The 57,671-nt window shown below is 52.1% G+C and carries 55 protein-coding genes (2 of these 55 cut by a window edge); 15 read left to right on the top strand and 40 right to left on the bottom strand.

All coding sequences use genetic code 11. The annotated features are described in order from the left end of the window. A protein-coding gene (locus PSE_RS02655) for an NAD-glutamate dehydrogenase (protein ID WP_014283459.1) crosses the window boundary here: on the bottom strand, positions 1 to 1,132 show its start. It extends 3,677 nt beyond the left edge of the window; the window shows 1,132 of its 4,809 coding nt (coding positions 1-1,132); the start codon lies at positions 1,130 to 1,132; the stop codon falls past the left edge of the window. Positions 1,133 to 1,488: 356 nt separating this feature from the next. Between PSE_RS02655 and argC the strand changes: the two genes are divergently transcribed. The 3 genes from argC to PSE_RS02640 all read left to right on the top strand — a co-directional run bounded on the left by argC (position 1,489) and on the right by PSE_RS02640 (position 3,734). Beyond that, positions 1,489 to 2,436 (top strand): N-acetyl-gamma-glutamyl-phosphate reductase, encoded by a 948-nt coding sequence (gene argC, locus PSE_RS02650; protein ID WP_041767866.1) that lies wholly within the window; start codon positions 1,489 to 1,491, stop codon positions 2,434 to 2,436. 40 nt (positions 2,437 to 2,476) lie between these two features. Beyond that, positions 2,477 to 3,082, top strand: a complete 606-nt coding sequence (gene leuD, locus PSE_RS02645; protein ID WP_014283457.1) for a 3-isopropylmalate dehydratase small subunit — start codon at positions 2,477 to 2,479, stop codon at positions 3,080 to 3,082. An 88-nt stretch (positions 3,083 to 3,170) separates the two neighbouring features. Beyond that, a complete protein-coding gene (locus PSE_RS02640) occupies positions 3,171 to 3,734 on the top strand; it encodes a hypothetical protein (RefSeq protein ID WP_208608911.1) in 564 nt (187 codons plus the stop codon). A gap of 18 nt (positions 3,735 to 3,752) precedes the next feature. On the opposite strand, the gene PSE_RS02635 is transcribed toward PSE_RS02640, so the two are convergent. Together PSE_RS02635 and PSE_RS02630 are read right to left on the bottom strand one after the other, a co-directional pair. After that, positions 3,753 to 4,430: an ankyrin repeat domain-containing protein gene (locus tag PSE_RS02635; RefSeq protein ID WP_014283455.1), complete on the bottom strand. Its 678-nt coding sequence runs from the start codon at positions 4,428 to 4,430 to the stop codon at positions 3,753 to 3,755. 139 nt (positions 4,431 to 4,569) lie between these two features. Further along, complete coding sequence (locus PSE_RS02630; RefSeq protein ID WP_014283454.1) at positions 4,570 to 5,193, bottom strand: LysE family translocator; 624 nt, start codon at positions 5,191 to 5,193, stop codon at positions 4,570 to 4,572. Positions 5,194 to 5,283: 90 nt separating this feature from the next. Here PSE_RS02630 and PSE_RS26870 point away from each other — a divergent pair, with 90 nt between their 5' ends. Then, the gene (locus PSE_RS26870; protein WP_083841539.1) at positions 5,284 to 5,754 is read left to right on the top strand and encodes an Lrp/AsnC family transcriptional regulator; all 471 of its coding nucleotides are present in this window, start codon (positions 5,284 to 5,286) and stop codon (positions 5,752 to 5,754) included. Between the two features lie 12 nt (positions 5,755 to 5,766). On the opposite strand, the gene PSE_RS02620 is transcribed toward PSE_RS26870, so the two are convergent. Further along, positions 5,767 to 6,273, bottom strand: a complete 507-nt coding sequence (locus tag PSE_RS02620; RefSeq protein WP_014283452.1) for a cyclic nucleotide-binding domain-containing protein — start codon at positions 6,271 to 6,273, stop codon at positions 5,767 to 5,769. A gap of 25 nt (positions 6,274 to 6,298) precedes the next feature. Beyond that, positions 6,299 to 6,982, bottom strand: a complete 684-nt coding sequence (locus PSE_RS02615) for a response regulator transcription factor (RefSeq protein ID WP_041767864.1) — start codon at positions 6,980 to 6,982, stop codon at positions 6,299 to 6,301. A gap of 199 nt (positions 6,983 to 7,181) precedes the next feature. Between PSE_RS02615 and PSE_RS02610 the strand changes: the two genes are divergently transcribed. From PSE_RS02610 to PSE_RS02580, 7 genes are all read left to right on the top strand, one after another. After that, a complete protein-coding gene (locus tag PSE_RS02610; RefSeq protein WP_208608909.1) occupies positions 7,182 to 7,754 on the top strand; it encodes a L,D-transpeptidase in 573 nt (190 codons plus the stop codon). A 134-nt stretch (positions 7,755 to 7,888) separates the two neighbouring features. Next, positions 7,889 to 8,812: a diaminopimelate epimerase gene (gene dapF, locus PSE_RS02605; protein WP_014283449.1), complete on the top strand. Its 924-nt coding sequence runs from the start codon at positions 7,889 to 7,891 to the stop codon at positions 8,810 to 8,812. Then, entirely contained in the window at positions 8,809 to 10,077 is a 1,269-nt protein-coding gene (gene mtaB / locus PSE_RS02600) for a tRNA (N(6)-L-threonylcarbamoyladenosine(37)-C(2))-methylthiotransferase MtaB (protein WP_014283448.1), read from the top strand. The genes dapF and mtaB overlap by 4 nt, the downstream gene beginning before the upstream one ends. A 30-nt stretch (positions 10,078 to 10,107) precedes the next feature. Then, positions 10,108 to 11,661 (top strand): signal recognition particle-docking protein FtsY, encoded by a 1,554-nt coding sequence (gene ftsY, locus PSE_RS02595; protein ID WP_014283447.1) that lies wholly within the window; start codon positions 10,108 to 10,110, stop codon positions 11,659 to 11,661. A 145-nt stretch (positions 11,662 to 11,806) separates the two neighbouring features. Further along, the gene (locus PSE_RS02590) at positions 11,807 to 12,418 is read left to right on the top strand and encodes a LysE family translocator (RefSeq protein WP_014283446.1); all 612 of its coding nucleotides are present in this window, start codon (positions 11,807 to 11,809) and stop codon (positions 12,416 to 12,418) included. Positions 12,419 to 12,461: 43 nt separating this feature from the next. Next, positions 12,462 to 12,923, top strand: coding sequence for an isoprenylcysteine carboxylmethyltransferase family protein (locus PSE_RS02585; RefSeq protein WP_014283445.1), 462 nt, complete (start codon positions 12,462 to 12,464; stop codon positions 12,921 to 12,923). A 128-nt stretch (positions 12,924 to 13,051) separates the two neighbouring features. Then, complete coding sequence (locus PSE_RS02580; RefSeq protein WP_041767857.1) at positions 13,052 to 13,384, top strand: hypothetical protein; 333 nt, start codon at positions 13,052 to 13,054, stop codon at positions 13,382 to 13,384. A gap of 184 nt (positions 13,385 to 13,568) precedes the next feature. On the opposite strand, the gene PSE_RS02575 is transcribed toward PSE_RS02580, so the two are convergent. The 6 genes from PSE_RS02575 to PSE_RS02550 all read right to left on the bottom strand — a co-directional run bounded on the left by PSE_RS02575 (position 13,569) and on the right by PSE_RS02550 (position 22,101). After that, positions 13,569 to 15,203 (bottom strand): ABC transporter ATP-binding protein, encoded by a 1,635-nt coding sequence (locus PSE_RS02575; protein ID WP_014283443.1) that lies wholly within the window; start codon positions 15,201 to 15,203, stop codon positions 13,569 to 13,571. 17 nt (positions 15,204 to 15,220) lie between these two features. After that, positions 15,221 to 16,405 (bottom strand): ABC transporter permease, encoded by a 1,185-nt coding sequence (locus PSE_RS02570; RefSeq protein WP_014283442.1) that lies wholly within the window; start codon positions 16,403 to 16,405, stop codon positions 15,221 to 15,223. Positions 16,406 to 16,411: 6 nt separating this feature from the next. Continuing rightward, a complete protein-coding gene (locus PSE_RS02565) occupies positions 16,412 to 17,521 on the bottom strand; it encodes a microcin C ABC transporter permease YejB (RefSeq protein WP_014283441.1) in 1,110 nt (369 codons plus the stop codon). Between the two features lie 15 nt (positions 17,522 to 17,536). Further along, complete coding sequence (locus PSE_RS02560) at positions 17,537 to 19,408, bottom strand: ABC transporter substrate-binding protein (protein WP_041767855.1); 1,872 nt, start codon at positions 19,406 to 19,408, stop codon at positions 17,537 to 17,539. Next, positions 19,408 to 21,273, bottom strand: a complete 1,866-nt coding sequence (locus PSE_RS02555) for an extracellular solute-binding protein (protein ID WP_041767854.1) — start codon at positions 21,271 to 21,273, stop codon at positions 19,408 to 19,410. Before PSE_RS02555 ends, PSE_RS02560 begins: the two co-directional genes overlap by 1 nt. 279 nt (positions 21,274 to 21,552) lie before the next feature. Continuing rightward, complete coding sequence (locus tag PSE_RS02550; protein ID WP_014283438.1) at positions 21,553 to 22,101, bottom strand: cytochrome c family protein; 549 nt, start codon at positions 22,099 to 22,101, stop codon at positions 21,553 to 21,555. Positions 22,102 to 22,658: 557 nt separating this feature from the next. Here PSE_RS02550 and PSE_RS02545 point away from each other — a divergent pair. Both PSE_RS02545 and PSE_RS02540 read left to right on the top strand, forming a co-directional pair. After that, positions 22,659 to 23,549, top strand: a complete 891-nt coding sequence (locus PSE_RS02545; RefSeq protein WP_014283437.1) for a prephenate dehydratase — start codon at positions 22,659 to 22,661, stop codon at positions 23,547 to 23,549. Between the two features lie 82 nt (positions 23,550 to 23,631). Further along, positions 23,632 to 24,642, top strand: coding sequence for an adenosine kinase (locus PSE_RS02540; protein WP_014283436.1), 1,011 nt, complete (start codon positions 23,632 to 23,634; stop codon positions 24,640 to 24,642). A 42-nt stretch (positions 24,643 to 24,684) separates the two neighbouring features. Here PSE_RS02540 and PSE_RS02535 read toward each other — a convergent pair whose 3' ends face one another. The 5 genes from PSE_RS02535 to dapB form a co-directional block, all read right to left on the bottom strand. Further along, the gene (locus tag PSE_RS02535; RefSeq protein ID WP_014283435.1) at positions 24,685 to 25,293 is read right to left on the bottom strand and encodes a 2,3-bisphosphoglycerate-dependent phosphoglycerate mutase; all 609 of its coding nucleotides are present in this window, start codon (positions 25,291 to 25,293) and stop codon (positions 24,685 to 24,687) included. 94 nt (positions 25,294 to 25,387) lie between these two features. Continuing rightward, positions 25,388 to 25,939 carry a pyridoxamine 5'-phosphate oxidase family protein gene (locus PSE_RS02530; RefSeq protein WP_014283434.1) on the bottom strand — a complete coding sequence of 184 codons (552 nt, stop codon included), beginning with the start codon at positions 25,937 to 25,939 and terminating at the stop codon, positions 25,388 to 25,390. Positions 25,940 to 25,966: 27 nt separating this feature from the next. Continuing rightward, complete coding sequence (locus PSE_RS02525; RefSeq protein WP_208982215.1) at positions 25,967 to 26,695, bottom strand: DUF6065 family protein; 729 nt, start codon at positions 26,693 to 26,695, stop codon at positions 25,967 to 25,969. 473 nt (positions 26,696 to 27,168) lie between these two features. Next, positions 27,169 to 27,795 carry a 2,3-bisphosphoglycerate-dependent phosphoglycerate mutase gene (locus PSE_RS02520; RefSeq protein ID WP_037036366.1) on the bottom strand — a complete coding sequence of 209 codons (627 nt, stop codon included), beginning with the start codon at positions 27,793 to 27,795 and terminating at the stop codon, positions 27,169 to 27,171. Positions 27,796 to 27,906: 111 nt separating this feature from the next. Beyond that, entirely contained in the window at positions 27,907 to 28,722 is an 816-nt protein-coding gene (gene dapB / locus PSE_RS02515) for a 4-hydroxy-tetrahydrodipicolinate reductase (protein WP_037036360.1), read from the bottom strand. Positions 28,723 to 29,014: 292 nt separating this feature from the next. Between dapB and PSE_RS02510 the strand changes: the two genes are divergently transcribed. Beyond that, a complete protein-coding gene (locus tag PSE_RS02510) occupies positions 29,015 to 29,905 on the top strand; it encodes a DMT family transporter (RefSeq protein ID WP_014283431.1) in 891 nt (296 codons plus the stop codon). Positions 29,906 to 30,627: 722 nt separating this feature from the next. On the opposite strand, the gene PSE_RS02505 is transcribed toward PSE_RS02510, so the two are convergent. Beyond that, positions 30,628 to 31,113: a hypothetical protein gene (locus tag PSE_RS02505; RefSeq protein ID WP_041767852.1), complete on the bottom strand. Its 486-nt coding sequence runs from the start codon at positions 31,111 to 31,113 to the stop codon at positions 30,628 to 30,630. A 463-nt stretch (positions 31,114 to 31,576) separates the two neighbouring features. On the opposite strand from PSE_RS02505, the gene PSE_RS02500 reads away from it, so the two are divergent. Continuing rightward, complete coding sequence (locus tag PSE_RS02500) at positions 31,577 to 32,713, top strand: amidohydrolase family protein (RefSeq protein WP_244421339.1); 1,137 nt, start codon at positions 31,577 to 31,579, stop codon at positions 32,711 to 32,713. A 159-nt stretch (positions 32,714 to 32,872) separates the two neighbouring features. Here PSE_RS02500 and pnp read toward each other — a convergent pair whose 3' ends face one another. From pnp to hslU, 23 genes are all read right to left on the bottom strand, one after another. Beyond that, on the bottom strand, positions 32,873 to 35,023 hold the full coding sequence (gene pnp / locus PSE_RS02495; protein ID WP_014283428.1) for a polyribonucleotide nucleotidyltransferase: 2,151 nt from the start codon (positions 35,021 to 35,023) through the stop codon (positions 32,873 to 32,875). 373 nt (positions 35,024 to 35,396) lie between these two features. Next, positions 35,397 to 35,666 carry a 30S ribosomal protein S15 gene (gene rpsO, locus PSE_RS02490; RefSeq protein ID WP_008548711.1) on the bottom strand — a complete coding sequence of 90 codons (270 nt, stop codon included), beginning with the start codon at positions 35,664 to 35,666 and terminating at the stop codon, positions 35,397 to 35,399. Positions 35,667 to 35,986: 320 nt separating this feature from the next. Beyond that, complete coding sequence (gene truB, locus PSE_RS02485; protein ID WP_014283426.1) at positions 35,987 to 36,964, bottom strand: tRNA pseudouridine(55) synthase TruB; 978 nt, start codon at positions 36,962 to 36,964, stop codon at positions 35,987 to 35,989. Positions 36,965 to 37,009: 45 nt separating this feature from the next. Then, positions 37,010 to 37,450 (bottom strand): 30S ribosome-binding factor RbfA, encoded by a 441-nt coding sequence (gene rbfA / locus PSE_RS02480; protein WP_014283425.1) that lies wholly within the window; start codon positions 37,448 to 37,450, stop codon positions 37,010 to 37,012. 147 nt (positions 37,451 to 37,597) lie between these two features. Next, positions 37,598 to 40,630 carry a translation initiation factor IF-2 gene (infB, locus tag PSE_RS02475; RefSeq protein WP_008548673.1) on the bottom strand — a complete coding sequence of 1,011 codons (3,033 nt, stop codon included), beginning with the start codon at positions 40,628 to 40,630 and terminating at the stop codon, positions 37,598 to 37,600. 7 nt (positions 40,631 to 40,637) lie between these two features. Then, the gene (locus PSE_RS02470) at positions 40,638 to 41,285 is read right to left on the bottom strand and encodes an RNA-binding protein (RefSeq protein WP_083416921.1); all 648 of its coding nucleotides are present in this window, start codon (positions 41,283 to 41,285) and stop codon (positions 40,638 to 40,640) included. A 130-nt stretch (positions 41,286 to 41,415) separates the two neighbouring features. Next, positions 41,416 to 43,134, bottom strand: a complete 1,719-nt coding sequence (nusA, locus tag PSE_RS02465; RefSeq protein WP_008548691.1) for a transcription termination factor NusA — start codon at positions 43,132 to 43,134, stop codon at positions 41,416 to 41,418. A 118-nt stretch (positions 43,135 to 43,252) separates the two neighbouring features. Beyond that, on the bottom strand, positions 43,253 to 43,843 hold the full coding sequence (gene rimP, locus PSE_RS02460) for a ribosome maturation factor RimP (protein WP_014283424.1): 591 nt from the start codon (positions 43,841 to 43,843) through the stop codon (positions 43,253 to 43,255). A gap of 244 nt (positions 43,844 to 44,087) precedes the next feature. Further along, a complete protein-coding gene (gene trmB, locus PSE_RS02455) occupies positions 44,088 to 44,789 on the bottom strand; it encodes a tRNA (guanosine(46)-N7)-methyltransferase TrmB (protein ID WP_014283423.1) in 702 nt (233 codons plus the stop codon). 66 nt (positions 44,790 to 44,855) lie between these two features. Continuing rightward, positions 44,856 to 46,040, bottom strand: a complete 1,185-nt coding sequence (metK, locus tag PSE_RS02450; protein WP_014283422.1) for a methionine adenosyltransferase — start codon at positions 46,038 to 46,040, stop codon at positions 44,856 to 44,858. A 148-nt stretch (positions 46,041 to 46,188) separates the two neighbouring features. Further along, positions 46,189 to 46,599 carry a helix-turn-helix domain-containing protein gene (locus PSE_RS02445; protein WP_037036478.1) on the bottom strand — a complete coding sequence of 137 codons (411 nt, stop codon included), beginning with the start codon at positions 46,597 to 46,599 and terminating at the stop codon, positions 46,189 to 46,191. 237 nt (positions 46,600 to 46,836) lie between these two features. Beyond that, positions 46,837 to 48,447, bottom strand: coding sequence for an apolipoprotein N-acyltransferase (gene lnt, locus PSE_RS02440; RefSeq protein WP_014283421.1), 1,611 nt, complete (start codon positions 48,445 to 48,447; stop codon positions 46,837 to 46,839). Between the two features lie 45 nt (positions 48,448 to 48,492). Further along, complete coding sequence (locus PSE_RS02435) at positions 48,493 to 49,644, bottom strand: hemolysin family protein (RefSeq protein ID WP_143111096.1); 1,152 nt, start codon at positions 49,642 to 49,644, stop codon at positions 48,493 to 48,495. A 43-nt stretch (positions 49,645 to 49,687) separates the two neighbouring features. Then, positions 49,688 to 50,194, bottom strand: coding sequence for an rRNA maturation RNase YbeY (gene ybeY, locus PSE_RS02430; RefSeq protein ID WP_014283419.1), 507 nt, complete (start codon positions 50,192 to 50,194; stop codon positions 49,688 to 49,690). Continuing rightward, on the bottom strand, positions 50,191 to 51,297 hold the full coding sequence (locus PSE_RS02425) for a PhoH family protein (protein ID WP_371260831.1): 1,107 nt from the start codon (positions 51,295 to 51,297) through the stop codon (positions 50,191 to 50,193). Before PSE_RS02425 ends, ybeY begins: the two co-directional genes overlap by 4 nt. A gap of 48 nt (positions 51,298 to 51,345) precedes the next feature. Next, the gene (gene miaB, locus PSE_RS02420; protein ID WP_014283417.1) at positions 51,346 to 52,758 is read right to left on the bottom strand and encodes a tRNA (N6-isopentenyl adenosine(37)-C2)-methylthiotransferase MiaB; all 1,413 of its coding nucleotides are present in this window, start codon (positions 52,756 to 52,758) and stop codon (positions 51,346 to 51,348) included. A gap of 157 nt (positions 52,759 to 52,915) precedes the next feature. After that, a complete protein-coding gene (locus tag PSE_RS02415; protein ID WP_037036355.1) occupies positions 52,916 to 53,731 on the bottom strand; it encodes a 1-acyl-sn-glycerol-3-phosphate acyltransferase in 816 nt (271 codons plus the stop codon). A gap of 9 nt (positions 53,732 to 53,740) precedes the next feature. After that, positions 53,741 to 54,166, bottom strand: a complete 426-nt coding sequence (locus PSE_RS02410; protein WP_008548754.1) for a Fur family transcriptional regulator — start codon at positions 54,164 to 54,166, stop codon at positions 53,741 to 53,743. 150 nt (positions 54,167 to 54,316) lie between these two features. Continuing rightward, the gene (rimI, locus tag PSE_RS02405; protein ID WP_014283414.1) at positions 54,317 to 54,802 is read right to left on the bottom strand and encodes a ribosomal protein S18-alanine N-acetyltransferase; all 486 of its coding nucleotides are present in this window, start codon (positions 54,800 to 54,802) and stop codon (positions 54,317 to 54,319) included. Continuing rightward, positions 54,799 to 55,479 (bottom strand): tRNA (adenosine(37)-N6)-threonylcarbamoyltransferase complex dimerization subunit type 1 TsaB, encoded by a 681-nt coding sequence (gene tsaB / locus PSE_RS02400; protein WP_014283413.1) that lies wholly within the window; start codon positions 55,477 to 55,479, stop codon positions 54,799 to 54,801. Before tsaB ends, rimI begins: the two co-directional genes overlap by 4 nt. Before the next feature lie 131 nt (positions 55,480 to 55,610). After that, the gene (locus PSE_RS02395) at positions 55,611 to 56,171 is read right to left on the bottom strand and encodes a NifU family protein (RefSeq protein WP_008548596.1); all 561 of its coding nucleotides are present in this window, start codon (positions 56,169 to 56,171) and stop codon (positions 55,611 to 55,613) included. Positions 56,172 to 56,286: 115 nt separating this feature from the next. Further along, on the bottom strand, positions 56,287 to 56,781 hold the full coding sequence (locus PSE_RS02390) for a universal stress protein (protein ID WP_008548304.1): 495 nt from the start codon (positions 56,779 to 56,781) through the stop codon (positions 56,287 to 56,289). A 93-nt stretch (positions 56,782 to 56,874) separates the two neighbouring features. Continuing rightward, on the bottom strand, positions 56,875 to 57,671 hold the 3' portion of the coding sequence (hslU, locus tag PSE_RS02385; RefSeq protein WP_014283411.1) for an ATP-dependent protease ATPase subunit HslU. 508 nt of this gene lie beyond the right edge of the window; 797 of the gene's 1,305 nt are visible here — the last part of the coding sequence; its start codon lies off the right edge, out of view; the stop codon is at positions 56,875 to 56,877.

Raw genomic sequence — 57,671 nt, 5'->3', positions numbered from 1 at the left:
GATAGCCTTCCAGAATATTGCGAAGCGCACGGCCGCTGTGGCTTTCCGGATCAAAGCCGTGGTTCTTCATTACCTTCGCGGTCTTATGGCGAATGTAAGGAATGGAGCTTGTTGAACGGGTGTAGGCTGTTGCTGTGAAGAGACCGACAACACGCAGCTCGCCGCGCAGTTTGCCTTCTTCATCAAACAGCTTCACGCCGATGTAATCCATATGCACGTGACGGTGCACGCGGCTGCGGATATTAGCTTTACCGATGATCAGCGGTTCCGGCTTTAACAGGAACTCTCTGATTTCCGGTGTCATTACAACGAATTCGGAGCCTTTGCGCAGCACGCGGACGTTAGGATCGGTCAGGATACCCAGACCAGAACCTTCGATCAGGGAAAGTTCGCCGTTTTCGCTGGTATCGTCGAAGATGAACTCACGAATACCAAGAAGAGTGAAGTTGTCGGCTGCCATCCACTCGAGGAAGGCAATCGCTTCATCAAACTGCTTGTTGTCGGCTTTCGCGCGGACCTGCTGGTATTCCTCAACAGCCAGCTGAATTCTGTCGCGCATCGGGCGCCAGTCATTCACGGCCTGACGAACATCATTGAGAACAAGGTCGAGGTTTTCCTCGAGTTGCTTGATGTCCTCATCGGAGTTCAGACGGGTCAGGTGAATATGGATGAGACTTTCGCGGCGAACGGATGGTCCTCCCAGACCAACGGTGCCGTGGAATTTCTGGAGGCCACCGTCGTCATCACGCTCGACAACGAAGAGTGGGTGCAGAACGAGGCGAACTTCGTAACCAGCTGTCTGGATTGCCCCCATAACGGAGGATACGAGGAAGGCCATGTTATCGTTGACGATTTCAACGACGGTGATGTCTTCGAGCTGCTTGCCGTCAGCATTTGGCTGCGGATTGAAAACACGAATTCGATGTGTCCCCAGTGGGTGATTTGCGAAATCAGCCCAAGCTTCCTGCGAAACAACCGCAAGCTCTGATGGGGAGTAGTTCAGGAGATCTTCTGCATCGGCGTGAGAGAAGAGGTCTTCGGCAAACCTTGCTTCGTCTTCGTTTTCGTCAATCAGCAGTGCACAGGTATCGGCAATAAGCCCAGCTTTAGCCTCGGTTGTCGTTACAGACATTCAGGCGTTCCTCATCCAACATTATAGTCGGCACAGGCTGCGCGAACATGCCACATGGACGCGGCCTATGCCTTTGAAACCTATTAAGGTGCATTTGTTCAATATTTCAATGCGAAACGAGATAAGAACCCCGTAAAAACGTCGATTTCAGTAGAATGTGTTTGGATGTGAGCGACATACGGGAATTCTTGTAATATTCGAAAAGCCCGCCCAGCGAACCTCTGGTTGCTTGAGCCTCCCTCAACTGCCAATTGAGGACAGAGGTCTAAAAAAACGCGCCCTATTCTGTGACAATGGGTGATGGACGTTGTACAACCCCTGAACCTATTCCAACTACAAGCTCCAAGGAGTCAAAAATGTCGGTGCGCGTGTTCATTGATGGAGAAGCCGGAACTACGGGTCTGCAGATCCGCGAGCGTTTGGCTGGGCGCCGTGACATTGAAATCCTAAGCATCGCTCCAGAGCGCCGCAAGGAACTGGACGCACGTGCAGAGCTTTTGAATTCTGCTGATGTTGCAATTCTGTGCCTGCCTGATGCAGCTGCACTGGAGAGCGTCTCGCTCATTACCAACGACAGCACCCGTGTGATTGATGCGTCTTCCGCGCATCGTGTTAATCCAGAGTGGGCCTATGGCTTCCCTGAGATGACAAAGGATCAGGCGGAGATCATCTCCAAGGCGCGCTTTGTATCAAACCCGGGTTGTTACCCTCAGGGGGTGATCGCAACTATTCGTCCGTTGCTTGAAGCTGGCCTTATTCCGTCCACCCATGCGTTCACTGTGAATGCAGTTTCCGGATACACCGGAGGTGGTCGTCAGATGATCGAAAAGTACGAAGGCAATGATAAGGCGTCCTCTTACTGGCCATATGGTTTGCAGTTCGGTCACAAGCACCTGCCAGAGATGCAGTTCTACGCTGACCTTGCTCACGCACCTTTGTTCCAGCCTGCGGTTGGCAACTACGCACAGGGCATGATGACATTTGTGCCGTTGCAGCTCGGGCAGCTTCGCAATGCGCCGACAGGTAAAGATCTGCATGCAGCGCTTGCAGACCATTTCTCCAGCGTTGCTGGCGACGTGGAAGTAGCTCCGCTTGAGAGCGTGAATGCGATCGAAGACCTGAGCCCAGAGATGTTCAACGGCACCAACAAGATGCAGTTGCACGTGTTTGCCAACGACGATCGGCACCAGGCTCTGTTGGTTGCTATCTACGACAACCTTGGTAAGGGCGCTTCTGGGGCAGCTGTCCAAAACCTGAATATTATGATGGGCCTGAACGAGAGCATCGACCTCGCTGTTGCCTAAGAAAAATTAGAGAATTCCAGAGATCCGAGGAGAGTATTCCATGGAAAAGTTTACAGTACTGACAGGCGTTGCTGCACCTTTGCCGTTGGTCAACATCGACACCGATATGATCATCCCGAAGCAGTTTTTGAAAACCATCAAGCGTTCGGGCCTTGGCACTGCACTTTTCCATGAGATGCGCACCAACGACGACGGCTCCAAGAACGAAGAGTTCGTGCTGAACAAGCCAAGCTATGAGAAAGCTCAGATCCTCGTTGCTGGCGATAACTTCGGCTGTGGTTCTTCCCGTGAGCACGCTCCATGGGCGCTGTTGGACTTCGGTATCCGCTGTGTGATCTCCACCAGCTTTGCTGACATCTTCTATAACAACTGCTTCAAGAACGGTATTCTGCCAATCATTGTAAGCCAGGAAGACCTCGACAAGCTGATGGACGATGCATCCCGCGGTGCAAACGCGACCCTGACTGTTGATCTGGAAGAGCAGGAAGTTCGCGGCCCAGACGGTGGCGCGATCAAGTTCGATCTGGACCCACACCGCAAGCACTGCCTGCTGAACGGCCTTGATGACATTGGTCAGACTTTCGAGAAGACCCAGCACATCGACAGCTACGAAGACAAGCTTGAACTGAGCCATCCTTGGCACTGATTAAATCAGAAGTTTTCAAAATTTTTCAGGGCGCCCTCGTGGCGCCCTTGCTATATGGATAGCTCACAAGGCAGGCTCGGAGAGTTAGGTGAGCAAAGATACCGCTACAGGCTTCTCATTCAAATGGCCGCTCACGTTGGGCTTAGTGATTTTGCTTCTGTCAGTCTGGATTGCAGGTTTCACTTCCAGCATTTTTGCAGGAACCTGTAGAAAGCCTGAGATCTCAGAAGTAAGAAAGGTTCGTGCTTGCAATATTGCTCTTAAACTAGAGTTCTGGAACAGCTTCGTCAGTTCTGAGGAGCAAAAGCTGGCTATTTTGTACTTGGAACGCGGAATTGCTCAAAGTCACCTTGATCGCTCCCATGAAGCAGTTGATGATTTTCGGATCGCTATACAAAAAGCAACCGGACTAACCATCAGAGAGCTGACCCAACGCTTAGAAGCTCATGTAGATACAATCGAACACTTCAAGGGCAGTCCTGAGATCAAGGTCGATGGAAATCCCTTATCAGTTCTTGAGATTTCTAAACAGAGACGGTTTCAGGAGTTGCTTATAAGAATATCTAAGGAAAAGCCTAGTTCCAAAGCGCGGGCAAGTTGGGAGCGACTACTGCAGGAAGCAGAAAGTCAGCGCAATCCGACATTTCAATAACGTCTCCCTCAGCTCGCACTAGTCTTCCAGCAACTCCACAATCTCCGTGTGGCCTTTGTTGCGGGCGTGGTCGATTGGGAGGTTGCCATTGCGGTCGGCGATGGTTTTGCTGGCGCCGGCATCAACCAGCTTTTCGACGATCGCCTGATAGGGCTCGCTGCCATCACCTAGGATGGTTGCTTCCAGAAGGGCAGTCCAACCGAGGTTGTTGACGTGGTCCAGAGGTGCGCCGGCATCAATCAACATGGACACAATCTCGACTGCACCCTGATGGCTGCCATAGATCAATGCTGATCCTTCATAGACGGATGTGACCATCGCAGGATCGATGCCCAGATCCAGAGCACGTCGGGCTAAGTCTGGGTTTCTCGTCGTGATCGCGATGTTTAGGACATCACGTTTGTTCGCATCTTGTAGATTGATGTCAGCTCCGAGTTTAACCAGATGTTCAAGCACTGCGAGGTCACCACGCCGAGCAGCAATGATAATTGCTGTATCGCCTTCCTCATTGCGAAGATCTAATGAGCTTCCAGCTTGAGCGAATTGATCCAGCTTCCTCAGATCTTTCGCTTTGACCGCGGCAAAAAACTCTCCTGGTGAAGTGTTCTGCGCAAGAACAGAGGTGCTTGGAGCTGCAACTGTCAGCAGCATTGCCAAGGCGGAGCTTGCGAGTGCTTTTGTGAGTGAGCTTGGCATCGAAGGGCTTCCTCTTTGAGCGAGCTGTTCCATCTCAGTCAAAGCAGCAAACTATGACTGCGTGAGGGCATCATGCAGTCATATCACAAGCTTGTGGCTTTATAGGTCGTGTGCTTTTCACTTGTTCGTGCAGATAGCTTTAGGCCATATCAGCAACGACCATGGAGATACCAACTGCGAAAACGCAGAGACTGGCGAGCATGGAGACGCGTTTGCCATTGTTGCTGTTGGCCAGCCAGAGACGCGCAGGGCCGGACACGAGGCTGCCGACGCCATAGTAGACAATCAGGCAGAGAAGGCTGGCAACCATGCCGAAGATCAATGCATAGACCCAGAATGGCATGACCTCAGGCACATAAAACTGCGGCAGCAAAGAGAAGTAGAAGAGCATACCCTTTGGGTTGAGCAGGCTGGTCAGGAAGCCGAACTTCAGATCGTTGGTCTCTGTGGGAGCTTGCTGTTCTTCTTCGGAGGTCCACATGCCGCTAGCAAAAAACAAGCGATAAGCCAGATACATAAGATAGGCCAGACCCATCCAGCGGATTGCCTGAAACAGCCTTGGTTCTGCAAGGAAGAGGGACTGAAAACCGGCAGCAACCAACACAGTGAACACAAGGTATCCGGCAGAGATACCGAGAGATGCCTTCAAAGCGGCGGGGCGACCGCTCGCGAGAGCGCGGCTGGTCACGTAGAGCATATCCGGACCAGGAACAATGATCAGACTGAGAATGGTGATGAGAAAAAGGAGAGTATTCGCTGCCATTGGGAGTAAATTCTTGCGGGGGTTTTATTCCAAATTTTCTCCGAATATACTCCTGCTACCATCTTCAGAATATCGAATAGATTCCGAAAAATGAACTCATACGCCCAGTTAGACCGAACAGACTTCGCTATATTGGAAATTTTGCAGAATAATGCACTCCTACCCAATAAACAGGTCGCAGCGGAGGTCAATCTCAGTCCATCGGCTTGTCACGAACGCATTAAGCGATTGAAAGACAGTGGCATTTTAAAGAGCAGCCATGCACTGGTGGACCCGAAGGCCTACGGTGTTGGATTTGAGGCTATGTTCTTCATTCAGCTGGACCGGCACGAGGCTCTTTTGGTGGAGGAGTTCATGCAGGAGGTGGTCGGGTTGCCAGAAGTGAAATCCGTCACACTCATCAGTGGGGTTTACGATATCATTGCGCATTTACGTGTGCGCGATATCGACCATCTGAAAAGCCTTGCCTTTGAGAAGTTCACGAAACGGGCTTACATCACCAAGATTGAAAGCTCGATTGTCTATGATTTCAAAGAGAGCAGAGTGCAAAAGCCGCTTTAGCTGGCTGTTGTATTAGCTGCGCTTTGCCGCAACTTCCTGCTTATGACGCTCGTTGAGAGCGTCCACTTCATCCAGCTTGTGACCAACGCGCGCCAATGCAGCGGCTGCGGTGGTGAACTCGTTTGCTTTGTCAACGTAAAGCTTGCGAGCTGTTTCAGGAAATTCTTGAAGCATGCGGGAGAAGAGTGCGCGGCGAATGCGGATCAACTCGCAGTTTTCGAGAGCAACTGCACGGGCCGGGCGTTTGCCTTCAGCCATCAAAGCGTTTTCGCCAAATAAAGTACCGGGTCCATAAGTGCCGCGGGGACGCGAGTCGCGTCCCATCCCGGTCTCAAGCTGCACCTTGCCAATTGTCAGCACGATGCCGCCGTCTGCCCGCTCACCTTCATTAAAAACGGTTCCGCCTTTTGACACCTGCATTGTTTCCGCACTGAAGGCGAGCAGGCGCAGCTGGTCCTCTGTGAACTGCGAGAGGAGTGGAACGCGTCTTAAGATTTCGATGTCGCGGGCTAGACTCATAGTTCTTGAATTAGCCGCTTATGCCTCAAGGTACAAGCTTATATCCACCGGCTTCTGTGACCAGAAGCTCCGCATTGGACGGATCACGCTCGATTTTCTGACGCAGACGGTAAATGTGAGTTTCCAACGTGTGTGTGGTGACGCCGGAGTTGTAGCCCCAAACTTCGTGCAGCAGTACATCGCGTGTCACTGGCTTTTCGCCTGCGCGGTAGAGGAACTTCAGGATGGAAGTCTCTTTCTCGGTCAGACGAACTTTCGCACCGCTTTCGTCCTGCATGGACTTTGCAGCAGGCTGGAAGGAATAACGGCCAATGGTGAACACAGCGTCTTCGCTCTGCTCGTGCTGACGCAGATGTGCGCGGATACGAGCGAGGAGAACAGCAAACTTGAACGGCTTGGTGACGTAGTCGTTTGCGCCAGCTTCCAGACCAAGAATGGTATCGCTGTCTGTGTCATGACCAGTGAGCATGATGACAGGAGCCCCAAAGCCTGCTTTGCGCAGCAGCTTTACAGCTTCACGGCCATCGATGTCCGGCAGACCAACGTCCATCAGAACGAGGTCAAAATGATCTTCTTTTGCTTTTTTGATGCCAGCAGCAGCACTGTCAGCTTGAGTGGTTTCAAATTCATCATAAAGCGAAAGCTGCTCAACCAGAGCTTCGCGCAGATCATTATCGTCATCTACAAGCAGAATTTTACGTGCAGTCATATTCTCACCCAATCACCAATCTTTGGTGCTAGCCCTAAAACTTATCTCACATAAATACATGAAGGGTTGCCGAAAAAAAGGCGAGCAAAAACGTGGTAAATCTCAAAGTTTTTCGTAAAATCTACTTCACGCGTAAGTGACCCCCGCTTTATTTGGGAGTGTTTCTCCCGGTGTTTTCCGCAGGACAACAGGTTCGTCAATGCTTCCTCTCGCAGTACCCACTCCACCCGCAAAGTTGCTTAAAAAGACCCAAAAGACCCTATTTGTGCGGCATACAGGTAACGAGCCCCACACAGGAACGTTGACTTTGGGCGCGGTAACATTTGCGTGTGCACTTGGAAGGTCTGGTTTGACCCACACAAAACGCGAGGGCGATGGCGCTACGCCGATTGGACGTTTTGAACTGCTGAATGTGTATTACCGAGCGGACCGCGGATCCTGTCCAGTGACTTATTTGCCGGTTTCGCCGCTATCTCAGAGTGATGGGTGGTGTGATTCTCCGGAGGATGCTCTGTACAATCGTCCTGTGGACCTCCCCTTTGAGCCGAGCCACGAGAAAATGTGGCGGGATGATCGCCTCTATGACATCGTCGTGGTGTTAGATTGTAATATGTATCCAGCAGTGAAAGGCGAAGGCAGCGCGATCTTCTTTCACGTGGCGCGTGAAGGCTTCCTGCCAACGGAAGGGTGTGTTGCCGTTTACCCTGAAGTGATGCGAGAGATATTGAAAGAAATGGCGCCCGGCGACATGCTCGAAGTCTGTGCGGAATAGTGCAAAACCAGAGGATTCGATTAGGGAGGCTTTAAAGCTGGCCTCTCAATTGTCTCAGGGGAGGCTTTTCCCTGCATTTTCCCTAGTAATCTAAAGTAATTTACTCCATATAGTGCCTTCTTGACGGATTACGCATGAATGGAAGCAAGCTCATGGCGGATACGCTGGTTCCCTTTTTGAAAATGAACGGTTTAGGCAATGACTTCGTGGTGTTTGACAGCCGCGAGAAAAAGGTCGTCTTAACTCCGGCGCAAATCGCGGCTATCGGAGACCGTGAAAAGGGTATCGGCTTTGACCAGATGATTACGGTCGAGCCTGCAAGTTCCGATGCTTATGCTTTTATGCGCATCCATAATCGCGATGGCAGTGAAGTAGATGCTTGCGGTAACGCAACACGTTGCATTGGCCGTCTGCTAATGGGTGAAGCTGGAACTCCAGGCGTTACCATTCAGACCAACGCTGGTTTGCTGATTGCGCATGCTTCTGACACTGAAACGCTTGTGAGCGTTGACATGGGCACTCCTCGTCTTGAGTGGGATCAGATTCCACTTGCCGAAGAGTTTACTGATACGCGCGCTATTGAGTTGCAGATCGGGCCGATTGATGCGCCGGTTCTACATTCTCCAAGCGTTGTGAATGTTGGTAATCCGCATGCGATATTCTGGGTGGATGATATTGAAGCCCACGACCTTGAGCGATTTGGACCATTGCTTGAGTGTCATCCGATGTTCCCTGAAAAGGCGAATATCTCCCTTGCTCAGATTATCGGCGAAAACGAAATCCGCCTGAAGGTCTGGGAACGTGGTGTTGGCTTGACGCGAGCCTGTGGCACCGCAGCCTGCGCAACTGGTGTTGCTGCAGCGCGTACTGGCCGGACTGCACGCAAGTGCACCATCCACTTGCCGGGAGGACCGCTGGGTATTGAGTGGCGTGAGGACAACGACCACATCATGATGACCGGTGAAACCGCAATTGAATTCGAGGGTGCGCTCAATCTTGACACCCTCACCTACACAAAGACCGCTTCGGGGGACGCGGCAATGGAGCCAACGCAGTGAGCATTGATGTTGTGACATTCGGCTGCCGACTGAACGCTTATGAGTCGGAAGTGATGAAAAGCGAAGCGGAGGCTGCTGGCCTTAAAGACGCTGTGCTGATCAACACTTGTGCCGTGACCAACGAAGCTGTCCGCCAAGCACGACAAACTATTCGTAAAACACGCCGTGAGAATCCAAATGCGCGCATCATCGTAACCGGATGTGCAGCACAGACTGAAGCGGAAACCTTTGCTGAAATGGGCGAAGTGGATCTGGTTCTTGGAAACTCCGAAAAACTGGAGCGCGCCTCTTATGGCCGTGTCGCTCAGTTTGGCATTGAAGAAACTGAGAAGGTTCGCGTCAACGACATCATGAGCGTGCGCGAGACCGCTGGTCACCTGATTGATGGACTGGAAGGACGCTCCCGTGCGTTTGTTCAGGTTCAGAACGGCTGTGACCACCGCTGCACCTTCTGCATCATCCCTTATGGCCGCGGAAACTCTCGTTCCGTACCAATGGGTGTGGTAATCGACCAGATCAAACGCCTTGTCGACAATGGTTATGGTGAGATTGTTCTAACCGGCGTTGATATCACGTCATACGGTGCAGACCTGCCTGGCGAGCCGAAGTTGGGCACGCTCTGTGCCAAAATCCTGAAGCTTGTTCCAGACCTCAAGCGTTTGCGCCTGTCTTCTATCGACAGCATTGAAGCTGATGATGAGCTGATGGAAGTGATCGCGCATGATAATCGTCTGATGTCACACCTGCACCTTTCTCTGCAGGCTGGCGACAACATGATCCTGAAGCGCATGAAGCGTCGTCACTCCCGCGAGGACACCATTCGCTTCTGCGAAGATGTGCGCAAGATGCGTCCTGATGTTGTGTTTGGTGCTGACATCATTGCCGGTTTCCCGACCGAAACCGACGAGATGTTTGAGAACACGCTGCGCATCGTTGACGAATGTGGCCTGACACATCTGCATGTGTTCCCGTTCTCTCCACGCCCGGGCACTCCTGCTGCACGCATGCCTCAGCTTGATCGCAAGATCATCAAAGAGCGTGCTGCTCGCCTTCGTATCAAGGGACAGGAAGCGCTGCTGGCGCACCTGCGCGCAGAAGTGGGTAAGAAGCGCGAGATTTTGATTGAGCGTGAAGGGCTTGGTCGTACTGAGCAATTTACTCAGGTTGAACTGGATGCGAATATTGCCGGAAGTCTTGTCTCCGCACGCATTACAGGGCATACCGAGAGACATCTGATTGCAGAACCAATTGGCAAAGCAGCTTAAGCTTTTACATTTCAAAGGTATCTTTCCGGCATGAGCGAAAAGAAGCGCGGTTTTTTCAGTCGCCTGTTTGGCGGTTCTTCAGAAGAAACACAGAGCGAGCAGGAGCAGAAAGCACCTGACAGTGCAGAGCTGCGTGAGTCTCTTGAAGGCGTTCAATCCGTTCCGCTTGACCCTGTAAAAGGCCTTGAAGAAACGGCTGAAGCGGTCGCAGATGAAACTCTTGATCTGGAAAATCCAGAGCTTGCTTCAGAGCCTGAAGCAGCAGTTGAAGAGGAAGCTTCTGAGAAGCCTCATGATTTGGATGAGGCCGAAACCAAAGCCCTCGAAGAGACTGCATATCTGGACACCGATGATCTGACTGAGGAAAATTCAGCAGACTCTCATCCCGAGCAAGATATACTTTCCCCTAAGGTCAGCGATGATGCTGTGCCCGTCGCTGAGGATACTGCCGATGAACGACCGGTTCTCACACATGAGATCACTGAAGCATCAGGAACAGAGGAAGGACCTGAAGAAGCAGGAAGCTCTGAAAGTGTTCGGGAACACGGAGACGCAGGAACAGGTGAAGAAGGTCGAGAGATCGAAGAGAGCCGAGCGACTGAAGAGACTGGAGAAACTCCGGGAACTGAGGAAACTGGCGAAGATCTTCCAGTAAAGAAAAGCTGGTTCCAGCGTCTTAAAGCTGGGCTTTCCCGCTCCTCAAATGCGCTGACAGAGGGCATCAGCTCTATCTTCACCAAGCGCAAGCTGGACGCTGATACGCTTGAAGAGCTGGAAGACATTCTTATTCAGGCAGATCTTGGCATCGACACTGCAATCGCGATTACAGATCGCGTTTCTGACGGGCGTTATGACAAGGAAATTTCAGGCGAAGAAGTTCGCGCTATTCTTGCTGACGAGATTGAAAGCGTTCTTGAGCCTGTTGCCAAACCACTGGATCTCAACAGCGGCCACAAACCACACATCGTACTGATGGTGGGTGTGAACGGCACGGGTAAAACCACCACAATCGGTAAGCTGTCTTCTCTGCTTCATGAGCAGGGCAAGAAGGTGATGCTTGCAGCGGGTGATACTTTCCGCGCGGCAGCCGTTGAGCAGCTGAAGGTTTGGGGCCAGCGCACCGGTGCTGAAGTTGTTGCTCGTGATACCGGCGCAGACGCTGCTGGGCTTGCTTATGATGCTGTTGATGCGGCTCTCAGCAACGGCACAGACGTATTGTTGATCGATACTGCTGGCCGTTTGCAGAACAAAGCTGAACTGATGGACGAGCTTGAGAAGATCATCCGCGTGATCCGCAAGCGTGTTCCTGATGCGCCGCATACCACTCTGCTGACCCTCGATGCTACTACCGGCCAGAATGCCCTATCTCAGGTTGAGATCTTCGGTAAGGTTGCGGGCGTGACTGGTTTGGTGATGACCAAGTTGGACGGTACAGCACGCGGCGGCATTCTGGTGGCTATTGCCCGCAAGTATGGCCTCCCAGTGCACTTCATCGGCGTCGGTGAAGGCGTGGATGACCTTGAGCCATTCTCTGCAAAAGACTTTGCTGCGGCGATTGCTGGTAAAGACGACGAGCTGAACTAAGCTAGAGAAAAGATTCGGAAAGGCGCAGGTTGCCTTTCCGTTCCTATCTGTTTTCTACAAATTTCACTGAGTTTAATGGACAGGCTCACACTATCGGGTAGACTGGCAGCTTCATTGCCTCCCCTATCGATTTACGAGCCTTCCTATGACTCTTGAGTATCTTCTGACTTCCCTCATTGTTGTTCTGCTGCCTGGTACTGGCGTTCTTTACACAATCGCTATTGGCCTCGGCAAAGGGCTGAAACCGAGTGTTGCTGCTGCTTTTGGCTGTACGCTTGGTATTGTTCCAGCAGCCTTGGCAAGCATTGTTGGCCTTGCAGCCATCTTTCACAGCAGCGCGCTTGCCTATCAGGTTCTCAAGTATCTCGGCGTTGCCTATTTGCTCTACATGTCTTGGAGTATTTTGCGCAGTGGTGGTGCTTTGGAAGTCAACGGAGAAAAACGTGAGCGGACGCTGTATCGCACTGCTCTTGATGGCATTTTGCTCAATGTGCTGAACCCTAAACTCTCCTTGTTCTTCCTTGCATTCCTGCCTCAGTTTGTTTCTCCTGGCAGTGAGAATGCGACCTACGCTCTGCTGCTTCATGCATTTGTATTTATGCTGCTGACCTTTATCGTCTTCATTGCTTATGGAGCCATGGCATCCCTTGCGCGCGATTATGTGATCAACCGCCCAAAAGTTATGGCTTGGCTTAAGCGGGGCTTTGCAGCTACGTTTGGCGCTCTTGGTGTGAAGCTGGCACTCTCTGAGAGCTGACACAGCGAACTGCAACTCTGAAAAGACAAACTACTGGAACACAATGGATAATCTAAAACTCAGGTTCCCGCCGGTTGCGGTTTTTGCTGGCTTTGCGGTTCTTATTTGGCTGGTCGCTCTGCTTCTACCCGGAGACATCAATCTGCATGGTGCAGAGACTGCGTTTCTCGTGATTGGTATTGGAGCCGGTGGCTATTTTGGTGCAACTGGCCTCTCCGAATTTCGCAGGGCCCGGACGACAACCAGCCCATCTCATCCAGAAAATGCAAGTGCCATCGTTTCAGACGGTATTTACTCCAAAACCCGCAACCCGATGTATCTGGGCCTTCAGTTCATTCTGCTGGGCTGGGCTGTTTTTCAGGGCAACCTATTTGCTATTCCGGTTGCTCTGGGGTTTGCGGCTTACATCACAGCCTTTCAGATCAAGCCGGAAGAAGCCATTTTGGAGGAGAACTTCGGCAAAGACTATCTGGATTACAAAGCAAGCGTCCGCCGCTGGATGTAGCTGACAGCTGTCGAGGCAGATGCTTCAACCTCCACTCCCTTTTGTTACCCTATGGTAAGAATGCGCAAGTAGTGTCCCTAGCGTGATACTGGCCGTTGATCCAAGAAAACAACAAGAGGGAGATCCTGATGGCCGTGCTAATGAAGTTCGATGATATCGATCAGGTCTACAAAGAAACCAGCAAAATCAAAGCTGCGCTGAAGAAAGCCAAGGTTGACGAAAAGACCGAAGACGCTTTCATGAAAGAGCTGAACCAGATGAAGAAGCGCGCCGAGACCAAGTTTCTGGATGAAGTGAACAACGACTCCAAAATCAAAAACTTCAAGGCCGAGTCTCTGAAGGGCGATGGCGGCTTTACAAAAGCGCTCAAAGAAGCTGCTAAGCGGACACCCATTCAGCTGATGGAAGCGAGTGGCAAGGTTACGCTTAAAGTTGGCAAGGATATTGTCGTTAGAACTTAAAGCAGATCGCGTTGAAGCTGAAACGCCGGAACTGCTTTAGTTATTGTATTTGCGTATCTTTATCCGAAAACCGGTTCCCACTTTTCGGCGATACGCTGTAGGTTCCGCTTCTAAGCATTCTATCCGAAAAACCATGGCCGAGAGCTCGGCCATGGATACTTGTTCTGTGTTCTAAGCCCACAACTTACGTGCTGATCACGCCACCTTCGATGGCTTCCATGCGGAACGCTGCAGCCATGAGGGCCTTGGTGTAATCCGTCTGCGGGTTATCGAAGACTTCATCTGACGTGCCTGCCTCCATCACCTTACCATGCTGCATAACCACCACGTCGTTGGCGAGTGCGCGAACGACCTTGAGGTCGTGCGAGATGAACAGGTAGGCCAGACCATGCGCTTTCTGAAGATCGCGCAGCAGATCCACCACCTGTGCCTGCACGCTCATGTCCAGCGCTGAAGTTGGCTCATCCAGCATCACAAACTTTGGCTCCAACACCATAGCGCGCGCGATGGAGATGCGTTGGCGCTGACCACCGGAGAACTCGTGCGGGTAACGGAAACGAGTGGCAGCATCCAGCCCCACCTCTTCCAATGCCGCAGCGACTTTGGCTTCGCGTTCTTTTGCAGAAAGATCCGGCATATGGATCTTGAGGCCTTCGCCAACAATCTCAGAAACCGACATACGCGGCGACAGGGAGCCGAACGGGTCCTGGAACACAATCTGCATATCTCGGCGGAGCGGACGCATTTGCGTCCAGGAATGTTCCTGAATGTCCGAGCCGTTGAAGCTGATGCGACCATTTGAGGAGATCATGCGCAGGATCGCGAGGCCGAGCGTGGTTTTGCCCGATCCACTCTCTCCCACGATGCCAAGTGTCTGCCCGGCACGCACAGTCACGTCGATGCCATCGACAGCCTTGATGTGGCTAACGGTTTTACGCAGGAAGCCGCGTTTGACCGGGAACCAGACCTTCAGGTCTTTCGCTTCGACAATAATCGGCTGACTGGTATCGCCAGCAGGCGGGTGGCCCTTAGGTTCAGCAGCCAGCAGGTGCTGAGTATACTCGTGTTTGGGGATCTCGAAAATATCTTCGGTGTTGCCCTGCTCTACGATCTTGCCCTGTGTCATCACGCAGACGCGGTCTGAGATCCGCCGCACAATTCCCAGATCATGCGTGATGAAGAGCATGGCCATGCCGGTACTCTTCTGCAAGTCCTTCAGCAACTGCAGAATTTGTGCCTGAACCGTCACATCAAGTGCAGTTGTTGGTTCATCCGCAATCAGCAAGTCCGGCTCGTTTGCCAGTGCCATGGCGATCATGACACGCTGGCGTTGACCACCAGAGAGCTGATGCGGATAGGACTTCAGGCGCTCTTCCGGGTTCGGGATGCCAACCTGATGCAGGAGCTCCAGAACGCGCTTTCTGGCGTTTGTATCGCCCAGACCACGGTGGATCTTCAGGATCTCCGCAATCTGCTGCTCAATGGTGTGTAGCGGGTTCAGAGAGCTCATTGGCTCCTGAAAGATCATGGAGATCTTGTTACCGCGTACATGGCGCATTTCGCTTTCGGACGCTGCAATCAGGTCTTCACCCTGATAGACAATCTTGCCCGTTGGATGGCTGGCAGACGGGTATGGTAGAAGCTTAAGCACTGACAAAGCCGACACGGATTTGCCTGAGCCACTCTCTCCCACCAGTGCAACAGTCTCGCCTTTCTTGATCTCAAAAGAGATCTGATCAACGGCGAGGTTTGTTTTCTCGCCCTGATGGAAGGCGATGGACAGATCCTCAACAGAGAGGAGCGTTTGATTATCGGTCATATGCGATCCTCCCTTCTTCAGTTCATCGTTTTGCGTGGATCAAAGGCGTCGCGAACGGCTTCACCAATGAAGATCAGCAGGCTGAGCATGATGGACAGAACAAAGAAGCCTGTCATGCCAAGCCATGGTGCCTGAAGGTTGTTCTTGCCTTGCTTGAGCAGTTCACCCAGTGAGGCTGATCCCGGAGGCAGACCGAAGCCGAGGAAGTCGAGCGCAGTCAGCGTGGAGATAGACCCATTCAGGATAAACGGCATGAAGGTGAGTGTTGCTACCATCGCATTTGGCAGTAAGTGACGGCGCATGATCGTCCCGTTGGAGACGCCCAGCGCACGTGCTGCGGAGATGTACTCAAAGTTTCGTCCTCGCAGGAACTCTGCACGGACCACACCGACCAATGCGACCCATGAGAATGCAAGCAGGATCGAGAACAGGATCCAGAAGCCCGGCGTCAATACCGAGGATATGATCAGAATGAGGTAGAGCGTCGGCATTGCGGTCCAGATTTCAATGAAACGCTGGAAGCCAAGGTCAACCCAACCACCGTAGAAGCCCTGCACTGCACCAGCGCCGATGCCGATAACAGAAGAGGCCAATGTAAGAGCCAGACCAAAGAGCACGGAGATGCGGAAACCGTAGACGAGACGAGCGAGCACATCGCGGCCCTGATCATCTGTGCCGAGCCAGTTCCAGTTGCCGATGGTACAGTTTGGATCGTTCACGCCATCCGGATAGCGCTCACAGCGCTGTTCCTTATCCATCATCCAACTTGGAGGAGCTGGTGCTGGAACAGGGATCTCGTTGTTCACCGTTTGATAGGAGTAGCGGATTGGCGGCCAGATCATCCAGCCATTGGCTTCAATCTCTTCCTGAATAAACGGATCGCGGTAGTCAGTGGTTGCGAGGAAGCCACCGAACTTCTCTTCCGGGTAGTCCACGAAGATCGGTGACAGCAACTCGCCTTTATAGGAGACCAAAAGCGGACGATCATTCGTGATGAACTCGGCACAGAGTGTTAGCACAAACAGGACGAGGAAGATCCAGAGGGACCAGTATCCGCGCTTGTTGGCTTTGAAGTTTTGCAGGCGTCGCTGATTGAGCGGAGACAGCTTTTGCCGCTTTTCAGGCGGCTGTGTCTGCTCTGGCAGCGGATTGATTGTTTCGTAGCCCTGATCCTGAAGGCGTTTTTCGAGTTGCGTGTCCATTGCTCGTCACACCTCCCGGCTTTCAAAATCGATCCGGGGATCAATCCAAGTGTAGGTGAGATCTGAAATCAGGTTCACAATCAGGCCCATTAACGAGAAGATATAGAGCGTGGCAAACATGACTGCGTAGTCACGATTGAGCGCAGATTCAAAACCCAGCAGGCCGAGGCCATCCAGCGAGAAGATTGTCTCGATGAGGAGTGAACCTGCAAAAAATGCCGAAATGAACGCGCCTGGGAAGCCAGCAACAACGATGAGCATAGCATTGCGGAATACATGACCGTACAACACCTGACGCTCTGTCAGGCCCTTGGCACGGGCGGTCTGCACATACTGCTTTCTGATTTCATCCAGGAAGGAGTTCTTGGTCAAAAGTGTTGTTGTCGCGAATGCTGAGAGCGCCATTGCTGTCAGCGGCAGCACCAGATGCCAGAAGTAATCGAGGATACGTTCCGGCCACGACATATCACTCCAGCCTTCAGAAGTGAGGCCTCTGAGCGGGAAGAAATCCCAGAAGGAGCCACCTGCGAACAGAACAATCAGCATGATTGCAAAGAGGAAGCCCGGGATTGCATAGCCGACAATGATGATGCTGGAGGTCCAGACATCAAATGACGTGCCATCCTTGACTGCTTTTCGGATGCCCAGCGGGATGGAGATTCCGTAGGAAATCAGCGTCATCCAGAGGCCAAGCGAGATAGAAACCGGGAGTTTTTCGACGATCAGATCAACAACAGCAATATCCCGGAAGTAGCTCTCACCGAAGTTGAAGGTGGCGTAATCCAAAATCATCCGGCCAAAGCGTTCTAGCGGTGGTTTGTCGAAACCAAACTGAGCTTCGAGCTCTTTGATGAATTCAGGATCAAGCCCCTGAGCACCGCGATACTTCGATCCTGCACTATCTCCGCTGCCCTGATTGGCGGCAGCTGAGCTACCAAAATCACTGCCACCACCTGAGATGCGGCTGGTTGCTGATACACTATCCCCTTGCAACTGCGCGATGACCTGTTCAATTGGTCCACCCGGTGCAAATTGGATAATGACAAAGTTAATCGCCATGATGCCGATGAGGGTCGGGATCATCAAAAGCAATCTACGCAGAATATAGGCGCCCATGGGCTTCTTTTGTCCCTAACTTTCCTTGCCGATGCGAGCGGCTTTTTCCGAGTCTACCCACCACGTTGTTTCAACGGGGAAGTCGTAGGCAGGCATGTCATTCGGAATGCCGAACATGTCCCAGACAGCGACTGTGTGGAAGGCTTTGAACCACTGTGGCACCCAATAGAAGCCTGCTCGCAGAACTCTATCCAATGCTCTGGCAGCGGTTATCATTTCTTCACGCGACGACGCATTAAGCGCTTTTTCCACCAGATCATCGACTGCTGGCACCTTGATGCCTGACAGATTGTAAGATCCGAAGGTTTCAGCAGCTGATGATGTCCAGAAATTGCGGATGCTTGGTCCAAGCGTTGGCGTCAACGCGAAACGGTGCCCAACAATGTCATAATCAAAATCATCTACACGCTTCTGGAACTGTGCTGGATCGACAACCCGGAAACTTGCTTCAATGCCTAACAGTCTGAGATTCTTGACGTATGGCAGTACAATTCGTTCGAAAGCAGGCGAGTTAGAAAGAAACTCCATTACCAACTGTTTTCCGTCAGGACCAACAAGTTGCTCGCCACGCCTGTAGTAACCAGCTTCCTTCAATAGGAGAGATGCTTCTCTGAGAAGTTTGCGATCCTGACCGGAACCGTTAGAAATCGGCTGGGTGATCGCCTCACCGAAGACCTCTGGCGGCAAATCCTTCTTGAAAGGCTCCAGCAAGGCCAGCTCTGCTTCACTTGGCTGGCCAACTGCTTTCATCTCAGAGTTTTCGAAGAAAGACTGCGTTCTGGTGTAAAGATCGTAGAACAAGGCTGAGTTAGACCATTCAAAGTCGAACGCGTAGCCCAGTGCCTCACGAACCTTCGGGTTAGCGAATTTCTCTTTCCGCGTGTTCAGAAACCAGCCCTGCGCTCCAGATGGGAGGCGGATGGCGAACTCCTTCTTTACAACGCGTCCTTCTGTGAGCGCCGGGAAGTTGTATTCCGTTGCCCATGTCTTGGAGGAGAATTCCTCGTGGAAGGTCAATCGACCCTTCTTGAAGGCCTCAAAGGTTGCCTGACGGTCACGGAAGAAGTCGAGGCGAATGATCTCGAAGTTGTGGTGGCCCTTTGTTACCGGGAGATCTTTTGCCCAGTAGTTCTCGACCTTCTTGTACTCGATGTAACGACCAATCTCGTAGCGGCCCACCATGTACGGCCCGGAAGACAATGGCGGCGTCAGCGTTGAGGCCTCAAAGTTATAGCGGGTGTAGTAGTTCTTCGAGAAGATAGGGAGAGTTGCTATCAAAAGGGGAAGTTGCCTACTGTGATTACCCGAAAAAGCTACAGTGACAGTGTGTTCATCCGGTGCAGTTGCAGAGACCATCTCCTTGATGGACTGACTGATGATCGGATGCCCCTTCTCCTTCAGGGTCATCAAGCTGAAGACTACATCTTCCGCATTGAGCACTGAGCCATCATGAAAGCGGGCTTCCGGGCGGATCTTGAAGGTGACAAAGTTGCCGTCTTCTGAGACCATCGCACTTTCAGCAACCAAACCGTACACCGCATCCGGCTCATCATAGGCGCGGATCATCAGGCTGTCGAAGCAGCGCTCCATACGTGGTGGAGCATCCCCTTTGAGGATGAAGGTATTGAACGTGTTGAAGGTTTGCGGGTTCTGGTTATAGCCCCAGCTTGGAGCCGTCATGGCGATCTTGCCACCAACAGGTGCTTCCGGGTTGACGTAGTCAAATGACGTGAAGTCGGCTGGGTACTTCAGATCACCAAAGACCGACAGACCATGGCTCCAAGTGCCAGCCTGTACAGGCAACGCGCCCCCCGGAACGAGGAACGCTGCTGCTGTGGCTGCACTGAACTGCAGGAAGCTACGTCTATTGATATGGCTTAGCGTCATCAATTGGCCTCCTGTATTTTCTTCGCTTTTTCTTCGTCCCACCACCAGATAGTTGGGAAATCAATTGCGTATTCAGGAAGTTGATCTGGGCGAGCGAACCGGTCCCACCGAACAACGCGACTGAAGGGCTGTGTCCAACCTGGAACAACATACTGCTTCCACATGAGGATACGATCCAGAGCCTTGGTTGCCGCTGTCAACTCCTCCCGATCCTTCGCATTGATTACAATTTCGATTAGTTCATCAATTACAGGTTCTTTGATGCCCACATAGTTGCGCGACAGTTCATCATCAGCAGACACAGAGCCCCAGTAACCGCGCTGCTCATTGCCCGGCGAAAGGGTCTGGACCCAACTGCTGTAGATCATACCAAAATCACGGCTGCGCACACGGTTCACATATTGGGAGGTGTCGACCACACGCAACTGCAGATCGATACCGATTTTCTTTAGCGACGCTTTATAACGAAGGGCTACACGCTCAAAGCTGCCACCATTCATCAGATATTCGATTGTGAACGGTTCACCAGTCTCTTCATTGACGAGCTTGCCTTGCTTTCGCACATAGCCAGCTTCTTTAAGAAGACCAATTGCCTTCCTCAGATTAGAGCGCTCCTGGCGGGAATCTTCAGCAACTGGATTTTCATAGGGCTCTGTAAAAATTCCCTGTGGGACTGGTGATTTCAGCGATTTGAGAACTTCTAGTTCGCGACCTGTTGGCAACCCTGACGAGGCTAGTTTTGTTCCATTAAAAAAGCTAGTTATCCGGTTGTATTGATCGAAAAAGATCGTACGGTTCATTTCCTCAAAATTAAGAGCATAGTTTAGCGCCTTACGAACCCGCCGATCCTGAAATTCAGCTTTACGGGTATTGAGGATGAAGCCTGCCATCAAACCGATACCACGATAAGTTTGCGGGAACTTCTCTTTTACAATGTCTCCCCGATTTACCGCAGGAATGTCATAGGCTGTTGCCCAGTTTTTAGCTATTGCTTCGGTTCGCCAATCAAAACGATCTGCCTTAAAGGCTTCCAACTCGACAGTTTCATCCCGATAAAACTCGAAAGTGATCTGATCGAAGTTGTTTTTTCCAACATTAACATTCAGGTCTTTAGCCCAGTAATCCTCTACACGTTCATAGGTAATGGAACGTCCAGGAACCACATCGCTCACACGATAGGCGCCAGAACCCAGAGGAACCTCCAATGTACTTCTTGAGATATCCCTTGGATCGCCATCTTTGTCATTCGCGGTCCACCAATGCTTTGGCAAAATTGCAAGCTGACCTATGATCTGAGGTGCTTCACGGTTACCAGGCTGATCAAAACTAAATCTAATCTCAGTCGGACTTAAAACTTCATAGCCAGTCACATGCTTGTAATAATTCTTGTAGATCGGATTCAAGGTCCGCAACTGATCGAATGACCACGCGACATCTTCGGTGGTGATCTGTTTGCCATCGTGCCAACGAGCCTCAGGATTTAGCCGATATTCCACCCAAGAGAAATCATCGGGGTACCTCAGGGCATTCGCAACCAGACCATATTCGGTCGAGATCTCATCACTTGAAGGTGTCACGAGAGTATCGTAGATGAGGCCAATTCCTACCGCTGTGACACCTTTGTTTGGAACCATATTCAAACTGTCAAAGGTCCCCGTCCACGCCATACGAACTTTGCCGCCCTTCGGAGCTTCAGGATTTACAAAGGGGAAATGCTTGAAACCCTCTGGCATTTTGGGCTCACCGATGAGCGAGGTCGCGTACCGCCACTCAGGTTCATTCGTTTCAGCAATTGCTGCGGAGGACGTCAGGCTTGCGAGAGCAAGCGCCAAACCTGTTAGTGAGCTATATAGTTTGGTACGCACAACATTCCTCCATAAATACAATCAGTAGTTCTAGCGTAGAAAAGTCACCACGCGCTGAAAATTGAGCTTTTCTTGCAGCTTTCAGCTAAACTTAAACTAAGATTACGGCTGAAAACACTTCTGCGACAACGTCTTTTGCCAAGATGACAAAAATTTAACTGGAAGAAACGAGGAAAAGGTTAGCATTCACCAGAAAGTAGACAATAAAAAAGCCGGGATTAAATCCCGGCTCTTTGACAATTCTACCCTCACATATGTGGGAGGGATATCAATTCAATTTTAATTGATTGGCACTGGGTTGTCTGAGAGTGAACGCAGGTAAGCGATCAGATCAGCACGTGGCTTGTCTTTTTTCAGACCAGCGTAACCCATGGAAGTACCAGCAACGTGTTTCTTAGGCGCTTTGATGAACTCGTTCAGCTGCTCGAAAGTCCACTCAGGATTGTTTGCTGCGAACTCCTGCATTGCTGCAGAGTAAGAGAAACCACCGTGAGAGGCAGGCGCGCGGCCTACGATACCCCAGAGAGCAGGGCCAACTTTGTTTTTGCCGTTCTGATCAAAGGTGTGACACGCTGCACACTTCTTAGCTTGCTTTGCACCAGCATCCGCATCAGCAGTTGCGAGCAGTTCCTCAATTGAGACAACCTTGGTTTCTTCCGCAGCTTCTTCACCTGCACCGTTGTCGGCACCAGCTACTTCGATTTCAAAACCGCGTTTTTCGTCTCCATGAGGCGCGAAAATAATGTCTGACAAAACATTCAGGCCCATGAATGCAACCAAAGCGAACAGAATTGCGCCGGCAATTTTGTTCAGTTCAAACGAGTTCATAGCTCACACGCTCCGAATATTGGTTAGGCTAGCCGTATTGCAGCAGGCATGGCACCTAACTCGATCTGTGTATTTTGCTGGGAAACTACAGTTATTTTCGGGCACTTGTCCATAATTTAATTAGTGTTTTTCCTAGGACTTTTGAAGTGATGTGGACCAGAGGTTGATCTTTACGATCTGAAAAAACCAATGAACACAACGCCTCCCGCGCAGCGGCAGTTTAAAATCGCTATAAACTACTGATTTATTCATAGATATCCCGCTCAGCACGAATTTGATTGCACCTTAAGGCGCAGCACAACCATTTTACCTGGGCTCAAGTGTATGCGACAAAATATCACACCAAAACTGTTTCACATCTGGGGATTTTACAGTGGAGGACCAAATGAGCCCGTGGCAAACGCCATTCTTGAGGTCTTTTCACCTTATGTTTCGCCTCTGAGTATTATTAGAGTTTGCAATCCCTCATATCTAGGGCAATTTGTGAGAGTGATTGTTTCGCGAAAGTTGGCGAAGCCTCAAATGTACCATGATTTAAGATTGCCGTGAGTGTAGTGATGTCAGATCAGCGCAAAGTCGTGTTTCAAGGAGAAGTGGGAGCTAACTCCCACATGGCGTGTAACGCCGTTTACCCAGAGTACCAAGCTATCCCTTGCCCGACTTTTGAAGACTGCTTTCACGCGATCGAGTCCGGTGACGCCGAGCTTGGTATGATCCCGATCGAAAACTCGGTCGCGGGCCGTGTTGCGGACATCCATCACCTGCTTCCTCGCAGCAATCTGCATATTATCGGCGAGTACTTCATGCCGATTCGCTTCCAGCTGATGGGTATCAAAGGCACCAAACTGGAAAATCTGAAGAGCGTTCAGAGCCACATCATGGGTCTGGGCCAGTGCCGAAACTTCATTCGTGATCATGGCCTTAAGCCGATCATCGGTGCTGACACCGCAGGCTCAGCCCGTCAGGTTGTGGAAGGTGGTGATAAGACAGTTGGTGCTTTTGCTCCTGAACTTGCTGCGGATGTGTATGGTTTGGATATCCTCGCACGTGATTGTGAAGATGCGGCACATAACACCACCCGCTTCGTTATTCTCTCTCGTGAGAAAAAGCAGGCCGTCAATACCGGCCAGCCGATCATCACTACTTTCATCTTCCGTGTCCGCAACGTTTCTGCTGCTCTTTACAAAGGGTTAGGCGGATTTGCGACCAACAACGTCAACATGACGAAGCTGGAATCCTATCAACTTGAAGGCCAGTTTTTCGCTTCAATGTTTTACGCAGATATTGAAGGACACCCAGAAGAACCCAACGTAGCCCTTGCACTTGAGGAGCTGGCGTTTTATTCGACTGAACTGAATATTCTTGGGGTGTACAACGCTAGTCCGTTCCGCGAAAAAATTCGGGAACCTGAGGCTAATCGTGCCTTGCGTCCTACACCGGGAAAATAACAGTTGTAGGCCTGCTCCAGCGGTGAGCCACCTATGTATCGATCCGGACAGTACTGAGCCGGGCTAGTTACAAGGACTTTACATGTCTGAATTCAAGTTTGATGCATTGTGCATCGGCAATGCAATCACTGACGTCTTCTCTCATGTAGAAGATAGCTTTCTCGTTGATCAGTCTTTGGTAAAGGGCTCCATGCGTTTGGTCGATACAGACGAAGCTTTGCGTCTGTATGACCTGATGGGTCAAACAACCCGCATTTCCGGCGGCAGTGCTGGCAACACTGCGGCAGGTATTGCGTCTCTTGGCGGCGCGCCTGCATTCATCGGCAAAGTAGCTGATGACGAGATTGGCGAAGTTTATCGCCATGACATGAACAGCATTGGTGCGCATTTCCAAACCAGTCCACTTCGTGATGATCTGGCATCTGGCCGTTCAATGATCCTGATCACCCCGGATGGTGAGCGGACCATGAACACTTACCTGGGATCCGCAACCAAGCTGACAGCTCTTGATATCGATCCTGAAGTGGTTTCCAACTCCGCGATCACTTACATGGAAGGGTATCTGTGGGACGAAGAAGCAGCTAAGAAAGCCTTCCTTGAAGCTTCCCGCGTTGCTCATGAAGCCGGTAAACTGGTTTCTCTCTCTCTTTCCGATAGCTTCTGTGTTGACCGTTTCCGCGATGAGTTCCTTGAGCTGATCCGCGAAGACAAGGTCGACATTCTGTTTGCTAATGAGCACGAGTTAAAAGCGCTCTATCAGACGTCCGACATTGAAACCGCGATTGCACTGGTTCGTGAAGACTGCACGCTGACCGCCCTGACCCTCGGCTCTGAGGGTGCGATGGCAATCTCTCGCGAAGAGACCGTACACGTTCCGGCAACAGCGATTGTTGGTGGTGTGCGTGACCTGACCGGCGCTGGCGACCTGTTTGCCTCTGGCTTCCTGTTTGGTCTGGCACGTGACTTCAGTCTAAGCGACTGCGCTGAGCTTGGCTGCTTGTGTGCGGGTGAGGTGATCAGCCACGTTGGCGCCCGCCCAGAAAAGCCTCTTAACCAGATTGCAGAGCAGAGTGGTTTCACTCTGGAAGCCTAAGAATGGGCGATGATGATCTAGGCGGCTCTCGGGCCGCCTTTTTTATTTGTAGATCTGCTGAATATCTTCTGCATTGTTGACCTGAAAGAAGAGCGGCTGTGCTGTTGCGATATGCAGACGCTCAGTTTCTTCCTGTCTGAGCTTACAGAGCTTTGAGATCAGTCCTCTGATTGTATTACGATGCGCCGAGATGAGGATATTTTTCCCATTTGAGAGCTGAGGCAGGACGCGATGCCGGAACACTCCCAGCGCTCTGTTCGCTGTCATCTCCAAACTCTCCCCGCCCGGTGGAACGGCATTCAATGAGTGCCGCCATTGGTAGACTTGTTCTACACCGTGCTGTTGGCAGACTTCCTCGATTGTTTTGCCGGTTAGCTCACCATAAGCACGTTCGTTGAAAAGCTTATCTTCAATCACATGCAAATGAGACTGTTCAGCTTCTTCCAGAATGTGCTCCAGCGTCTTGCGTGCTCGTGTCAGGGCTGAGGAGTATGCAAGGTCAAACTGTATTGCATGGGCTTTTAGAGCGCGGCCCGCGCTTTTGGCTTCTTCAATGCCTTTGGGTGTCAGGTCAGGATTGCCCTGCCCTGAGAACACTCTGCGAGCATTCCATTCGCTTTGCCCGTGGCGTACCAACACCAACAATCCCATAAGACACGCCTCGTCGATCTTCCTTACTGCGTGTCTTATATAGTTTCATTTGCAGGCCTAAACCCGACTTTCGTTGAAACATCCCACAGTGATTTTACGCAGGTTCCAGAATGTTCGTGGGCAAGCCGTCCAAGCTGGTGGCGTTGTGCTTGCGCCAGTAGTTCTCCAGCTCTTCACGATCCATCGTTTCGTAGTAAGGCAGGAACTCTTTCTCAACACGCGTATCAACCAGATCCATGCGAGGAACTGTTGAGCCGCAGGAAGTCTGGATGAGTTCGATATCAAGATCGAAGATCTGGCGGCATCCCGGTAGATCAGGGAAGAGGCTGATCATCTTGTCCCAATCAGCATCTCTTGGATGAAGGACTCTTGTCTGACCAAACACGCGCAATGTGAGGCGTTGTTCGCCGAAGGAGCAGAACATCAACGTCATGCGTCCATCTTCCTGAACGTGGGTGGCTGTTTCATTGCCGATGCCCGTCAGATTTAGCCAGATAATCCGCTCATCACTGAGTACCCGGAGCGTGTCCATGCCTTTGGGAGACAGATTGATGTGCCCCGTTGCAGCGGCTGTCGCCACGAAGAACATCTGCTGTTCTTCAATGTGCTGACGGAATCTGCGGTTCAGTCTTTTGGCTTTGATCATATCGGTCAGGAACTGCTTGAGAGATAGTTAGTCAGCATCCGCGTACTGGACGTTGATGCGGCGCTGTTCGCTTGCGTAGCTGCCGGAGCGGCCTTCGTTACGCTTGTCATAGCCTCTTGACCATGCCTGCCAGAACTCCTCTGAAGAGCTTTCCATTTCCATGATCTCAGGTTGGACCACAGGGGTCTTTGGCAAGACAGTGTTGGGCAGCTGCACCACCTGAAGCAAAGGCCGATGGCGTGGAAAGCTGATCGGCACATCCTGCTTGCGGAGCTTCACATTTATGAAGAGGGGAGAACAGAACCAGCTGGAGTCAATCATCGCTTCAAAGCAATCATATGCCGTGTTGGAGGGTAGGTTGATTGGTCCGCGAACCCAGTGGCACTGTCCTTCATCGCCGATAAGGCTGTACCCGGCGCCAATCTGGACGATATCGCCTTCTGGAAACACATCCAGAAACGGCGGATAATAGTCCTCAAGGCCTTCCGGGCAGGTATTCCTGTAGTCTTCCACAAAGTCTGTAAGATACAGCCGATCCAGCAAGGTCCACTCGCCATCTGCCCCAAGTCGGTACAGGACCTCTGATCCGGTCCACATCAGGTAGAAATCAACTGGCGGGTAGACATACCATCCCTGACGAGAAGCAGTAATGAGGGGTTCACAATACTTCATAGCCCGGGCGGGCATCATGCCAAGGTTCGTTCCATCTGCCTTTACAACGTTGGGGGCAGACTTAACCATTCTTACAAACTTCACGGAAATTCCCTCGCAGACAATACACTCTGCAAAATGAAGCGAGGCAGACTAAGCTGCCTCACACATTAAATTATTTTGGCTTTTTCTCTTCATCTTTAGGAGCCAGGCCACCGTTCAATTTTGCTGGCTTAGCTTGTGCAGATGCTGGGCGACCGTCGTTTGCTACTGAAAACTTCATAGGTTGTCCTCTCAATCAAATAACTAATGTGGTCATACAATTGCTGTATGCATTAAGAGGCTTGCACCTAAAATTACGTAGCGCAAGCTTAATAATAATCACTGCATCATTATCTATTATTGATAATCTTCAATGCATTACATTTCACGGACTTAGTATTTAATCAAAGTCTATTTGTGTGAATAATATTTATATTTTAAGATTCTAATTCAGCTACTGGCGAGGGGAATAACTGCGGGCAAATAAAAAAGCGGCTCCAGGAGCCGCTTTTATGATTCTGAGTTGTAGGGCTGGCTTAGACTTCAGCCAGATCCTCAACGGAAAGAACCTTACCTTCTTCATCCAGGCGATAAACAACTGGCTTACCTGTGCCGAGTTCACGCTTGAGGATTTCTTCAGGTGAAAGACCTTCAAGTTCCATGATCAGGGAACGCAGGGAGTTGCCGTGTGCAGCAACGATCACGCGGTTGCCTTCCAGAACTTTTGGAAGAATGTCAGAGCGGTAGTAAGGCAAGGTACGCTCTGCAGTCATCTTCAGGCTTTCGCCGCCTGGAGGAGGCACGTCGAAAGAACGACGCCAGATGTGAACCTGCTCTTCACCGAACTTCTGACGCGCTTCGTCTTTGTTCATGCCGGTGATGTCGCCGTAGTCACGTTCGTTCAGAGCTTTGTCCTGAGCGGTTGGCAGGTCTTCCTGACCAAGTTCGCCAAGGATCAGCTTGAGAGTGTGCTGAGCGCGCAGCAGGTCAGAAGTGAACGCCAGATCAAACGTCAGGTTCATTTCCTTGAGCTTCTTGCCCGCAGCTGTTGCTTCTTCAACACCCTGTTCTGTCAGGTCTGGGTTTTTCCAGCCGGTGAACAGGTTTTTCAAATTCCATTCGCTTTGTCCGTGACGGACGAGAACCAAAAGGCGTTCCATCAAACTCTCCTGGAGAGGTTATGTGTTCTTGAAAACAGTTGTCTTGGAAGACTGTTTTCAAAGGTCATTGCGCATACCCCGTTGTGTACCAGAACCCCGGGAATGCGCTGTGTATCACTCGTCGTTCAGGCCGAGAACATCAGCCATTGAGTATAGGCCCGGTTGCTGCTTGTGCGCCCAAATGGCGGCTTTCACAGCACCGCGAGCAAAAATCTGTCGGTCTGTTGCAATGTGCGAGAGTTCTATACGCTCTCCTTCACCTGCAAACATCACCGTATGTTCACCTACCACTGAGCCGCCGCGCAGTGTTGCAAAGCCGATGTCGCCTCTGTTGCGCTCACCTGTGATGCCGTCACGTGAGCGAACACTATGAGTTTCCAAGGAAATTTCACGTCCTTCAGCTGCAGCTTCACCGAGAAGCAATGCTGTACCAGACGGAGCATCGACCTTGTGTTTGTGGTGCATTTCCAGAACTTCGATGTCGAAATCTTCATCGAGGGCCGCTGCTGCCTTTTTTACGAGGCCAGCCAGCAGGTTCACACCTAGGCTCATGTTGCCGGATTTTACAATGCGGGCCGATGTCGCGGCGTGAGCCAGCTCAGTCGATTGAGCGGAGGTCATGCCGGTGGTGCCGATGACATGCACGATTGAATGACGGGCTGCGGCGTCTGCAAAGGCAACGGTTGCTTCAGGCAGTGTGAAGTCCAGAACACCGTCTGCTTCTGCGAAGGCTGCGTCGAGGTCGGACGTGATTGCAACGCCAAGCTTGCCGCATTCGGCCAGCTCACCTGCATCCTTACCGAGGAACTCTGAGTTTTCGCGTTCAATCGCTGCGGAGACTACCACTCCGTCCATTTCGTTTACGGTGCGCACCAAGGTCCGGCCCATTCGGCCAGCGGCACCGACAACAACCAGTCGCATATCACTCATCTCATTCCCCCGAGCTGCCAACAGCCCCTCCAAACTTAAGGTGTGAGTGGGTATAGCAGGCAGTTTGCATTGTTTCAAACCGATATGGCCCCAGAGGCAGCTCCAGTCGTGGTTGTGAGGTTTTCTCAACCTGCACTTTATAGAAAATGCGGATGGCACGCCTTCTATGACATAGACATCTCTCTATTTTTGCCTAGTCTGTGCAGGTCTTCATTATTGCAGCGAGCTGACTTTACGCTGGAACCCATCGGAAGAATGGGATTTTGAGAGCTCGCCCATTCTGGGTTCTACTATGGATAATATTCGCGGCAGCGCCTGGATGGTGCTGGCTATGTTGGGGTTTGCCATTGAGGATACACTCCTCAAGACTGCGACGGCTGCTGTGCCCGTCGGGCAGACGCTCATGCTTTTTGGTGCAGGTGGAACTTTTGGCTTTCTGTTGCTGACCTGGAGACGGGGTGAGCGGGCCTTTGCGCCGGAAGCTTTGAAGGCCACACTGTTTACGCGGGCTATTTTTGAGATTACTGGCCGCCTGTTCTTCCTCCTTTCTCTGGCGCTGAATACTCTTTCCAGCACCTCTGCAATCCTGCAGGCCACTCCGATTGCGGTTACACTGGGGGCGGCGGTGCTCTTTGGAGAGCGGGTGAGCTGGCAACGCTGGCTGGCCATTCTGATTGGGTTTGTTGGTGTGCTGATGATCATCCAGCCGAGTTCTGAAGCCTTTCAGGTGACGTCCATTCTTGCCATCATCGGCATGATTGGATTTGCAGGGCGGGATCTTGCGACGAGAGCTGCTCCCCCTGCCCTCTCCAACATGCAGCTTGGGGTGTATGGGTTTGGGGTGTTGATCCCCACCGGAGCGCTCTATGCATTCTGGTCCGACGGTTTTGTCTGGCCTGATCTTTACAGCGGCCTGATCATCGCTGCTGGCACTCTTGTGGGCATTGGCGCCTACTACTCCCTCACCGTAGCCATGCGCACCGGCATGGTGTCTGTGGTCACACCGTTCCGCTATTCGCGTTTGCTCTTCGGTCTGCTGTTGGGCTTTATCATCTTTGACGAGAGCGTTGATGCCATGACGCTGGCAGGGTCAGCGATCATTGTAGTGAGCGGACTGTATATCCTGATGGGGAACTCACCCCGCAAAGCTGTGGCCTCCAAGGAAGCCGCGGAGCGGGCTTAGAAGCACTTATAGCACCGCGTGGGTTTCCAGGCGGTGTTGGACTGAAGTCTCCCGTTTCTCACGGGTGGAGCAAGGCGAACAGGCTCTGCCTGCGCTACTTGTTAGAAATGTTTCTTCGGCATTGGCTGTTCGCCTCGCCCGGGCCTTTTATCATGAACACGCGGGCTCCCTCTCGAACAGACGCGACAGGCACGTTTGCGCATCATAGATGCGCTTCATGCCTTTGACAGTTTCCTGTCACCACCGGACGCCCTCCGGAACGACCCCAAGCTCCCTACTACCACTGTGGTCTCAATAGGGTATGGCGCTTCACCGGACCTCCCGACACGATACGTTACCTCATGCCGGTAGCCCAACCCCGCCCACGCCACGGAGCGGTCGGTCCACTCCTGCCCGAATGCGTGGGCACAAGATCAAGCTTAGTTAGGTTTTCGGCTAGGGGGATAAGTTTTATGAGTACGCTTTGCCAAGTTGCAAACACTCATACTGGGATGGCACCAATCACGCTTCAATTTCTCTTAGATCAACTCACTGAGTGTCTTGGCGGACAAAGCGATCATTCGCTGCGGGTGCGAGAATGTAGGTACACCGCAGGCGTTGCTGACGCAGAGGGCCAACTGCGGACCTTCATGTGTTTCTATCGAGGGTTGGTGCAAAAAAAACAGTATTCTCAATGTCACTATGACCGGAAGCAATTAGAGTCAAAAAAACTAATGCAGCCTCTACGGTAGTCTAATTTCGCCACGCTTAATTAAAAAAAACATAAGGCTGGCAACGCCAAAGGCTGCAACCAAAAAAAACATTAGTACAATGACGACACCTCCGTCTAATCCGGTCGATGCGTTTGCAAGAAAGAAAGGTGCAGAGACTTCAATAAACAATAAAGCGATGAGCCAGACGGACGCTCCAGACCGGCATAGTACGGCTAGAGTTGTGATAGCTAGCATAAGAGGAGTATTCATACTTCCCCATAGGGCAATCAGCTTAACACCTAAATCAGACTGTTCCGCCACGTCTCCATACATTGCTAAAATGTACATGTAGTGTGCAAATCTCAAAGTAGCTATCAAGAGAACAACCACAAACACCCGATAAATCCAATTTGACACTTTAGTTCTCACAATAGCTCCACTTTTAAAATATATCTGACTTATGTTCATGATTTTTCTACTGTATATACTTTCCTCTTGCTTCAAATCGACAGACACAGTTTCTTCATCACCTATGTATGCTGGTCAGTCCGCTTTGGTCACACCGGTAAATACGCTCGCATATCAATGCAAACGTGGGCCATTACCGGACATTCAGGCTACTCTACCAAAGGTTGAGGCAGAATATCGAACCTATCCTTCTGTCCATACAGCTTTGACAGTGAACATGATAAAACCGCTGCTTGTAACCTCGGTTTGCTTCACATAACAACCACAAGACAATGCGTGGCGAAGTTTGGAAGCACTTCCAGATGTCTCCAGCGAGTTCTATATAAGAAAATTCAATTTAATTATAAAGAGTTACTTCCCAATCCAAGGTGACCGCAGATAGTGGCCTGCGTCATTCTGTCAATTTTCTTTTTCAGGTTCCCTTCAGCTTCTCTCCATAGCGTTTTTGCCGAGGGCGATAATCTAGATGTGAATACATCTTTGAATTTATAAGAGAAACTAAGAGAAGCAAATGACAAAAATCCAAGAGTCATGCGAGAGAACGCCGGATAATGAGGGGATGGGCCGGAGAGACTTTCTTCGCAAATCAGTTGCTGCGGGAGTCGGGTTAACTGCTGCTGCGCAATTGTCAGCAGGAGGTGCGCAAGCAACAGTTCCTGATACTTCAAATATTCCACTTATCACTTTGGAAGAACACTTCACCACACCCGAACTTCAAAGCAAAAATACGTCGGGCGATAAGAGGCTTTTTTCTGGTGGCGGAAGTCGGCCTGAGCTACTTGACGTGGGTGCAGGCCGGATCGCTGACATGGATGAAGCGGGCATCGACATTCAAGTGCTCTCCACAGTAACTCCGGGCGCTTCAAAAATAACAGGTGCTGAAGGTGTAGAGTTCACCCGCAAGTTTAACACTTGGATTGCAGAGGAGGTCATTGCAGCGTATCCAAATCGCTTCCGTGCTTTTGCTACCCTCCCCCTTAGCTCACCTGAGGCCGCAGCTGATGAACTTGAACGCTCCGTACGAGAGTATGGCTTCGTAGGCACCATGACCTATGGCCCAATTGACGGAAAGTTTCTTGATCATACGGACTACGCACCACTACTTGCGCGCGCTGAAGCCCTTGGCGTACCTATCTATATCCATCCTAACTGGCCATCCCCTACTGCAATGCAGGCCTACTATGACGGACTTGGTGATGACTTAACCAGCCGCATTCTCAGTGGACCAGGGTATGGTTGGCACCAAGAAATCGCTGTGCAATGCCTGCGTTTGATTGTCGGTGGTGTGTTTGACCGCTATCCAAACCTGCAGATTGTCGTTGGCCACATGGGTGAAGGTCTACCGTTCTATTACTGGCGTGTTGGGGAAGATTTGGATCGCATTGCTCAAAAGCGCCTGCAAAAACCAGTTCAGCAATACTTCCACGATAACCTCTGGATCACCACCAGTGCGTTCTTCCGTGATGAGCTGTTAAATCTCGCTTTGGCAACTATGGGCGAAGATCGTGTCATGTTCTCTGTAGACTATCCTATGGCAAGTGCAAAAGTCGGTGCCGACTGGCTCCGTGCAGCTGACATACCACTAGCCACAAAAGAGAAAATCGGCTCAAAGAACGCAATGAAACTTCTTGGCATAGACAAGATTTAACACAAAAGGCTGGTTTTGGTTGTTTGGATAGCTTGTAGGGATGACAACTCATTACTCTCCCACATCCTTATCCAAAATCTGTTTCCGGCTTTCGGCAAAACAAAAAAGACCGGCCCATTTCTGAGCCGGTCTTCTTAAATCAAGTCGAGAAGCTAGGGATTAGTCCTTTGCTTTCTCTTCTTTCTTTTCGTCTTTTTTCTCTTCGCGAGGGATTTCCTGACCGGTTTCCTGGTCAACAACCTTCATGGAGAGACGAACTTTACCGCGCTCATCGAAGCCCATCAGCTTAACGAAGACTTTGTCGCCTTCTTTGATCACGTCGGTCACTTTTGCGACTTTGCGTGGAGCCAGCTGGGAGATGTGAACCAGACCGTCACGTGCGCCGAAGAAGTTTACGAATGCGCCGAAGTCTACAGTCTTAACAACGGTACCTTCGTAGATTACGCCAACTTCTGGCTCTGCAGCGATGGAGTTGATCCAGTTGAGAGCAGCTTTAATTGCTTTACCATCGGAGGAAGCCACCTTAACGGTGCCGTCGTCTTCGATGTTCACTTTCGCGCCGGTCTTCTCAACGATCTCACGGATCACCTTACCACCAGAACCGATCACTTCACGGATCTTGTCTACTGGGATCTTGATGACTTCGATGCGAGGAGCGTGTTCGCCGAGCTCGGAGCGAGCTTCGGTGATTGCTTTCGCCATTTCGCCGAGGATGTGAACGCGGCCACCTTTAGCCTGCTCCAGAGCGACCTTCATGATCTCTTCGGTGATACCGTCGATCTTGATGTCCATCTGCAGCGCGGTGATGCCGTTTTCGGAACCAGCTACTTTAAAGTCCATGTCGCCGAGGTGGTCTTCGTCGCCAAGGATGTCGGAGAGAACTGCGAAGCGCTCGCCTTCCTTGATGAGACCCATTGCGATACCAGCCACTGGAGCTTTCAGCGGAACACCTGCGTCCATCAGGGACAGGGATGCACCACATACGGACGCCATGGAAGAGGAACCGTTGGACTCGGTGATTTCGGATACAACGCGAACGGTGTATGGGAAGTCATGGTGTGCAGGCAGCATTGGGTTAACAGCGCGCCATGCCAGTTTACCGTGACCGATTTCACGACGTCCTGGGGAACCCATGCGACCAGCTTCACCTACAGAGTATGGAGGGAAGTTGTAGTGCAGCATGAAGGTTGCTTTTTTGGTGCCTTCCAGCAGGTCGATGAACTGCTCATCTTCACCAGTACCCAGTGTTGCAACAACCATTGCCTGAGTTTCACCGCGGGTGAACAGGGAAGAACCGTGTGCACGTGGCAGCATGCCAACTTCAGAAACGATGGAGCGCACTGTAGACAGGTCACGACCGTCGATACGGGAACCGGTGTCCAGAATGCGGCCACGAACGATTGCAGCTTCAGCCTTTTTGAACAGGTCGGAGATGACGTTCGCTTCAGGAGCGCCTTCTTCACCGGTTACGAGAGCTTCAACCACTTTCGCTTTCACAGCGTCAACAGCGTTTTTACGCTCGGTTTTCGCGGTGATGGAGTAAGCAGCGCCCAGCTCTTCGTTTGCCAGTTCCTGAACTTTGCCGAACAGGTCGGAGTGATCAGGCAGGTTCAGTTCACGAGGCTCTTTCGCAGCTTTTTCAGCCAGCTGAATGATTGCGTCGATAACAGGCTGGAAGCCTTTGTGACCGAACATCACAGCGCCGAGCATCACTTCTTCGGAAAGTTCCTGAGCTTCGGACTCAACCATCAGAACAGCGTCGTTGGTACCTGCAACAACCAGATCCAGATTGGTTTCTTCCATCTGGTCAACTGTTGGGTTCAGAACGTATTCACCGTTGATGTAGCCAACACGTGCACCACCGATTGGGCCCATGAATGGAACGCCGGAGATGGTGAGAGCAGCAGAAGCGCCAACCATTGCAACAACGTCTGGAGCGTTTTCCAGATCGTGAGACAGAACGGTCAGAACAACCTGAGTTTCGTTCTTGTAGCCATCTACGAACAGCGGACGGATCGGACGGTCAATCAGACGGGAAGTCAGGGTCTCGTGCTCGGACGGACGGCCTTCGCGCTTGAAGAAGCCACCTGGAATGCGGCCAGCAGCGTATGCCTTTTCCTGATAATTTACGGTGAGTGGGAAGAAATCCTGACCTGGCTTTGCGTCTTTTGCAGACACAACAGTCGCAAGAACTTTAGTCTCGCCGTAAGTTGCGATGACTGCGCCGTCTGCCTGACGGGCTACCTTGCCGGTTTCAAGGATGAGCGGACGTCCGCCCCAATCTACTTCCACGCGATGTATATCAAACATATCTTTATCCTAACGTTCGCCTCAGTGCCTGATGGTCGTCATCAAGCTCGAGGCTGTCATTTGCCAGCAATGCGCGCACGAACTCCTTGAGTATCAAGGGCGCGATGCCTTTTCAGGTCGAACGATTGCAGGCAAGACAGCAAGAAGCTCTGTGTTTGTTGCGCGTGCTTTATCCGAAAACCGGTTTTCACTTTTCGGAGGAGCGCTGCGAGCTTCTGGCAATCCTGCCAGGTCTCCATTCGCCTGCATAAATTCTGGAAGAGGCCTTCCTCCGCCAGACTATACCTCCCGCATTTTCCAGAGATACCTCGGAAATAAGAGGGAGTAAGCAAAACGCGGCGAGCTTTCGCTGCCGCGCTTCAAATTCTTCGTCTTAGCGACGAATGCCCAGACGCTCAATCAGGGACTGGTAACGAGCAACGTCTTTGCCCTTGACGTAGTCAAGCAGCTTACGACGCTGAGAAACCATTTTCAGAAGACCACGACGGGAGTGGTTGTCTTTCTTGTGACCCTTGAAGTGCTCAGTCAGAACAGTGATGCGGTGAGTCAGGATAGCAACCTGTACTTCTGGAGATCCGGTGTCGCCTTCTTTGACAGCGAATTCCTTGATCAGTTCTGCTTTTTTTTCAGGCGTAATCGACATCGATTTTTCCTTATCTAATGGCAGCCGAAGCTGCATCTTATTGAATGTGCTCTCTTACAGAGCGATGTGCTGAACTCGGGCCGTGCCAAGATGTCGTCTAGCAGGGTCAGGCCAACACATGTTGGCCGGGCAAGCGTCTGCTTCCCAGCGGCGGGACTATGACTGAAAAACTCTCAAAAAACCAGAAGAATCTTGAGATGGTTGCAGCCAGAGACCCAATGAGAGTTATTTTCTGATTTCGGCCAGTGATTACGGAAAATTTCCCGCAATCACCTGTCATATTCTGTTGTAATTGCGGGCATAACCATCAAGCCCCGAGCTTAAAGGTTGAAAACCCGCTTCGGTTTGAACTCGCCTTTGGAGACTTCGCCAAACGCGATCAGTTTGCCGCCTGAGACCACATAGATCTCTTCCGGGCCGATCGGTGCATCTGCGCCACGCAGCAGAACCGGATTACCGCGCTTCACTTTTGCGGCAGCATCGCCGGTGATGCGCACTTCTGCAAACTGGTGCAGAGCGGTTTCAACCGGCTTGATGTAGCCAATCAGCTCAGCGTTTTCGAGCGGGTTGAGGACAGGAGGCTCTTCGCCTTCTTCCACCTCTACCATCATCGCTTCTTTCGCTGCACGCAGCTCATCCAGCGTAACCATCTGCTCTTCGCCGAATGGTCCCACCAGCAGGCGGCGCAGGTCAGTCACGTAACCGCATGTGCCGAGGCGCTCGCCGAGATCACGGGCCAGAGAGCGCACATAGGTGCCCTTGCCACATTCGGCTTCGAACACCGCGCGGTTTTCATCGATGCATTCGACGAGATCCAGACGATGGACTTCGATCACGCGGGCTTCCAGCTTTACATCTTCGCCATCACGCGCCAGATCGTAGGCACGGTTGCCGTCGACTTTGATTGCGGAGAAGATTGGTGGAACCTGTTCAATCCGACCACGGAACTCAGGCAGGATCGAGAGGATCTCGTCCTGTGTCGGGCGAACATCAGAGGTTTTGACCGGCTCACCCTCCGCATCGTCCGAGGTGGTTTGCGTGCCCCAAGTGACCTCGAAGCGGTACACCTTGCGGCCGTCCATGATGTAAGGAACGGTTTTGGTCGCCTCACCGAAGGCAATCGGCAGGCAGCCAGTTGCGAGCGGGTCAAGGGTTCCTGCGTGTCCAACCTTTTCAGGATGGAAAATTCTCTTCAGCTGGCCCAACGCGTCGTTGGAAGTCAGGTTCAGAGGTTTGTCCAGAACAAGCCATCCGTTTACCGGGAAACGGGGTCTACGTCGCTGCTGTCTGCGCGCCATACTTCTCAGCTCTTATTCGTAAAATCTGTGCGGGAACGACTGCGATTAATCGCGGTCGCCTTCACCCTGATCGTCTTCGTCATCAATGCCGCCATCAGCAAAGTCTTTGCGGATGCTTGGCTCGTGGAGCAGACGAGTGATGAGGTCATCATCGTCGAAACGGGTGTCTGCAACGAAGCGAAGGTCGCAGGTGTACTTCATGGTGACACGGCGAGCGACCTGTCCACGCAGGTACTTTGCGTTGCGCTTGAGGGCTTCAAGAACGACCTCTACGTCGCGACCACCCATTGGCATGACGAGAACGTCTGCCCAACGCAGGTCCGGTGACATCCGAACTTCTGGAACGGTGATGATTACACCATCCAGATCCGGGTCACTTACCTGACCGCGTGTCAGGATGTCTGAGAGTTCTTTGCGGACAAGCTCACCTACACGCAACTGGCGCTGTGACGGCTGGCCTGCAAATTCATCGCGTGCTTTTGCCATTGTTTTCTCTTTTTATTTCAGAGTTGCACTGCATCGCGCTGATCGCCTTCATGCCGCTTGCAGTCACTCGCTCTTGTAACAGCAGAGCGCCGACGGAGTTGACCCCGCCGGCGCTACTGAATGCTTTTAGATTGAACTCAGCTCTTATCAGAGAGAGCGAGCAATCTCTTCTACCTGGAAGCACTCGATGACGTCACCGACGCGCATATCCTTGTAGTTGGTGAAGTTCATGCCGCACTCAACGCCGGACTCAACTTCTTTAACTTCGTCCTTGAAGCGTTTCAGTGTGCCCAGTTCACCTTCGTGAACAACAACGTTGTCACGCAGCAAGCGAACCTGTGCACCGCGCTGAACCACACCTTCGGTGACCAGACAACCTGCAACACGACCAATTTTGGTGATGTTGAAGATTTCTTTGATGTCTGCGTAGCCGAGGAAGGTTTCGCGACGCTCTGGAGCAAGCATACCAGACATGGTGGACTTCACATCGTCGATGAGATCGTAGATCACGCTGTAGTAGCGGATTTCTACGCCTTCGCGACGTGCAGCTTCCTGAGCCTGTTTGTTTGCACGAACGTTGAACGCCATGATCGGAGCTTTGGAGGCAATCGCCAGAGTGATATCGCTCTCGGTGATACCGCCTACGGATGCTGCAACAACACGTGCACCGACTTCGTCGTTGCCCAGTTCTTCCAGAGCACCCTGGATTGCTTCGGCAGAACCCTGCACATCGGACTTGATGATGAGCGGGAATTCTTTTTTGCCTTCTTCCTGCAAGCCCTTCATCATTGCTTCCAGAGAACCACGAGACCCAGCAATACGTGCTGCAATCTGATCGCGTTTCTGGCGCTGACGATATTCGGAGATCTCGCGAGCGCGACCTTCGTTTTCGACAACTGCAACCATGTCACCAGCGGATGGTGTGGACTGGAAGCCAAGAACTTCAACCGGCTTGGAAGGACCAGCTTCCTTAACCTGCTTGCCGTTCTCGTCGAGCATTGCACGGACGCGGCCCCATTCGGAACCAGCGATGACAACGTCGCCAACCTTCAGTGTACCCTTCTGAACCAGAACGGTTGCAACCGGACCACGGCCCTTGTCGAGCTTGGCTTCGATTACGGTACCTTCAGCTGTACGGTTCGGGTTCGCTTTCAGCTCAAGAACTTCAGCCTGCAACAGGATCATTTCGATCAGCTTGTCGAGGTTGGTGCCTTCTTTCGCGGAAACTTCCACGTCGATCACGTCACCACCCATGGATTCTACAACGAGGTCTTCGCGGAGAAGATCGTTGCGAACGCGGGATGGATCAGCACCTGGCTTGTCCATTTTGTTGATCGCGATGATCAGCGGAACGCCAGCAGCTTTTGCGTGAACAATCGCTTCCTTGGTCTGTGGCATCACACCATCGTCCGCAGCAACCACGAGGATGACTACGTCAGTGGACTTGGCACCACGTGCACGCATCTGAGTAAATGCGGCGTGACCAGGAGTATCGATGAAGGTGACCTTCTGATCGTTCTGCTCAACCTGGTATGCACCGATGTGCTGTGTAATGCCGCCAGCTTCGCCAGAAGCAACGTTTGCCTTACGCAGTGCATCGAGAAGCGAGGTTTTACCGTGGTCAACGTGACCCATGATGGTCACAACCGGAGGACGGCTTACCAGTGTTGTTTCATCGTCTTCAATGGTGAAGAGACCCTCTTCAACATCCGCCTCAGAAACACGCTTAACGGTGTGGCCCATTTCCTCTGCGATCAGTTCCGCAGTATCAGCGTCGATGATGTCGTTGATCTTCATCATCTGGCCCTGCTTCATGAGCAGTTTGATCACGTCAACCGCACGCTCAGACATACGCTGTGCGAGTTCCTGAATGGTGATCGCTTCAGGCAGTGTTACTTCACGTGCTACCTTCTCGCGAACGACCTTCTGCTGACCCTGACGCTTTTCCTTCTCACGACGACGGCGCATGGAAGCCAGTGAACGGCTGCGGCCCTCGTTGTCACCGGTTGCGCGGGTGATTGTCAGTTTTGACTTACGACGATCGTCGCCTGCGCCACGGTTAGGTTTGCTAGGAGCCTCTGGCTTCTTGTTCCGGGTTACCGGCTTCAGAGCCATCTTCTTGGTGTTTGCCTTACCAGTCTCCATGCTCTCAGCTGGAGCAGCTGCTGCGCCTGGACGTGCACCGCCCGGACGAGCGCCTGGACGTGGACCGTCGAGACGTGGAGGCTTGCCATCACGCATTGGTGGACGGCCACGGTCGCCACCTGGACGAGGACCACGATCACCACCTGGACGCGGACCACGATCACCCTGAGGGCGTGGACCACGATCGCCAGCTGGGCGAGGACCACGATCACCGCCTGGACGAGGGCCGCGCTCACCCTGAGGGCGAGGGCCACGATCGCCACCGCGATGCGGACGGTCACCAGAACGCTGAGGACGATCACCACGGTCGCCGGAGCGCTGTGGACGATCACCGCGAGCTGGACGCTCTTCACGCTGAGCTGGTTTTGGAGCTTCAGCAGCTTTTGCCTTTGCTTCCGCTTCAGCCTTTGCTTTCGCTTCTGCTTCAGCTTTTGCACGCACTGCAGCTTCTTCAGCTTCGCGCTTTGCACGAGCTTCGTCTTCTACGCGCTGCTTTTCAGCTTCAATCGCGCGCTGACGTGCCAGTTCTTCCTGACGCTTAGCTTCTTCAACGCGGCGCTTCTGGTCTTCGACCTCACGAACCTTCGCCATTTTCAGCGCTGCGAGACGTGCGTCTGCTTCGCCCTTGGTCAAGGTTTTGAGGACTGCACCACCGCCCTGGCCGCCATTGCCGCCACGACGCTGACCGCCACGCTGGTTGTTGTTTCGGTTGCCACCGCGACCAGCAGCTTCACCACGCTTCTGAGCATCGCCAGCACCGCGACGTGCCTGCTGAGGACCGCGATCCTGAGCTGGACGCTTTTCAGTGCGACTTGTGGAGGCCGCAGGAGAAGCAGGAGTTGCAGATGCAGCGGAACCTTCCTGGCCCGGTACAACTACACGGCGCTTCTTCTTTTCCACGACGACTGCCTTGGAGCGGCCGTGGGAGAAGCTCTGCTTAACAGTGCCCTTCTCAACACTGCCTCCGCGTTTGAGGCCCAGCGTTTTCTTTTCCCCGCCGGCGGGATTGTCGTGGTTGTTTTTGGTATCGCTCATATTGCCTTCAGTCCTGCGTCACTGCACCCTTTGTACCGTCGTCGTCAGCCCCAGCAGAAACATCCCGGAATTGCGCAAGGCGTTGCGCGTGCTTCACGAAGTTTCTGCCCGCCTCGCCGGCCAGCAGTACAGCATGTATAACGTTTTCCCGATCCAGATGCGTACTCATCTGATCCGAGGTAAACAGGCGGATCACGCTGAGACGATCCACCTTGCCAAATCTAGAAGCGGCTACGGCCGCCAACTTACGCACACCATCTTCAGAGGCATCAGTGGCGTGCACCAGAGCAAGAACACTCTCCTTCTTGAGAGAAGCCTCGACTTTCGAATAGCCGACAATCAGGTTGCCAGCTTTTCGGCTCATGGACAGTGCGCCCAGAGCTGCCTGCTCCAGCAGTTCGTCAGTGTGGTCGGCCAAACCTTCTTCAGCGTTAACCTGCTCCTTAAAGCCTCTCGAGAAAGCGCGCTTTTTAATCGCTTCCTGCAAGACAGACTTCTTTGCGGTCACCCAAACCCCACGTCCCGGGAGGGTGCCTTTCACATCAACTACAACAGTTTTGTCAGGAGCCATAACGAATCTGAGAAGCTCTGTCACCGGTAGAACTTCACGCGTTACAGCGCAGGTACGTTCTGTCGGCTCATTTTTTCTCGGCACTTCGTTTTCCCAACCCAACTATTGTTGTTATTTTTCATTCAGTTACGGGGATGTAGAAATCTGCAGGCTTCTGCTGCAATTTCAACACACCCCCGTATAAAACTTTTTTCTGCAGTCAAGCGGCTACAGATTATTCAGAGGACTGCTCGCCTTTTGCGTCTTCTGCACCGCTCTCTTGCGCCAATTCCTCGTCTGCGTCAACCGCAGTCTCGTCAATTGTTTCAGCTTCGAAGGATTCTTCGTCGCCTTCAAATTCGCCTTCTTCGACTTCCAGCTCTTCCTCGGAAACCTCAACAAGGTCTTCCGGAGAGATCCAGCCAGCAGCAACACGGGCGGACATGACGATCGCTTCCGCATCAGCGCGAGACAGATCAAAACCGCTCAGAGTACCTTCCACGCGAATGGTTTCTTTATCCTTGCGCTCTGTCCAACCGACGAGATCGTCAGCTGCACAACCTGCAAGGTCTTCCATGGTTTTGATTTCGTCTTTACCCAGTGCGACCAGCATCGCAGATGTAAGACCAGGGACCTGAACCAGCTCTTCGGAAACGCCAAGCTGACGACGCTCTTCTGCGAGTTTAGCTTCCTGTTCTTCCAGGTACTCACGTGCACGAGCTTGGATTTCGTCGGCTGTTTCTTCGTCGAAGCCTTCAATGGACGAGATTTCGTCGATGTCAACGTACGCGACTTCTTCTACAGAAGTAAAGCCTTCTGATGCGAGAAGCTGAGAAACCATCTCGTCAACATTCAGGGTGTTCTGGAAGAGATCGGAACGGATCTGGAATTCTTTCTGACGACGCTCGGACTCTTCAGCCTCGGTCATGATGTCGATGCCCCAGCCGGTGAGCTGAGATGCCAGACGCACGTTCTGACCACGACGACCGATTGCCAGAGACAGCTGATCGTTAGGAACAACAACTTCGATACGCTCGGAGTCTTCGTCGAGAACAACCTTAGCAACTTCAGCAGGCTGCAGTGCGTTCACGATAAAGGTTGCTGCATCGTCATTCCAAGGAATGATGTCGATTTTTTCGCCCTGAAGTTCGCCAACAACTGCCTGAACACGGGAACCGCGCATACCAACACACGCGCCAACCGGATCAATGGAACCATCGTTGGACAGAACAGCGATCTTAGCGCGGGAGCCAGGATCACGAGCAACTGCTTTGATCTCGATAACACCGTCGTAGATTTCTGGCACTTCCTGCGCGAACAGTTTGGCCATGAACTGAGGGTGTGTACGGGACAGGAAGACCTGCGGACCGCGCTGTTCGCGGCGTACGTCAAAGATCAGTGCGCGAATGCGATCGCCATTGCGGAAGATTTCGCGTGGGATCAGCTCGTCGCGACGAACGATAGCTTCGCCTTTGCCGGTGTCGACAACAACATTGCCGTATTCAACGCGCTTAACAACTGCGTTGAGTACTTCACCGATGCGGTCTTTGAACTCATCGTACTGCTGGTCACGCTCTGCTTCGCGCACTTTCTGCACGATAACCTGCTTCGCGGACTGAGCAGCGATACGACCGAAGTCCAGTGGCGGCAGTGGATCTGCCATGAAATCGCCGATGGTCGCATCCGGGTTGCGCTCCTGCGCATCAACCAGAGCAATCTCGGTGGAGATGTTTTCGACAACCTCAACAACCTGCAGCAAACGCTGGAGGCGGATTTCACCGGTTTTCGGATTAATCTCGGCACGAACTTCAGTCTCGGTGCCATAACGGGAGCGAGCGGCTTTTTGGATTGCATCCTCAAGAGCAGCAATCACGATGCTACGGTCGATCGACTTTTCGCGGGCAACCGCATCAGCGATCTGCAGCAGCTCCAAACGGTTTGCGCTGATAGCCATTCCTCGTCAACTCCTTCCACGCCCTGCTTTCTTCACACCAGCAGGAACATCAAAATCAAAAGGGTGGCTCTCTTAAAACCGGAACCGCCCATACCCCTTGCGCAACACAAACAGCTAATCAGTGATTGAGGTAACTGTCGTCGTCCGTAGGCTCCCCACGGGCTGCTTTTGCGGCTTTGTCGGCTTTTAGAGCCGCATCAATCAGTTCATCGGTCAGAACCAATACGGCTGACCCGATCTCATCCAGCGGAAGACGCGCTGCTTCGTCCTGACCTTCTTGTACGTCGGTCATTCTGATGACAGCATTTCCCTCTTCCACACCAATGATGTGTCCACGATATCTCTTACGCCCAGCTTGCGGCACAGACATTTCGATTTTCACAACATGTCCGGCCCAGCGTTCGAAGTCGCCAGCGCGTACGAGCGGGCGGTCGATACCTGGAGATGAAATTTCGAGATGATAGGCACCGGAGATTGGATCGTCCACGTCCAGCGCCGGGGAAACTGCGTGGCTGATTTCTTCACAATCTTCAACAGCCATCGTCCCGTCCGGGCGCTCTGCCATGATTTGAAGGGTGCAGCCATTGTTTCCGTTTACACGGATGCGCACCAGCCGATAGCCCAGATCAACAATGACCGGCTCGACAATTTCAGCTACGCGGGCCTCAAGACCCTTTTCCTTTACAATCCGGGGATCGGTTTCGTCCACTTGGTACCTATCGTCTTAATGCAAAGACATACTTCGTGTCTTTGGCAGTTATTTTCGGATACCTGATTTTCGACAGTCAGGCATCAATACCGACTTAGCTAATAAAAAAGAGCGGGTCCTTTCGGGGCCCACTCCTCAATGCTCTTAACTGAGCCGATAGAGAACTCTTGCTCTGCAATATAGTCATTTGACCACTGTATGCAACAGAAAATCAAAGATGAGAGCAGACAAAAGCAAGATGCTTTTAGGTTTTCGTCTCTTCAACTCGTAAAAATGTCAGGTAACGGCCAATTCTGCCTTCACGATGTGCCTTGCGCTCATAACGTGTTCCCGGCCAATTCTGCCACGGGGTGCGCCAATCGGCAGCACACTGAGCACTCCATTCAAAAGCAGGGTGCTTGCGGCAGTGCGACAGGGTCCAGTCCACGTAGGTGTCGATGTCGCTGGCAAATCGATATTCGCATCCCGGCTTCAACGCCCGCGCGATGCGCGTCAGGTTGATCTGGTTCACGAAGCGGCGCTTCCAGTGCTTCTTCTTTGGCCATGGGTCCGGATAGAGCTGGTAGGCCATGTCCAGAGACGCAGCTGGGAGCCAGTCGAGCAGCTTGCCTGCATCGTCATCATAAAGGCGAATGTTCTTGAGGCCATGCGCTTCGATGCTGGTGACAGCCTTGATGATGCCGGAGCTGAATGGTTCGCACCCGATGAAGCCGATCTCAGGATTTTCTCTGGCGCGGTGAATGAGGTGCTCGGAACCACCGAACCCGATCTCCAGACAAACGCTTTTGACTGGCACGGGGAACAGGTCCGCCAAGTTTTCAGGAGGCGTCTGTGTCAGGTCCAATGCCACTGTTGGCAGGACCTCCTCAAGCAGTTGCGACTGTCGCGGACTTGCTGGCTTTCCGACGCGGCGGCCGAAAAAGGAGCCTTTGTAGTGATCTACCATCGTTCTCATAAATACAAACTGGCCGGAGGTTGCCCCGGCCAGTTGTTTATTCTCTAGCGTTAGAGGTTAAGCGTAGGCTTTCTCTACAGCATCACGCAGGTTATGGACAAGGTCGATTTTCTCCCAAGAGAAACCGCCGTCCATTTCAGCTTCGCGACCGAAGTGGCCGTAGGCTGCTGTACGTGCGTAGATTGGCTTGTTCAAGCTAAGGTGCTCGCGGATGCCGCGCGGGGTCAAGCTCATGACTTCGCGGATCGCAGCTTCAACGCGCTCGCTTTCAACACGGCCTGTACCATGCAGGTTCACGAATACGGACTGCGGCTCAGCAATACCAATCGCGTAGGACAGCTGAATGGTACATTTGTCAGCCAAATCAGCAGCCACAACGTTTTTCGCGAGGTAGCGTGCAGCGTAGGCTGCGGAGCGGTCAACCTTGGTTGGATCCTTACCGGAGAACGCACCGCCACCGTGAGGAGCTGCGCCGCCGTAGGTGTCTACGATGATCTTACGGCCTGTGAGACCACAATCGCCATCAGGACCACCGATTACGAACTTACCGGTTGGGTTGATGTGCCAGATGGTGTTGTTGGTTACCCAGTCACGCGGCAGAGCTGCGCGGATGTAAGGCTCAACAACGGCACGCACATCATCAGATGTCATGGTTTCATCCAGATGCTGAGTGGACAGCACGATGGATGTTGCCTCTACTGGTTTGCCATCTTCATAACGGATAGAAACCTGGCTCTTTGCGTCCGGGCCAAGCATTGGCTCGTTGCCGGATTTGCGTGCATCTGCCAGCAAACGCAGGATCTTGTGAGAGTACAAGATCGGAGCTGGCATCAGTTCTTCTGTTTCGCGGCATGCGTAACCGAACATGATGCCCTGGTCGCCGGCGCCTTCGTCCTTAGAGCTGGAGGCGTCTACGCCCTGAGCAATATCTGCGGACTGGCCATGCAAAAGAACCTGAATGTCGAGGTCTTTCCAGTTAAAGCCGGCCTGCTCATACCCGATGTCCTTTACAGCAAGGCGGGCGATGTGAGCCAAATACTCTTTTGTGAGAGTGGCCGGGCCGCGGGTTTCACCTGCGATAACGAGCTTGTTCGTTGTTGCAAGCGTTTCACAAGCCACGCGGGCTTCTGGCATTTCCTTTAGAAATGCGTCTACGATCGTATCTGAAACGCGATCGCAGACTTTGTCGGGATGGCCTTCTGAAACCGATTCCGACGTGAACACGTAGTTCTGACGAGCCATTGGCAAACGTCCTTCTGGGAAGAAATATATAATTGAAGCGACGGCATATCCGTCGCTTCTGGTTTTACATCAAACAAGGAATGTCGATTACGTCAAGAGATTTAGATCAAAATTGCCAGAGAATTGCGAAAATTTACGGATCACAAACTTAATCTTCATCCCCAGCAATACTCTTCACGAGCTCTACAACCTTTTTCCGGACTTTCGGGTTTTCAATGCGAACGAAAGCCTTGTTGAGAGCTAAACCATCAGAAGATGACAAAAAGTCGACGACGTAAGTGGTTTGTGGGTTATCACCAACGCCTGGGGTCTCATCCGGGGTACCCGGTGCATCTTCAAAGAAAAAGGCGACAGGCACTTTCAGAATGGTCGCAATGTGCTGCAAGCGGCTTGCACCAATCCGGTTTGTCCCTTTTTCGTACTTCTGGATCTGCTGGAAGGTAATGCCAAGGCTCTCGCCAAGTTTTTCCTGACTCATGCCAAGCATCATGCGGCGCAAGCGTACTCTGCTGCCGACGTGAACATCGATAGGGTTTGGTGCTTTTTTGCTGGGCATTATCAAAGGCCCTCTTCTTTGGTTTTTTACGGTGCCTTACCGTGGGTTTTTATTTAAACGGGAGCGCAATGCAGCGACTCTCGCAAGAACGCAATTCATCAAACCTGCATTTCGACAGTTGCCAAAACAACCTCTCACAGAGGCATCGGTGGCAGGCCCATAAGGTTTTTTTGAGGCCAGATCTGACGATCATGGTGAAAACCTTTACGTGTATTAGATGACGACATTTGCGTGCATTCGTCAATCTCTACGGGTAGGTAATAATTTCTCCATCACCAATAGGAGACTAACAACTACTAGAATAATTCCCCAAAAAATTGAATCACCCACCCTCACGTAAAGCGTGGGTCTTAGTATTTCAGGCAATTCACTATTGAAACTACCTTTTTTATTTAGAACAACTTCTGCGAGTATTCTACCATTGGAATCTACTAGGCTGGAAATACCAGTATTTGCAGCTCGCACTAACGGCACGCCTTGTTCAACTGCTCGAATTCTTGCCTGCGCCAAATGCTGATACGGACCAGCTGTTTCGCCAAACCATCCGTCATTTGTTAGATTTACGAGCAAGTTAGGCCGCTCGGATTCCGGGAGGACCGTTTGCGGGAAGATCGCCTCATAACAAATCAGAGGCTGGAAACTAAATGAATTTTTTAAATCTATTTTTTTGTGCCGAGCTGCCGCTGTGAAGTCTGCTGGCGCAGGAACCAGACGCTCCACACCAATGGATTGCAAAAGCCAGCGCATCGGCAAATATTCTCCGAAGGGAACAAGCCGCACTTTGTCATAGATATCTATGAGTGCACCTTCGTCTGATACAACAAAAGTACTGTTAAAAAAGCGATTCTGGTTCCCTGAGAGTTCTCTGCGAATACCACCCGTAATCAACATAGTATTTTGGGGAAGTGTGGCTCCGATGGCCTCCAAAGCCCCTGGCTGCTCATCCAGAAGGAATGGGAACGCCGATTCAGGCCAGAAGATCAGGGTCTCACCGACCTGCTCCATCTCTGCCAGAGCCTGCTGTGTCTGTTGCAGATAGAGAGGGAGAAGCCTTTGTCGGTTTTCGGGCTTCCACTTGTCCGCCTGAGGTACATTGGGTTGTATTACGAGCACCCGAAGCCCCTCAACCGACTGTTGCGGGGCCTGCAACCTATTCGTTCCGTATACAACCACGCCAGCCCACACCACCGCACACGCAGAGATATAGACTGCGGCAGCTTTGCGCCCTTGATCGAACAGGACCACAGGCATGGAAAAGACGAGGAGAACGAGGAAGCCAACACCGTAGATGCCAAGAGCAGAGAAGCTCTGCATCAGCGTCAGGTTATCGGCAAACGCATAGCCCCAGACGTTCCATGGAAAGCCTGTCAGGATGTGTCCGCGCAGCCAATTGGAAAGCGCAAGGGCTACTACAAACACCAGAATGCGGGAGATACCACTCGTCCAGAACAGGGACGCAGCGCCAATGACAATAGCAGGGATTAGAGCCAGACCACCAGGCAGGATGACCAGAGCGAACGGGATCATCCAGCCGTAGCTCTTGGCGTCGACGAGGAAAGCTTCTGCGATCCAGAACAGTCCGATTAAGAAGAACCCGAAGAAGAACGCCCAAGCAGTGCGGAAGAAGGCCGCAAAGCGGGCTTTTCGGCGTTCGGCTGCCCGTTCTTTGGCACCATCGAGAAGGAAGATCAGAAGTGGCAGCGTCACCCAGAGAACTGGAAACGCACCATAGGGAGGGAATGCAAAGGCTGAAACCAAACCGGCCACGAAGGCCAGTAATCCGCGTCTCCACCCTGATAATTCCCGAATACTGTTTATCAGAGTTCGAGCGTTACCAATGGCAGAGACCATTCCCCACTCCCGAAAATCAAAATTATAAAATCAGCAATACGACGCTTATTCTGCAGCTTCAGGCCGACGCGGACGAATTCTTTGAACCGCAACACGCTGGTCTGTTCTCCGTTTGGAAATACGCAGACGCTTGATACGGCGCAGGTCGGCATCAATCACTTCGAATTCAAAGGCCGGAAGGCTCCTGTCGATGATCAACTCACCGCGAACCGGCACCCGATCCAGAATGGAGAACAGGAGGCCACCAAGGGTGTCCACTTCTTCCGTCTGCTCTTCGCCGAGTTTGAAGTCTGCTCCAAGCTCTTCCTGAAGATCTTCCAAATCAATTCGAGGATCAACCACCCAAACGCCGGGGCTGACATTCATGATAAGTTCTTCTTCGTCCTTATCATGTTCGTCTTCAATATCACCAACCACGGTCTCAACGATATCCTCAAGGGACACGAGACCGTCTGTTCCGCCATACTCGTCAATCACCAGTGCCATCTGGACGCGGGTGACCTGCATCTTCTTCATCAGATCAGAGGAAGACATGGACGGTGGAACGAAGTGCAACGGGCGGATCAAACCGGTGACGTTGAGCGGCGTAGACAGATCAACGCAGGACAGATCCAGCAGAGACTTTTCTTCCGCTGTCTTTTCCGAGGCATTTTTCTCAGGCTTCACCAAGGTCAACGGAACTTCGGATTTCTTGGCTTTCACAGCCAGTTCAACAAAGTAGGACATAAGGTCCTTAATGTGGACCATGCCGCGAGGGTCATCCAGATTGTCATGATACACCGGCATACGGGAGTGACCGGAGGCCTTGAACAGGGCCATCACTTCACCGATTGTGGTGGTGTCTTCCACGGCCTCAATGTCGGCACGCGGGATCATGACATCTTCAACACGAGATTCGCGCAGTTGGAGGATGTTGGTCAGTAGCTCGCGCTCTTCCTTCGTGAAGGCAGCATCAGCGCCTTCGCTGTCACGGGCGAGCTCATCTTCCAGGTCTTCGCGCAATGAAACGGCCGCGCTTTTACGGAAACCTCTAAACGGATTCAGTTTTGATTTCAGCCTGGTCCACACACCAGGCCTGATCGCTTGTGGCTCAGAGGTATCTTCGGCGACGGCTGTGCCGGTACTACTTGCAGGCTCTGCAGTTTCAGCCTGAACTGAGGTGCTTGCACCTTCTGTACTTCGAGGTTCCGGGTTCATCTCTCTCTCGTTGTTCCCTGCATTCATTGTGAGTGCCGGGGTATCATTTATCTGCCGATAGTGGCGCATCTTTGTATGGATCAGGGATTTGTAAGCTTGCCAAAATCAGGCGTTCTTCCGCTTCCATTTCCTCCGCTTCCTCATCTATCTGGTGATCATATCCAAAAAGATGAAGGGTTCCATGAACAATAAGATGAATTAAATGGTGTTCGAATGGAATCCCAAGCTCTACAGCTTCGCGCTTTACTGTCTCATTTGCAATAATAATATCACCTAATAGCGGGCCAAATGGTGGCTCTTCGCTATCATCTCCCGGAAACGACAAGACGTTCGTTGGTTTATCCTTCTGACGCCACATCTTATTCAGTTCCTGAATATGAGCATCATCGGTGAAAACGAGGGAGACTTCTGTGTTTTCTATTACAGAGAGGTCACTTATTGCGAAAGCGGCGGCGATTGCCTTTTCGGCAATCGCTTCCAGTGTTTCTTCACTTTCCCAATCACCTGCTTCAATCAGCAGGTCGATGTGTACCGGGCAAGCCGTTGTCATTCTTTGGAGCCTTGCTCTTCTTTTTCTTTGGCAGCCTCTTCAGCTTGCCTGCGTTCTTTGGCTTCCAGCCGACGGCGGCTTTCGCTGTCGTACGCACCGACGATGCGGGCCACGAGTTCATGACGAACAACATCGCTCTCTGTGAAGTCCACACGAGAAATGCCTTCAACACCATCGAGGATCTTCAATGCTTCACGCAGGCCAGACATCTGGCCGGGAGGCAAATCGACCTGGCTTGGGTCACCAGTCACGATCATCTTGGAATTCTCACCCAAGCGTGTCAGGAACATCTTCATCTGCATGGATGTGGTGTTCTGTGCTTCGTCGAGAATAACGATCGCATTAGAGAGTGTTCGTCCACGCATGAAGGCGAGCGGCGCCACTTCGATCATGCCGCTTTCCAAGCCACGTTCCAGCTTTTCCGGAGCCATCATTTCGTTGAGGCCGTCGTAGAGCGGACGCAGGTATGGATCGACCTTGTCCTTCATGTCACCCGGCAAAAAGCCGAGACGCTCACCAGCTTCAACAGCTGGGCGAGACAGGATCATACGATCAATTTCGCCACGCTCCAACAATGCAGCAGCGTAAGCAACAGCGAGGAAGGTTTTGCCCGTACCAGCCGGACCAACACCAAAGGTCAGATCAGAACGGTCCATGGCCCGGATATAAGCATCCTGAGCGGCTGTTCTGGCAACCAGCGTTTTGCGGCGCGTTGCAATCTGCGCAAATGCCATGCGGGACTTAGGTTCCATCGTTGGCAAGGAGAGCTGTGCTTCAGCAACTTCTGCCAGACGGATTGCCCCATCAACATCGCCGGGTGTGATGTCGTGACCACCCTGAAGCCGCGTGTAGAGCGACTCCAGAGCAAGCTTTGCCTGCTCTGTTGAGGTTTTATTGCCACGAATGGTGACTTGATTGCCGTGCGCGACCGCTTCAACGCCCAAGCGCTGTTCGATCAGCGCAAGGTTCTGGTCAAACTGACCAAACAGATCGCTCACAAGTCTGTTGTCTTCGAATGCCAACACCACATGCATCATATCGGATGCCGCAATGGGGCGCATGGCCGTCCTTGAAGCGGACGTTGTCTGGGCTCTGCCCTTCAAATAATGCCTCCGTTCGCCTTTACGCGAGAATCTGGGAGCATCATGCACTTAAACAAGGCGACCTTCCAGACTATTTGCGCTGGCAGCGACAATTTCTACTGATCTGATTTCACCATACAGGTCCAACGGCGCATTTACATGAACTGGCTGGAGCCAAGGTGAACGACCTGCAAGCTGGCCTTCTCTGCGGCCTTCCTTCTCAAACAGTACATCAATTGTTTTGCCAATCAATGACGCATTGAAGTCTTTTTGCTGTGTGCTGAGCAATTCTTGTAGTTCTGCCAGGCGTTCTGACTTCACTCGCTCTTCAACCTGCTCTTCCAGCGTCGCACCCGGAGTGCCAGGACGTGGGCTGTATTTGAAGGAGAATGCCGAACCGTAGGTGACACGGCGGATCAGGTCCAATGTGTCTTTGTGATCCTGATCGGTTTCACCTGGGAAGCCAACGATGAAGTCACCGGAAAGGGCAATATCATCGCGCGCTTCACGAATGCGGTCGATCAGACGGAAGTAATCATCACGGGTGTGCTTGCGGTTCATTGCCTTCAGAATTGCATCAGAACCAGACTGAACTGGCAGGTGCAGGTAAGGCATCAGAATGTCGAGGTCGCGGTGCGCAGCGATCAGGCTGTCTTCCATATCCCGTGGGTGGGATGTGGTGTAGCGCAGACGCTTGATGCCGTCGATTTTAGCTAAGCGGAACAGGAGTTCGCCAAGGCCCCATTCGCGGCCATCCGGGCCTTCGCCGTGCCATGCGTTGACGTTCTGACCCAGCAGCGTCACTTCACGGACGCCAGCAGCTGCCAAGCGCTCGGTTTCCATGACGATCTGTTCTACCTTGCGGGAAACTTCAGCACCACGGGTGTAAGGTACCACGCAGAAGGTGCAGAACTTATCACACCCTTCCTGAACGGTCACAAATGCAGTAACACCGCGCTTGCGAACAGCTTCCTTGGAAGGCGTTGCGAGGTGTTTGAACTTGTCCTGAATGTCGAACTCGGTCTCAACGACTTTTGAGCCATTGGAGGCACGTGTCAGCAGCTCTGGAAGGCGGTGGTAGGACTGAGGGCCAACAACGAGGTCCACAACAGGTGCACGGCGGGAAATCTCCGCACCTTCAGCCTGTGCGACACAGCCAGCAACAGACACCATCATCTGCTTGCCGTCTTTGGCTTTCTCTTCCTTGAGCTTACGAATTCGGCCCAGTTCAGAATAAACCTTCTCTGCCGCTTTCTCACGAATATGGCAGGTGTTCAGGATAACCAGATCCGCATCGTCCGGATTTTCAGTTTTTTCGTAGCCATCGTTGCTCAGGGCGTCGTTCATACGATCGGAATCGTAGACGTTCATCTGACAGCCATAGGTCTTGATGAAGACCTTACGGGTCGCTTCGGTTTTCTCGAGCGCCTCCGTTGCGTTGTCGGATTGGCTCTGGTTTTCGTGGTCTACTAGGTTATCCATTAAATCCTCGAGTGGATCTGCAGCCGGGTTATCTTCTTCTTGCAATGCCCGGCAACTCGAGCGCATCTGCTCTTTTCATCAGCAGCGCCAGCTCGTCATTTTCAGAATTTTGGAGAGCTTTACTCTGTTTTTCACAGAAAGAGAAGCCTAGACTTGATCAGGCTTGGACCTGCTCTTGCTGTTTGGGAAGATTTCCCTGCAATGCTTCAATGGTCATTCCTCTGACCTGCTCCTCCAAATCGCGCGTTAAGCGCTTGCGATTAGTCGCTTTTTCGATTGGTACAGGTGTACCCCACGTCAAATCAACGTCCAGTCCGCCTTCTTTGATGACAGACCAGAGATGTCCTGCGAGTTCCATGTCTCCATACCAGGCAACATGGGCACGCCAGAAGCGGCCCATTGGCATGCCCTGCAGGCGCGTGTAGGCGATGGAAAGCGGCTGCACATAGGCAACCTCCTCATCTCCCACATTCATTGCGTGGTGAACGGCTCCCACAAGCGCAGAGCGGAAAGGCAGCACCTCGTTGCCGTTGCTGGAGGTTCCTTCCGCAAACAACACCATGGCATCGCCCTGCGCCATGCGCTTAGCGACTTCCTGAGCTACACGGCCTGTGTCGGATCTTCGTTGACGATTGACAAATACGGTCCGTTGGAGCTTGGCGAAGAGGCCAAAGATCGGCCAGCCGGCAACTTCAGATTTTGCAATGAAACTGAGGGGTTTCGTACAGCCCAGAACCACGATGTCCAGCCAGGAACAGTGATTGGCGGTGACGAGAAGAGGGCGTTCAGACGCCATTTGTCCGTGTTGGTGGACACGCAAGCCTATCAGGCGGGAGGCTGCTTTGTGCCAGAGCAGAGGAAATTGCCGCTGGACCGGCCAGCCTAGCTTCATTGCGACCCACTGAGGGGGAATGAGGGCCAGCGTAACGATCGTTAGTGCGGCGATTATGCAAACTGCTCTGACAGTTGCCATGCTCGGCCTCTATTTTTCGTCTATCGGAATGCCGTAGAGCTCCAGACGGTGATCAACCAGTTTAAAGCCCAGCTTGCGCGCGACTTCTTCCTGCATCTTTTCGATCTCTTCGCTGCGGAACTCGATCACATCACCAGAGCGCAGATCGATCAGGTGATCGTGGTGCTCATCAGAGACGGTTTCGTATCTGGAGCGACCGTCGCGGAAATCGTGACGTTCGATGATGCCGGAATCTTCGAAAAGCTTCACTGTGCGGTAAACAGTTGAGATGGAGATCTTTGGATCGATCTGGGAAGCTCTTCTGTAAAGCTCCTCCACATCAGGGTGATCTTCAGCAGACTGAATTACATCAGCAATCACGCGGCGCTGTTCTGTCATTCGCATGCCTTTGTGAGCACACATTTCAATCAGCGTCATTTTTTCTTCTGCCGTCATTTGCCCCATATTCCTCAAAATCACGCAGGCACCACAATATCAGTTTGCTTCGGTATCCTAGCTCCCAAAACTGTGAGAGAAAAGAACCAGTTTCACTGTAGCGCGCTTTGAGCGTGAGCTAAAAGCCTCGTCTCACATGCGTAGTGTCGCTTAAAGGAGATCGCAACGCATAACAAGCGCTGTTCCACTGCCTTCGCTAGCCGCATAGTATGCTTTTCTTTCTCCAACCTGCTTGAAACCCAGTTTTTTGTAGAGTTTCAGCGCGGAGTCGTTGGTGTCATCCACTTCCAAGAACAGTGCTTCGGTACGATCAGAGTAGAGCTGGAAGATGGCAGCTTCCATAAGTTTTCGCCCTATTCCCTTGTTTTGTTGTTTGGGAGACACCGCGATGGTCAAAACTTCTGCTTCACCAGCAATCGAGCGAATGACGACAAACCCCAGATCGGTTTTGCCAGTTACGCCGGATGTGCGGGCAGACAGGAAGAAAACTCCCTTCTGCTCGAAGATTGTGGTGAGTTCTGCTGTGCCCCAGTTTTGCTTGAAGCACTCGGCATGAAGTTTCGCCAATTTAGGCAGGTCGTCTTTCTCAGCGCGCTCGATTACCGGAGGCTTTTCTGATGTCCACCAGGACTTCATTGACGACGAACCTTTCCTTTCTCACCCGGAACAGCGTCAGGGGCACGCAGATAAAGTGGCATCGGCGCCTTGTCCTGACGCTTAGCACCTTTACCGAGCTTGGCGATGTAGTCAATCGATGCAGCAGCTGCATCGTTGCAAACACGGGATTTATCAATCCCGGCAGCATTGGCAACAGCCTGCGCAGCAGAGCCTGCGAGGATTGTTTCGCCGTCCAGCGAGTGAGCAAGATCTTTTACGATTGAAACACGAGCTTCGCCGATTGGCGCGCCGGTTTCATCGAAATTCTGGCAATATACTTCATCACGACGCGCATCGAGAACCACCAGAATTGGTTTTCTGACAGGAGCAGCGTCCAGAGCTTCGTGTGCGATTGCGGCCAGTGTTGTTACGGAGACCACCGGCTTTTCAAGCACCAGCCCAAAGCCGCGGGCGATGGAAAGGCCGACACGCAGACCGGTAAAACTGCCAGGGCCAACATTAACGACAATGCGATCCAGCGAGTTGAACGTGGTCGAGGAGTCCGTCATGACACTCGCAACCATGCCCATGATGCGCTCGGCGTGGCCCCGGCCGAGATCTTCGCATTGGGAGACAATATCCGATGTTGCGCCGTCATCAGTTAAAACGGCGGCAGCACAGGTACTTAGTGCGGTATCAATAGCAAGCAACTTCATAAGTTCGGCTTATCGTTAGGGCAGCTGATTGTCGAGCAACCAATTCGTTTAACACCCGGAGTATTTTTAGGCCTTGCAACAAAAAGGGCAGCTGGCGCTGCCCCGTTTCAGAAGAATTACATTAGCAAAAACTACATTTGTCTAACTTCTTGAACTTCTGGGATGAAATGCCGCATGAGGTTCTGGATGCCATGGCTCAATGTTGCTGTTGAGGATGGGCAACCCGCACACGCGCCGCGCATGCTCAAATAAACGATACCCTCACGATATCCCCGGAATGTTATGTCGCCACCGTCCTGAGCAACGGCAGGGCGCACACGGGTTTCGAGGAGCTCTTTGATCATGGTTACGGTTTCTTCGTCTTCTGCGTCGAAGAACTCTTCTCCAATGTCGCCGTCACCAGTTTCCTCACCTTTGAGGATTGGGGTGTTGGCCATGAAGTTTTCCATGATTGCACCGAGAATAGCCGGGCGCATATGCTGCCAGTCAGTCTCATCCTTGGTGACGGTGATAAAGTCATGTCCAAAGAAGATGCCAACAACACCTGGAATAGAGAAAAGCTTCTCAGCCAGCGGCGAGATAGCGGCTTCTTCTGCCGAGCGGAAATCGCGCGTGCCTTCCGGCAATACTACGCGGCCAGGCAAAAACTTCAGGGTTGCCGGGTTTGGTGTCGCTTCGGTCTGAATGAACATGGTTTTGTTTCCGATTTTTATGCCAAAGAGTATTCTTAAGCAGTCGCAGCACAGTTTACACTACTTCACGCTTCAGCAATGACTGTTTTCAGTTCTATATGATAGGTAAACCTGATCAGGCAAGAGCATCCAGTGCATCATCGTCCAAATTACCTGGCACGATGGTTGTCGGGATCGGGAATGTACCTGCCGATTTGCCCGCTATGGATGAAACAAGAGGGCCTGGCCCTTCCTTGCTGGTTCCTGCTGCCAAGACGAGAATCGCAATGTCTGCGTCTTCTTCAATCAGGGCGATAATCTCATCTGACTGATGGCCTTCGCGAACAACCAGCTCAGGTTCTGTTCTTGCCGCAGCTCTTACTCTTTCAGCAGCTTTTGCCAGAATTGTATCTGCATTATCACGCGCTTCCTGACGCATGATGTCCTCAACCCCTAGCCAATGCTGGAAATTTCCCGGTGCAATAACGTAGAGCAAGAGAACAATACCGCCGGTGCGGGCTGCACGCTTTGCGGCATAAACGATGGCTCGACCACATTCTGGCGTGTCATCGACAACGACCAGAAATTTGCGGTGGTGACCTTCTTCATTACTTTTGCGAATAGCTACCATGTCGGCATGCTGCCACTTGAGGTGGTATGCGGCAAGTATTTTTCCTTGCCACATTCCGCTAGGTTTTCTTTTTCCGACTGATTTTTGAGTCAGTTAGAGGATGAACTGAGACAAATCGACGTTCTTGGCCAGTTCGCTGACATTAGATTTCACATAGGCAGCATCAATAGTGACCTGTTCGCCAGACTTATCTGGTGCGGCGAAGGAAATCTCGTCAAGCACTCGCTCCATCACTGTCTGCAAACGACGAGCACCGATGTTCTCGACGGTCGCGTTCAGATCCACTGCGATGGTTGCGATTTCGTCGATCGCATCATCGGTAAACTCGATGGTCACACTTTCTGTACTCATCAGAGCAACATACTGCTTGATGAGGCTTGCTTCTGTGTCTGTCAGGATCTTGACGAAGTCTTCTTTCGTCAGTGCCTTCAGCTCAACACGGATTGGCAAACGGCCCTGAAGCTCTGGCAGCAAGTCAGATGGCTTGGATACATGGAATGCACCGGATGCGATGAACAGAACGTGGTCTGTCTTCACCGGACCATGCTTGGTGGAGACAACGGTACCTTCGATCAGTGGCAGCAAGTCGCGCTGAACACCTTCACGGGATACGTCGCCGCCGTTACGGCCATCCTTCGCACAAATCTTGTCGATTTCGTCGAGGAACACGATGCCGGAGTTCTCAACCAGTGCGATTGCTTCCTGAACGATCTTCTCTTCGTCGAGCAGCTTATCGGACTCTTCCGCCAACAGCACTTTGTGGCTGTCTTTGACATTGGTGCGTTTTGGCTTGGTCTGACCACCAAATGCCTTGCCCAGCATGTCGGAGATGTTCATGACACCTACGCTGCTGCCTGGCATGCCAGGGATGTCAAAGCTTGGCATTTGTG

The sequence above is a fragment of the Pseudovibrio sp. FO-BEG1 genome (genome assembly GCF_000236645.1).
Classification (GTDB): domain Bacteria; phylum Pseudomonadota; class Alphaproteobacteria; order Rhizobiales; family Stappiaceae; genus Pseudovibrio.
Note: the sequence above shows the minus strand (reverse complement) of the source record. Positions and strands in the feature narration are given on the sequence as shown.

Coding starts and splice junctions, on each gene's coding strand:
- PSE_RS02570 (WP_014283442.1), bottom strand. CDS start 16,405: ATGGACACGCAACTCGAAAAACGCCTTCAGGATCAGGGCTACGAAACA.
- PSE_RS02415 (WP_037036355.1), bottom strand. CDS start 53,731: ATGGCAACTGTCAGAGCAGTTTGCATAATCGCCGCACTAACGATCGTT.
- PSE_RS02615 (WP_041767864.1), bottom strand. CDS start 6,982: ATGACTGCACGTAAAATTCTGCTTGTAGATGACGATAATGATCTGCGC.
- PSE_RS02535 (WP_014283435.1), bottom strand. CDS start 25,293: ATGGGATTGTTGGTGTTGGTACGCCACGGGCAAAGCGAATGGAATGCT.
- leuD (WP_014283457.1), top strand. CDS start 2,477: ATGGAAAAGTTTACAGTACTGACAGGCGTTGCTGCACCTTTGCCGTTG.
- PSE_RS02500 (WP_244421339.1), top strand. CDS start 31,577: ATGACAAAAATCCAAGAGTCATGCGAGAGAACGCCGGATAATGAGGGG.
- PSE_RS02540 (WP_014283436.1), top strand. CDS start 23,632: ATGTCTGAATTCAAGTTTGATGCATTGTGCATCGGCAATGCAATCACT.
- dapF (WP_014283449.1), top strand. CDS start 7,889: ATGAATGGAAGCAAGCTCATGGCGGATACGCTGGTTCCCTTTTTGAAA.
- argC (WP_041767866.1), top strand. CDS start 1,489: ATGTCGGTGCGCGTGTTCATTGATGGAGAAGCCGGAACTACGGGTCTG.
- PSE_RS02395 (WP_008548596.1), bottom strand. CDS start 56,171: ATGTTCATTCAGACCGAAGCGACACCAAACCCGGCAACCCTGAAGTTT.
- pnp (WP_014283428.1), bottom strand. CDS start 35,023: ATGTTTGATATACATCGCGTGGAAGTAGATTGGGGCGGACGTCCGCTC.
- PSE_RS02410 (WP_008548754.1), bottom strand. CDS start 54,166: ATGACGGCAGAAGAAAAAATGACGCTGATTGAAATGTGTGCTCACAAA.
- PSE_RS02565 (WP_014283441.1), bottom strand. CDS start 17,521: ATGGGCGCCTATATTCTGCGTAGATTGCTTTTGATGATCCCGACCCTC.
- rimI (WP_014283414.1), bottom strand. CDS start 54,802: ATGAAGTCCTGGTGGACATCAGAAAAGCCTCCGGTAATCGAGCGCGCT.
- PSE_RS02580 (WP_041767857.1), top strand. CDS start 13,052: ATGGCCGTGCTAATGAAGTTCGATGATATCGATCAGGTCTACAAAGAA.
- PSE_RS02635 (WP_014283455.1), bottom strand. CDS start 4,430: ATGCCAAGCTCACTCACAAAAGCACTCGCAAGCTCCGCCTTGGCAATG.
- PSE_RS02575 (WP_014283443.1), bottom strand. CDS start 15,203: ATGACCGATAATCAAACGCTCCTCTCTGTTGAGGATCTGTCCATCGCC.
- trmB (WP_014283423.1), bottom strand. CDS start 44,789: ATGGTAGATCACTACAAAGGCTCCTTTTTCGGCCGCCGCGTCGGAAAG.
- infB (WP_008548673.1), bottom strand. CDS start 40,630: ATGAGCGATACCAAAAACAACCACGACAATCCCGCCGGCGGGGAAAAG.
- truB (WP_014283426.1), bottom strand. CDS start 36,964: ATGGCGCGCAGACAGCAGCGACGTAGACCCCGTTTCCCGGTAAACGGA.
- PSE_RS02530 (WP_014283434.1), bottom strand. CDS start 25,939: ATGATCAAAGCCAAAAGACTGAACCGCAGATTCCGTCAGCACATTGAA.
- PSE_RS02545 (WP_014283437.1), top strand. CDS start 22,659: ATGTCAGATCAGCGCAAAGTCGTGTTTCAAGGAGAAGTGGGAGCTAAC.
- PSE_RS02620 (WP_014283452.1), bottom strand. CDS start 6,273: ATGAGTCTAGCCCGCGACATCGAAATCTTAAGACGCGTTCCACTCCTC.
- dapB (WP_037036360.1), bottom strand. CDS start 28,722: ATGAGTGATATGCGACTGGTTGTTGTCGGTGCCGCTGGCCGAATGGGC.
- tsaB (WP_014283413.1), bottom strand. CDS start 55,479: ATGAAGTTGCTTGCTATTGATACCGCACTAAGTACCTGTGCTGCCGCC.
- miaB (WP_014283417.1), bottom strand. CDS start 52,758: ATGGATAACCTAGTAGACCACGAAAACCAGAGCCAATCCGACAACGCA.
- ybeY (WP_014283419.1), bottom strand. CDS start 50,194: ATGACAACGGCTTGCCCGGTACACATCGACCTGCTGATTGAAGCAGGT.
- PSE_RS02390 (WP_008548304.1), bottom strand. CDS start 56,781: ATGGTAGCTATTCGCAAAAGTAATGAAGAAGGTCACCACCGCAAATTT.
- PSE_RS02435 (WP_143111096.1), bottom strand. CDS start 49,644: ATGAACCCGGAACCTCGAAGTACAGAAGGTGCAAGCACCTCAGTTCAG.
- nusA (WP_008548691.1), bottom strand. CDS start 43,134: ATGGCTATCAGCGCAAACCGTTTGGAGCTGCTGCAGATCGCTGATGCG.
- ftsY (WP_014283447.1), top strand. CDS start 10,108: ATGAGCGAAAAGAAGCGCGGTTTTTTCAGTCGCCTGTTTGGCGGTTCT.
- PSE_RS02560 (WP_041767855.1), bottom strand. CDS start 19,408: ATGACGCTAAGCCATATCAATAGACGTAGCTTCCTGCAGTTCAGTGCA.
- PSE_RS02590 (WP_014283446.1), top strand. CDS start 11,807: ATGACTCTTGAGTATCTTCTGACTTCCCTCATTGTTGTTCTGCTGCCT.
- rbfA (WP_014283425.1), bottom strand. CDS start 37,450: ATGGCAAAAGCACGCGATGAATTTGCAGGCCAGCCGTCACAGCGCCAG.
- PSE_RS02550 (WP_014283438.1), bottom strand. CDS start 22,101: ATGAACTCGTTTGAACTGAACAAAATTGCCGGCGCAATTCTGTTCGCT.
- PSE_RS02610 (WP_208608909.1), top strand. CDS start 7,182: ATGCTTCCTCTCGCAGTACCCACTCCACCCGCAAAGTTGCTTAAAAAG.
- PSE_RS02510 (WP_014283431.1), top strand. CDS start 29,015: ATGGATAATATTCGCGGCAGCGCCTGGATGGTGCTGGCTATGTTGGGG.
- rpsO (WP_008548711.1), bottom strand. CDS start 35,666: ATGTCGATTACGCCTGAAAAAAAAGCAGAACTGATCAAGGAATTCGCT.
- PSE_RS26870 (WP_083841539.1), top strand. CDS start 5,284: ATGAACTCATACGCCCAGTTAGACCGAACAGACTTCGCTATATTGGAA.
- metK (WP_014283422.1), bottom strand. CDS start 46,040: ATGGCTCGTCAGAACTACGTGTTCACGTCGGAATCGGTTTCAGAAGGC.
- PSE_RS02630 (WP_014283454.1), bottom strand. CDS start 5,193: ATGGCAGCGAATACTCTCCTTTTTCTCATCACCATTCTCAGTCTGATC.
- lnt (WP_014283421.1), bottom strand. CDS start 48,447: ATGGTCTCTGCCATTGGTAACGCTCGAACTCTGATAAACAGTATTCGG.
- PSE_RS02585 (WP_014283445.1), top strand. CDS start 12,462: ATGGATAATCTAAAACTCAGGTTCCCGCCGGTTGCGGTTTTTGCTGGC.